The following is a 57,671-nucleotide window of genomic DNA, read 5'->3' as shown; positions in this document are numbered from 1 at the left end:
AGACGCCGGTTGACCTGCCGGAACACCACGAACATCTCTTCGTACTTGGTCCGGCCGAGGCCGTTGAGCAGCACCGCGACCCGGCCGCCCGCGCCCTCGGGCAGCGGCGGCAGCTCCGGGAGGAGGTTGTCGACCAGCTCGTCGGCCAGCTCGCTCGCGGTGAGGCTGCGGGTGGTGCGCAGGCCGGGCTCGCCGTGGATGCCCATGCCCAGCTCGGTGGTGCCCTCGGTGACGGTGAACAGCGGCTCGGCAGCGCCGGGCAGCGTGCAGCCCGAGAAGGCGGCGCCGAAGGTGCGGGTCATGGCGTTGGCGCGGGCGGCCAGCCGGGTCACGCCGGCCAGGTCGTCGCCCCGCTCGGCGGCCGCGCCCGCCACCTTGAAGACGAAGAAGTCGCCCGCGACCCCGCGCCGGTCGCGCGAGGGGTCGATCTCCTGGCCCTCCACCGGCGGCGGGCCGCTGGCCACGTCGTCGGTGACCAGGACGGTGTGCACGGGCACGCCCTCGGCGGCGAGGCGGCGGGCCGCCAGGCCGAAGTGCATCACGTCGCCGGCGTAGTTCCCGTAGGACATCAGCACGCCGGCGCCGCCGTCGGCGGCCTTGGCTGTGCGGTAGATCTGCTCGGCGCTGGGGCTGGCGAAGACGTCGCCGACCGCCGCCGCGTCCGCGAGGCCGGGCCCGACCAGCCCGGCGAAGGCCGGGTAGTGGCCGGAACCGCCGCCGATGACGAGGGCGACCTTGCCGGGGCGCGGGGCGTGGCGGCCGACCACGCCGAAGGTGCCGGGGACCCTCCGGAGCGTGCGCGCGTACGCGTCGGCCAGTCCTTCCAGCCAGTCCTCGCGGAAGGTCGCGGCGTTGTGTCCGAGGCCGTCGGGCGTCGTGGTCATCAGGGCACACTCCTTTGTTCCGTCCCTGTTGGATTTAACATCCAGATCACAGATTCGTCACCCCCTGAGCCGCAAATCACGGCCACCGCCGCGAAAATCACGGGAGTAAAAACCCGGCATCACACCTTGCATGTGAAGTTCACAGGATTCATGCTGCTCGCATCCCCGTTCACGGCACACCCTCTCCCCACGGAGGCGCGACATGGCTCCACCCTCGGCGCTCTCACTGCCGGACCGCCTCGGCATCCCCAAGGCGCTGGTCTACGGCTACCTCGGCGTCCTGCTCTTCATGGTCGGCGACGGCGTCGAGTCGGGCTTCATCGCTCCTTACATGGCCGAGCACGGCGCGGGCACCGAGGTGCACGCCTCCTATGTGATCACTGCTTACGGCGTCACGGTCATGCTCGCCTCCTGGCTCTCCGGTGCCCTGTCGGACCTGTGGGGCCCGCGCCGGGTGATGCAGCTGGGCCTGGCCATCTGGATCGTCTTCGACGTCCTCTACCTGGTCTTCGCGCTCGGGCCCGAGAACTACGCCCTGATGCTGGTCTTCTACGGCCTGCGGGGCTTTGGCTACCCGCTGTTCGCCTTCGGATTCCTGGTCTGGATCACGGCGACGGCACCCATGGCGCGGATGGGTGCCGCGGTCGGCTGGTTCTACATGGCCTTCACCGGCGGCCTGCCGACGCTCGGCTCGCTGGTCGCCGGCGCCACCAACCCGGTCTTCGGCCAGTTCGGCACCCTGTGGGTGGCGCTCGGCATCATCGCGCTCGGCGGCGCCTTCTGCATGTTCGGCGTGAAGGAGCGCACCGGCTTCTCCCGGCTGGCACCGCCCGAGGTCAGGCCGGTGCAGTCGCTGGTCTCCAGCCTCTCCATCGCCTGGACGCACCCGCGGGTCGCGGTGGGCTGCGTGGTACGCATCATCAACACCGCGCCGGAGTTCGGCTTCCTGGTCTTCCTGCCCACCTTCTTCGCCAAGGAACTGCACTTCGGCGAGGGCCGCTGGCTGACCCTGCTCGCCGTGATCTACGGCACGAACGTCGTCTTCAACCTGATCTTCGGCGTCATCGGCGACCGGATCGGCTGGCGGCGGACGATCGCCTCCTTCGGCGGCATCGGCTGCGCGATCACGACCCTGACGCTGTACTTCGTCCCGCAGGCCGTCGGCAGCAACTACCCGGTCGCGATCGTCTGCGGCATGCTCTACGGCATCACGCTGGCCGGCTTCGTACCGATCTCCGCACTGATCCCGGCGCTGGCCCCGGAGAACAAGGGCGGCGCGATGGCGCTGCTGAACCTGGGCGCGGGCGGCGCGGCCTTCGTCGGCCCCGCCGTCGTCAGCCTCTTCCTCGACCCGCTCGGCCCGGCCGGCGTCGTCATCATCTTCGCCGCACTGTACGTCGCCTCGGCGCTGATGACCCTGTACCTGAAGCTGCCGGAAGAGCCCCAGCCATCAATGGAGGAACCCGAACGGCGAGCAACCGGATCCGCGAGAGCGGCGGCGGCTTAGCCGCAAAAAGGGGCCCCGCACACCGAGGTGTGCGGGGCCCTTCGTACGTCGCTGCGTCAACGCTGCCAGGAGCTCGCGCCGTGGAAGCCGCGCTGACGCTCCAGGCGGCGCCAGCGCGCTGCCGTGGCGTACGGCTGCGCCGGCACGTCGGCGGGGCGGTGGGCGGCACGGGCGAGCAGCACCGCGGTCAGCGCGGCGAGCTCCTCCTCGCTGGCCTCGCCCTTCTCGACGCGGACCAGGGAACGGTCGGAGGTAGCGGCAGGGTTCACTTTCGTCGTCTCCAAGGTCGCAGGGTGGCTGCGGTTCTGGTGGCCGGTGGTGGTGGTCCGGTTACTGCGGCGGGTTGCCGTGCTTGCGGGCCGGGAGGTCGGCGTGCTTGGACCGGAGCATGGCCAGCGAGCGGATCAGCACCTCGCGGGTCTCGGTCGGGTCGATCACGTCGTCGACCAGGCCGCGCTCGGCCGCGTAGTACGGGTGCATCAGCTCGGACTTGTACTCCTTGACCATGCGCGCCCGCATGGCCTCCGGGTCGTCCGCCTCGGCGATCTGCTTGCGGAAGATCACGTTGGCCGCGCCCTCGGCGCCCATCACGGCGATCTCGTTGGTCGGCCACGCATAGGTCAGGTCGGCGCCGATGGACTGGGAGTCCATGACGATGTAGGCACCGCCGTAGGCCTTGCGCAGCACGATCGAGATCCGCGGCACGGTGGCGTTGCAGTACGCGTACAGCAGCTTCGCGCCGTGCCGGATGATCCCGCCGTGCTCCTGGTCGACGCCCGGCAGGAAGCCGGGGACGTCCAGCAGCGTGAGGATCGGGATATTGAAAGCATCGCACATCTGGACGAAACGGGCAGCCTTCTCCGACGCCTCGATGTCCAGCACGCCCGCCAGCGACTGCGGCTGGTTGGCGATGATGCCGACGACCTCGCCGCCCATGCGGGACAGCGCACAGATGATGTTGGTCGCCCAGCGCTCGTGGACCTCCAGGAACTCGCCGTCGTCGACGATCTCCTCGATCACCTTGCGCATGTCGTACGGCCGGTTGCCGTCGGCGGGCACCAGGTCCAGCAGGTCCTCGCCCGAGCGGTCCGCCGGGTCGTCGCACGGGACCGACGGCGGGTTCTCCCGGTTGTTGGACGGCAGCAGCGCGAGCAGGTAACGCACCTCTTCGAGGCAGGTCTGCTCGTCGTCGTACGCGAAGTGGCACACGCCGGAGGTCTCGGCGTGCACATCCGCGCCGCCCAGCCCGTTCTGGGTGATCTCCTCGCCGGTCACCGCGCGGACCACGTCCGGGCCTGTGATGAACATCTGCGAGGTCTCCCGCACCATGAACACGAAGTCCGTCAGCGCCGGGCTGTAGGCGGCGCCGCCGGCGCACGGGCCGAGCATCACGCTGATCTGCGGGATGACGCCGGAGGCCTTGGTGTTGCGCTGGAAGATGCCGCCGTAGCCGGCCAGCGCCGAGACGCCCTCCTGGATCCGGGCGCCCGCGCCGTCGTTCAGCGACACCAGCGGCGCACCGGCCTGGATGGCCATGTCCATGATCTTGTGGATCTTGGTGGCGTGGGCCTCGCCCAGCGCGCCGCCGAAGATCCGGAAGTCGTGCGCGTACACGAAGACGGTACGGCCGTGCACGGTGCCCCAGCCGGTGATCACACCGTCGGTGTAGGGCTTCTTGTTCTCCAGGCCGAAGCCGGTCGCACGGTGCCGGCGGAGCGGCTCCACCTCGTTGAAGGACCCCTCGTCCAACAGGAGGTCGATCCGCTCGCGGGCGGTGAGCTTGCCCTTGGCGCGCTGGGCCTCGGTGGCGCGCTCACTCGGGCCTCGCCGGGCCTGCTCACGGATCGCGTGCAGCTCGGCGACGCGCCCGCGGGCGTCGTTCGCCTCGGCGGGCGCATCTTCGACAGTGGTCATGCATCGACCGTACGCGGACACCTGCTCGGGAACCGATGTCGGTTTCGTACAACGTCGAGCGCGATTTGGTGGGCAAGCAGAACAGAACCACGCTGTACGCGGGGCGCGGGCCCGGCCCGGACGCAATCGACCACTCCGCGGACACTGTGCGGGACCCACAAAAGACACCGGTGTCGTCTTGTGGCGGTCCGCCGGTTGACCGCGCTTCCCGGCCGCCGGCCCGCGCGTCCGCCGGGCGGCGGGACCGGCCCGCACCTGCCCGGCGGACGGGTCAGCCCGTGGTGACCGTACAGCGGAACGTGGCGCAGACCTTCCCCGGCGCCACCCGCAGCCGCAGCCGCCGGCCGGCCTCCAGGACCGTGACGCCCGGCCCGGCGCTCACCACGCCGCGCACCCGCCGGTCCCAGACGACCTCCACCGGCTCCCCCGTACGCGGCGGCTCCGCCACGCACAGCGTCGCCGTCGGGCCGCGCCCGCGCACCAGCACCGAGACCGGCGCCGAGACGGTCAGCGGCCCCGCCGTACCGGCGCTCCAGAAGTTCGCCGCCGTCACCCCCAGCGCGCGCACCTCCACCGCCTGCACGACGCCGGTGTTGGCGAGCACCCGCAGCCAGTGCCGGTCGGCGGCGCGCGCCGCGAGGGCACGCGGCCCGGCACCCGGCATCAGGACGTAGGCGTACGACGCGTCCACCGGATCGGTGCCGTGCTCGTGCCAGAGCGTGAGGTAGCGGCGGGTGAGCCGGTCCGGCGAGGAGCCGGTGTTGATGTCCCGCCACGCGCCCGTACGGGCCTCCCGCAGCGCCCGCAGCCCCGCGCCGCCGGGAAAGACGTACCCGCCGTGCCCCTCCAGGTGCGCCCAGCGGGCCCGCGGGAAGGTGCCCTTCCAGCCGGTCGCCGAGGACTGCCGGACACCGTCGACCGTGAGCACCGGGCTTCCCGAGGCGCCGAGGTTGCGGTTGTCGACGACCGTCTCGGCGGGCACGCCGTCCTGCCCGGTGATCCCCGCGCCCAGGCAGACCACCGCGTCGGCCAGGCAGAACCAGGACTTCTTGGCCCGCAGCATCGACGCCAGGCCGCGGACGTCCTGCCCCACGGCCGCGAACTCGCCGTCCGCGGTGCCGCCCACCCAGGTCGCGGCGGGCTTGGGCTCACCCCAGCCGCCGCCCTCGTTGTCGGCGAGCCGCTTGGTGGACACCGTGGTCCCCGGCAGGCGGTACGGGTCCACCGTCGGCCAGAAGGCGTCGGTGTACTGACCGCCCCCGAAGTCCGCGCCCCACCAGTAGAGCATCCCCGCACCGGTGTGCCAGCCGCGCGGATTCTCCCCGTTGCCGTTCTCGTAGTACGTGATCCGCTCCGAGGCCATGGCGATGTTCGCGGCGAAGCCGGGGCGGCGGTGCACCGCCCGGTCCATGGCGGGGAACAGCTTGTGCGCGACCGGCTCGGGCGCCGCGGGTTCCGGCCCGGCGGCCACGGCGGCCAGCCGCGCGGCGTCGGCGACGCCGAACTGCCGGTCGGTCAGCACGTCCAGCGTGCTGTCCCGTTCGATCCAGCCCTTGACCAGGGCGTGCCAGCGGTCCCGCTCGGCGGCGGAGGCCCCCTGCGCCAGCACCGTCACCGCGGCCAGCAGCGCGTGCCCGTGGAAGTGGTCGCTGCGCATCACCTTCAGGTCGTCGTCGGCCAGGTAACCGCGGCTGACCGCCCGCCCGTTGACGCTGTCCATCATCAGGCCGTTGTGCAGCAGCGGCGCGTAGGCATTCTCCACACTGTCGAAGATGATCTGCCGCTTCGGGTCGGTCACCTCCCAGCTGCTGCCGCGCAGCAGCGTGAACAGCCGCCCGAGCCCGTCCAGCAGCACGAAGCCGTACGTGCCGGAGTAGGCGACCCAGGTGTGCTGGACGAAGGACCCGTCGGCGTACAGCCCGTCGCCCTTCGTCACGTACGGGAAGACCGGCGAGAGCGCGTCGCGGGCGAGCGCCAGCTTCGCCGCCGACCGGCCCAGGACGCCGCGCACCGCGACGACCCGGCACAGGTCGACGCGGTTGGCCCCGGTGCTCGTGCCGGTGTAGTCGCCGAGCATCGAGTCGGGCACGAAGTGGTCGACCGCGGCGAGGTACCGGTCCCGCTGCGCGTCGCTCAGCGCCTCGTCGACGATCGTCATCGTGTCCAGCAGCAGCCGCGGGCTGCCGATCTGCCACTCCCACCAGTTGCCGTACCGGGTGGTCGTGGGGTTGTAGACCTTCGCTTCGAGGTGGTCCAGGCCCGCGAGGACGTCGGCGAGGACGCCCGCGTCGCCGGTGAGTCCCGTACCGGGCTGGGCGTACGCCTGCGCCAGGGTGTTCAGCCGGCTGTAGCTGCGGGTGATGCCGGCCGGCGGGTCGAACGGGCAGTCCGGCCAGAGCGACGCGGCGGCCGGCGCCATGGCCGCCCGGAACCGCCGGGCGAGGTCGCCGGTCTCCCGCAGCCGGGAGGCGTACGGCTCGGCGGCCGGGTCGTAGTCGGTGCCCAGCTGGAGGTCGGCCCAGCGCTGCCGCAGGGTGTCGTACTCGTCGGCGGCGGGGGCCGCCCGGCCGGGGCCGGCGGCGACGGCGTCCGGCGCGGACAGCGCGAGGGCGGCCGCGCCCGCGCCGCCCGCCGCGAGGAAGCCCCTGCGGGTCCAGTGGGAAGCGGGCGGCGCCATGGTCAGCAGCCGCCGCAGTTGTAGTAGAGGACGTCCCAGTGGGAGCCCTCCTTGGCGTAGATGTTGCCGGAACCGGACTGGTACATCGGCGCGCCGTCGCCGCGTACGCCGATGTAGGCGAAGGTGCCGGTCACGTAGTTGCTGACGCAGCTGCTCAGCGCGAAGTCCAGCTTGTAGCCGTTCCAGTGGCTGTACGTGCCGCTCGCGTGGCCGGTCTCGGTGCCGCCGGTGATGTTCAGCGCGCAGCCGCTCGCCTTCTTGAGCGTGACGGCGCCCTGGGCGGTGGCCTGGTTCAGCTGGTCGAAGGAGGTGCAGGTCGGGGTGTTGCGGTCCGAACAGCCGCCGGAGGAGGACCAGGTGATGCCGGCGTTGCGGAACATCGTGGTGGCCTGGGAGTGGGTGAGCTTGGTGACGGCGTGCGCCTCGCCGGCGCCGGTGAGGACGCCGAAGCCGGGGGCGAACAGGACGCCGAGGACGAGGGCCAGCGCGCTGAGGACGGTACGGACTCTCAAGGGGAACCTCCTGCGGTGAACCGGTGAACCGTGCGACGGATGTTTCGGCGGTGCAGGTGGAGCACCGCAGATGATGCCCGACCTCTACGCGCGTCGCCAGCCCTTGTGAGCAGGGCGGACGAAGACCGTCCCGCCATCCCCCGACAGAAAGGTTGAATTTTGAACCAGAGAGGTCTACGCTCGATCTCGTTGAACGTTAAACAAGAAGTTCGACAGCAACGCCCGAGGTCCCCCCGACCCGTCCCCCGAGGAGGAGCCATGGCTCTGTTCAACCGCAAGCGCGCCACCGAGACCGCCGCCCCCGCCGCCACCGCGACCCTCGCGGCGGACCCCGCACTGGCCGCGCTGACCGGCGAGTACACCATCGACCCGGCACACAGCAGCATCGGCTTCACGGTGCGGCACGCCATGGTCACCAACGTCCGCGGCTCCTTCGGCGAGCACGAGGGCACCCTCCGCCTGGACGGTGCGAACCCGGCCGCCTCGACCGCCGCCATCGACGTGAGGATCGACAGCATCGACACCGGCATCGCGGACCGCGACGGCCACCTGAAGAGCGCCGACTTCTTCGACGCGGAGAAGTTCCCCCTGATGACCTTCCGCTCCACCGCCGTCGAGCAGACCGACAGCGAGACGTACCGGGTCACCGGCGACCTGACGATCAAGGACGTCACCAAGCCGCTCACCATCGACCTGGAGTTCAACGGCTCCGCCACCGACGTCTACGGCGCCGAGCGCGTGGGCTTCGAGGGCAGCGCCGAGATCCTCCGCTCCGAGTGGGGCCTGACGTGGAACGCCGCCCTGGAGACGGGCGGCGTGATGGTCAGCGACAAGGTCAAGCTGGTCTTCGACATCTCGGCGGTCAAGGGGGCTTGAGGGCTCCGGGGAGCCGGGGCCCCGCCCGTTCCCTGTCGGGGCCCCTCCCCCTCCCCGCCGGTGGGCCCCGCCCTCAGCCACTCCCCCTCGCCTGGCGCACATCGCCTAGATCGCAGGCTCGGCGGCCTTCGGTGCAGCATCCATGGCCCGATGGTCGCGTCGGTCACCGGGACAAGGAAACCACGTACATTCCCCACTATGGGACGTCCCGCAAGCTCTATAACGTCCCTACAGACATCCTGTGCTCCGGGGGCCATGCCCAACGAACGCCTGCGGTCCGTCATGGCATCTGGCGGGTGGACGCACGCTGCTCTCGCCGACGCCACCGGGGTCGACCCCAAATCCGTTGAACGCTGGGTGAATCTCGGCCGGAGCCCCAGGCGTGCCACAGCGCTCCAAGCCGCCGAGCTTCCAGGCGAGGACGTGCACGCACTCTGGCCGGCATTACGGCAGCCACGAGCCGCGCGGGCCGTCAGCCCGGAACTGGTCACCCTGTACGAACAGCGGGCAGACGTGCCCGTGTCCGTCTTCATCGATCTCATGGCTCCGGCGCGCGAACGGGCGGCGCAGGGATGCGCCGTGCGCATCGCCGTCGGCGACCCCGACAGCGAAAGAGTCCACCAGCGAGGCGGGGGCGAAAAGTTCGGGCACGGGATCGAGTCGCGTTGCCGGCTGGCGATCATGCACTACCGCCCTTTGTGCGGCACGCCGGGAATCGAGCTGCGTACGCACGCCGCAGCTCTCTACAACAGCCTGTACCGCGCCGACGATCAGATGCTGGTCAATGCGCACGTGTGGGGTGCAAACGCCTACGCCGCTCCCGTATGGCACCTGCGGCACAGCAGCGGCGGCACGCTCTTCAGCACCTACGCGGGCAGCTTCGACGCCGTGTGGGATACCGCCAGCCCCGTGACAGAGTGACGCCATGTCCCGTACTGAGTACTTCGACGATCCGAAGGCACCGGAACCGAACAGCATGGTCGTGGCGGCTTCCGCCGTGGTCGCCGACGCCGAGGGACGCATCCTCCTTCAGAAGCGCACCGACAACGGGCTGTGGGCCCTCCCCCGGTGGGGTCATGGAGCTGGCGGAATCCCTGCCGGACACGGCTGTCCGGGAAGTGAAGGAAGAGACCGGGCTGGACGTGGAGATCACCGGTCTGGTCGGTACGTACACGGACCCGCGTCACATCATCGAATACAGCGACGGCGAGGTGCGGCGGCAGTTCAATGTGTGCTTCACCGGGCGCGTGGTAGGAGGCTCGCTGACCGTCTCCAACGAGTCGACGGAGGTCCGATTCGTCGCGGCTGACGAGATCGGCACGCTGCCCATGCACCGAACCCAGCGCCTGCGCCTGCGTCACTTCTTGGAAAATCGCCGAGTTCCGTATCTGGGCCAGCCGGCACGGCGGTGGCCCCGGCCGGTTCGACGGAACCGGCCGGGGCCCTCGTACCTGTCGGGGTCAGTCCTGCGGCTCCACCCCCGCGCGGAGCAGGCCGTACGCGTACGCGTCGTCCAGGGCCTGCCACGACGCGGCGATGACGTTTTCCGCTACGCCCACCGTGGACCACTCGCCGCGGCCGTCGCCCGTGGAGACCAGGACGCGGGTGATCGAGCCGGTGCCGAGTGCGCCTTCCAGGATGCGGACCTTGTAGTCCACCAGCTCCATCGACGCGAGCTGCGGGTAGATCTGCTCCAGCGCGACCCGCAGCGCCCGGTCCAGGGCGTTGACCGGGCCGTTGCCCTCCGCCGTGGCCACTATCCGCTCGCCCTTCGCCCACAGCTTCACCGTGGCCTCGTTGGCGTGCGTGCCGTCCGGGCGGTCCTCCACGATCGCCCGCCAGGACTCGACGGTGAAGTAGCGCAGCGGCCTGCCCTGGACCTCCTCGCGCAGCAGGAGTTCGAAGGAGGCGTCGGCGGCCTCGTACGTGTAACCGGCGAGCTCGCGCTCCTTGACCCGCTCCACGACCCGGCCGACCAGTTCACGGTCGCCGCCGAGGTCTATTCCCAGCTCCTTGCCCTTGAGCTCGATCGAGGCGCGGCCGGCCATGTCGGAGACCAGCATCCGCATGGTGTTGCCGACCAGCTCGGGGGCGATGTGCTGGTACAGGTCCGGGTCGACCTTGATCGCGGAGGCGTGCAGGCCCGCCTTGTGCGCGAAGGCGGAGAGGCCGACGTAGGGCTGGTGGGTGGAGGGCGTGAGGTTCACGACCTCGGCGATGGCGTGCGAGATACGGGTGGTCTCGGCGAGCTTGCCCTCGGGCAGCACCTTGCGGCCGTACTTCAGCTCCAGTGCGGCCACGACCGGGAAGAGGTTGGAGTTGCCGACCCGCTCCCCGTAGCCGTTGGCGGTGCACTGCACGTGCGTGGCGCCCGCGTCGACGGCGGCCAGGGTGTTGGCGACGGCGCAGCCGGTGTCGTCCTGGGCGTGGATGCCCAGCCGTGCGCCGGTGTCCGCGAGGACGGTCCGGACGACGGCGGTGACCTGGGCGGGGAGCATGCCGCCGTTGGTATCGCAGAGCACGACGACGTCCGCGCCGGCCGCACTGGCGGTACGGACGACCTGCTTGGCGTAGGCCGCGTCCAGCGCGTAGCCGTCGAAGAAGTGCTCGCAGTCCAGGAAGACCCGGCGGCCCTGTTCGCGCAGGTACGCGACGGTGTCCCGGATCATCGCCAGGTTCTCCTCCGGCGTGGTGCGCAGGGCCAGTTCCACATGGCGGACGTGGGACTTGGCGACCAGGGTGATCACCGGCGCTTTGGAGTCCAGCAGGGCCTTGACCTGCGCGTCGTCCTCGACGCGTACGCCGGCCTTGCGGGTGGCCCCAAAGGCGACCAGCTGTGCGTGGCGGAAGGGGACCTCTTCCTGTACGCGCTGGAAGAACTCGGTGTCCCGGGGGTTGGCGCCGGGCCAGCCGCCCTCGATGAAGCCCACGCCGAAGTCGTCCAGGTGGCGTGCGATGGTCAGCTTGTCCGCGACGGTCAGGTTGATGCCCTCGCGCTGCGCGCCGTCGCGCAGCGTCGTGTCGAACACATGGAAATCGTCGGACAGAGGAGAGGGTTCTGAGGTGTCCGTCATGCTGGTCTGGCTCCTGTCGGGATCTCGGTCTACCGGAATTACCGGCTCCACCGTCCCCTCATGATCCCTCGCGCTCCGTTCCCGGTGGCTGGTGGGCCGGGAAACGAAAAAACCTCTCGCGGGTGCGAGAGGTCTGCGCGCGGGTCTGGGACGACGGTGCCGCGCCGTACTCGGTTTCGTACGGGGCGGTCACTGCGGACCGGCGCGCCTGCTGCCAATAATCATGGCGAACGAGAGCATGGGGGCAGTCTTGCATACGACTGCCCCCAAAGCGCCCACCGTCTCAGGATGCGAGCAGTCGCTGATCCTTCCCCTCGGCCGCCTCGTCCTTGGTGACGCGGTGGAGGTCGATGGTGCGGGTTTCCCGCATCGTCAGGTAGACGACCAGGGAGACGGCGGCGCAGCCGGCGACGTACCAGTAGTAGCCGGACTCGATGCCGCCCTTCTTGAACCACAGGGCGACGTACTCGGCGGTGCCGCCGAAGAGGGCATTGGCGATGGCGTACGGCAGGGCGACGCCGAGGGCGCGGATGCCGGTGGGGAACAGCTCGGCCTTCACGCAGGCGTTGATCGAGGTGTAGCCGGTGACGACGACGAGGGCGAGCAGGGCGAGGCCGAGGGCGGGCCAGAAGGAGCCGGCGTGCCGCAGCAGGGTCATGATCGGCACGGTGAGGAAGGTCGAGCCGATGGCGAAGGTGATCAGCAGCGGGCGGCGGCCGATGCGGTCGGACAGCTTGCCGGCCAGCGGCTGGATGCACATGAAGACGAAGAGGGCGCAGAAGCTGACCAGGGAGGCGGTCGGCTTGGCCAGGCCGGCGCTGTTGGAGAGGTACTTGGTGAGGTAGGTGGTGTACGTGTAGTACGCCACGGTGCCGCCCATGGTGAGGGCGATGACCAGGAACGCCTCGCGCTTGTGGGCCCACAGGGCCTTGAGGGTGCCGCGGTCGGGGTCGGCGTTGGCGGTGTCGTCCTCGGCGTAGACCTCGGTCTCCAGCATGTTGCGGCGGAGGTAGAAGACGATGGCGGCGCCGAGGGCGCCGATGATGAAGGGGATGCGCCAGGCCCAGCTGTGGAGCGCGTCCTCGGACATGGTGCGCTGGAGGATGATCTGGAGGCCGAGGCCGAGGAGCTGGCCGGCGGTCATCGAGACGTACTGGAAGCTGGAGGCGAAGCCGCGGCGGCCGGGTGCGGAGGCTTCGGTGAGGTAGGTGGCGCTGGCGGCGTACTCGCCGCCGACGGAGAGGCCCTGGAGCATGCGGGCGACGAGGAGGACGGCGACGCCGCCGTAGCCGGCGACCGCGTAGGTGGGGGCGACCGCGATGAGGACGGCGGAGGCCGACATCAGGGTGACGGTGAGCGTGAGGGCGGCCTTGCGGCCCTTGCGGTCGCCGACCCGGCCGAGCAGCCAGCCGCCGACCGGTCGCATGAAGAAGCCGACCGCGAAGACGCCCATGGTGTTCATGAGGTTGGCGGTCTCATTGCCCTTGGGGAAGAAGGAGTCCGCGAAGTACACGGCGAAGCTCGCGTACACGAACCAGTCGAACCACTCGACCATGTTGCCGGCGGACCCGACCCAGATCTTCTTCCATTGCTCTCGTCCCATAGCCGAGAACGGTGCCGGAGCTGGGACTTTTCGGCAAGGGTGCACCGGACAACGATCAGGCTTCGTTCCGTGCCTTACGTGCGTTCGCCGTCGGCCCGCGTGAGCGTTTCGTCCAGGAAGTCGCGTACGTGTCCGAGTACGTCCGGGCGGGAGAGGCCGGGGAGGCCGACGACGAGGTGGGTGCCGAAGCCGTCGAGGAGGGCGCGGGTGCGGGTGGCGAAACGTTCGGCGTCGATGGTGCGCAGTTCGCCTTTGGAGGCGCCTTCGACGAGGAGGGCGACGAGGTCGCGGTGCCAGGCGAGTTCCAGGTCGAGCTGGCGCTGGCGGGTGGCGTCGTCGGCGTTCTGGGAGCGGTTCCAGACCTCCAGCCAGAGGGTCCAGCGGGGGTCGCGGGGGCCGTCGGGGAGGTAGAGGTCGACGAGGGCGTCGATGCGGTCGCGGGTGGGGGCGGGGCGGGCCAGCTCGGCGCGGCGCTGCGCGCCGAGCTGTTCCTCGCTCCACTGGAGGGTCTGGAGCAGCAGCTCGTCCTTGGTGCCGAAGTAGTAGAGGATGTGGCCGCTGCTCATGCCGACCTCGCGGCCGAGTCCGGCCATGGTGAGCCGGTCCAGGCCCTCTTCGGCGATGGTGGTCATGGCCGCGGCGAGCACCTGCTCGCGTGGCTGGCTGAGCCGCCGCCGGGGACGGCGTGCGGGACCGGGCACGGTGACCTCCTGGACCGGCTGATCGGTGGCTGATCAGACCTTGGGCTGCTGCTGGGTGATGCAGTGGATGCCGCCACCCGCAGCGAAGATCGTACGGGCGTCGACGAGGGTGACCGTACGGCCGGGGAAGAGCCGGCGGAAGATTCCGGCGGCGTGCTCGTCGCGCGGGTCGTCGAAGGAGCAGAGGACGACGCCGTCGTTGCAGAGGTAGTGGTTGATGTAGGAGTAGTCGACGAACTCGCCGTCCTCCTCGATGACGGTGGGTGCCGGTACTTCGACGACCTCCAGCTGCCGGCCGCGGGCGTCGGTGGCGCTCTGCAGGATCTTGACGATTTCGGTGCAGACCGCGTGGTCGGGGTGGGCGGGGTCGGGCTGGGTGTGGACGACGACGGTGCCGGGGCGGGCGAAGGCGGCGACGATGTCGACGTGGCCGCGGGTGCCGAACTGCCCGTAGTCGGCGGTGAGGCCGCGGGGCAGCCAGATCGCCTTGGTGGTGCCGAGGTGGGCGTGGATCTCGGCTTCGACCTCGTCGCGGGTGCGGCCGGGGTTGCGGCCGGGGTCGAGCTGGACGGTCTCGGTGAGCAGGACGGTGCCCTCGCCGTCGATGTGGAGGCCGCCGCCCTCGTTGACGAGGGGGGTGGCGTAGCGGCGGGCGCCGGCGAGGCCGGCGACCTCGCCGGCGATCTTCGCGTCGTGTTCCCAGCGCGCCCACTCCTGGGCGCCCCAGCCGTTGAACACCCAGTCGGTCGCGGCGAGTTGGCCGTGTCCGGCGAGGAAGGTGGGGCCGATGTCGCGCATCCAGGCGTCGTTCAGTTCCCGCTCGACGACGTCGATGTCGGGGCCGAGGAGGCCGCGCGCGTTGGCGGTCTGGCCGGGCCCCGCGACGACGGTGACGGGTTCGAAGCGGCGTACGGCGCGTGCCACGCGGGCCCAGGCGACGCGGGCTTCGGAGAGGTCGGTGCCGCCTTCTTCGCCGAAGGTGAAGTTGGGGCCGGGCCAGGCCATCCAGGTGCGCTCGTGGGGTGCCCACTCCGGGGGCATGGCGTATCCGTCGGCGGCGGGGGTGGCGCCGGTGGCGGGGAGGGGCTGGTCCGTCATGAACTGCGTCCTTGCGTGGGAGAGGGCGAGGGTGTGGAAGGCGGGACGGCCGCCCGGGGAGGGGCGGCCGCCCCGGTGCCGCCCGGGAAGGGACGGGGCCCCGGGCGGGGCGTGCCGGCCGCAGCGGGGCAGGCCGCTGCGGCAGGTGCGGGGCCGGTCCGGGCAGCGCGGACCGGCGGGAGGGGACGCCGTCCCGCACGAACGGACGCCCCCGGTCGGGTGCCGGCCCGGGTGTGCCGGGCGGCGGTTGCGGTGCCGGCTCAGAGGAAGTAGAGCCGGGACAGCGAGACGTGGTCGGCGGGGTCGGAGCGCATGGGGGCGCCGTCGAGGGTGACCAGTCCGGTGTCGCCGTCGACCTGGACGTTGCCGACGCGGTCGTTGAGCAGCAGGTCGCGGGGGCCGATGCCGCGGGTGCCGCGGACGGCGACGCGGCGGCGCCGGGTGGGCAGCGAGTCGAAGGCCCTGCCGGGCGAGCCCGCTTCGACCGCGGCGCCGCTGACGAAGGCGACGGACAGGTCGGCGGCGGTGGCGCCGTGGCCGCCGAACAGCGGGCCCATGACGAGGGGTTCGCAGGTGTCGGTGGCGGCGTTGGGGTCGCCGGTGACGCCCCACGCGGGGAAGCCGGACTTCAGGACCATCTGCGGCTTGGCGCCGAAGTAGCGGGGCTGCCAGAGGGCGATGTCGGCCATCTTGCCGACTTCGAGGGAGCCGATCTCGTGGGAGAGGCCGTGGGCGATGGCGGGGTTGATGGTGAGCTTGGCCATGTAGCGGAGGACGCGGGCGTTGTCGTCGTGCGCGCCGTCGCCCTCCATGGGGCCGAGTTCGGCCTTCATCTTGCCGGCCATGGCGAAGGTGCGGCGTACGGTCTCGCCGGCGCGGCCCATGCCCTGCGCGTCGGAGGAGGTGATGCCGATGGCGCCCAGGTCGTGCAGGACGTCCTCGGCGCCCATGGTGCCGGAGCGGATCCGGTCGCGGGCCATGGCGGCGTCGCCGGGCAGGTCCGTCTTCAGGTCGTGGACGGAGACGATCATGCCGTAGTGCTCGGCGACCGCGTCCCGGCCGAAGGGCAGCGTGGGGTTGGTGGAGGAGCCGATGACGTTCTCCACGCCCGCCATCTTCAGGACGTTGGGTACGTGGCCGCCGCCGCAGCCCTCGATGTGGAAGGCGTGGATGGTACGGCCGTCGAGGACGGAGAGGGTGTCCTCGACCGACAGGCACTCGTTGAGGCCGTCGCTGTGCAGGGCGACCTGGACGTCGTGTTCCTCGGCGACGCGCAGGGCGGTGTCCAGGGCGCGGGTGTGGGCGCCCATGTCCTCGTGGACCTTGAAGCCGGAGGCGCCGCCCTCGGCGAGCGCCTCGACGAGCGGGGCCGGGTCCGAGGAGGAGCCGCGGCCGAGGAAGCCGATGTTGACGGGCCAGGCGTCGAAGGAGTTGAAGGCGTGCCGCAGGGCCCAGGGCGAGTTGACGCCGACACCCCAGACGGGGCCGAACTCCTGGCCGATGATGGAGGTGACGCCGGAGGCCAGGGAGGCCTCCATGATGCGCGGCGAGAGCAGGTGGACGTGGGTGTCCACCGCGCCCGCCGTGGCTATCAGGCCCTCACCGGAGACGATCGAGGTGCCGGTGCCGACGACGACGTCGATACCGTCCGTGGTGTCGGGGTTGCCGGCCCGGCCGATGCCGCTGATGCGGCCCTCGCGGATGCCGATGGACACCTTGCGGATGCCCTGGACGGCGTCGATGACGAGGACGTTGCTGATGACGACGTCACAGGTCTCGCGGACGGCGGCGGCCTTGAGGTGCAGGCCGTCGCGGGCGGTCTTGCCGAAGCCGGCGAGGAATTCGTCGCCGGGCTTCTGGGCGTCGGACTCGACGCGTACGACGAGGCCGGTGTCGCCGAGGACGACCCGGTCGCCGGCCCGGGGGCCGTGCACGGACGCGTATTCCTGCGGGTCGATGGTCATGCCCGCTCCTCCTCTTCGGTGCTCGCCCCCAGGTAGCCGCAGGCGGCGGCCCGCCGCAGCGCTTCTTCCTTGGCCCCCGGTGCGTCGAGCGGGCCGTCCACCAGGCCCGCGAAGCCGATGGCGATCCGTTCGCCGCCGATCGGCAGGAGGCCGACCTGTTCCTCGGCGCCCGGGTCGAAGCGCTGGGAGGAGCCGGCGGGGACGTTGAGCCGCATGCCGTAGGCGGCGGCGCGGTCGAAGTCGAGCCGGGGGTTGGCCTCGAAGAAGTGGAAGTGGGAGGTGACGCTGACGGGGACGGTCGCGGTGTTGCGGACGCGGACGGTGACCGCGGGCTCGGGGGCCGTGTCGGCGGGGCCGGGCAGGATCGCGCCGGGTGCCGCGTCGCCCATCGATCCCCCGGCGATGGGGTCGCTGACCACGGCGAGCCGGGAGCCGTCGTCGAAGACGGCCTCGACGTGCACCTCGGTCACGACGTCGGCGACGCCGGGCAGCACGTCGTCCGGGCCGAGGACCGCGCGGGCCGCCTCGATGGCGTCGGCCAGCCGGCCGCCGTCCCTGGCCACCTCGCAGACCGTGTCCGCGACCAGCGCCGTCGCCTCGGGCACGTTCAGCTTCAGGCCGCGTGCCCTGCGCGCTCTCGCCAGTTCGGCGGCGCCGAACAGCAGCAGCCGGTCGCGCTCGGTCGGGGTCAGCCGCATGCCACCACACCTCCTGATCGATTAGAGCGTCACTCTAACCACAGTATCGAGGCGTGGGAAGGGGTTGACCGCACACAGGGGCATGGGTCACATTGAGCGCCGCTCAATAAACCGGAACGCTTCCCCCCGGAGCGGCCACCCCCCGACAGTTGTCCGGCCTCTCAGAGGAGCCCTCTCATGCCGATCGAACAACGCGGAGTCGACACGATCCCCGACGAGGAACGCACCAGCAGCCCCCGCGATCTCGTCTCCATCCTGCTCGGTTCGAACCTCGCCCTCGGCGTGGTGATCTTCGGGTGGCTGCCGGTCTCCTTCGGGCTGGGGTTCTGGCCGTCGGTCACCTCCCTCACCGTCGGCACCCTCGTCGGCACGCTGCTCACCGCGCCGCTCGCGCTGGTCTCGCTGCGTACCGGCACCAACCTCTCCACCAGTTCCGGCGCGCACTTCGGGGTGCGCGGCCGGCTGGTCGGCTCGGTGATCGGCCTGCTGCTCTCGCTCGGCTACACCGCGCTCACCCTCTGGGTGGGCGGCGACGCCGTCGTCGGCACGCTCGCCAGGCTCACCGGCCTGCCCGACAGCGGCGCGAGCTATGCGGCCGTCTACGCCCTGCTCGCCGTCTGCACGGCCGCCGGCGCGGTCTACGGCTACAAGCTCCTGCTCCGCCTCTCCCGCGTCCTCGCGCTCGGCATGACGGCGATCCTCGCCGTCGGCCTGTTCGCCTACGCGCCGGACTTCACCACCGCCGCGCCGCACGGCAGCGCGTACCTGCTCGGCAGCTTCTGGCCCACCTGGCTGCTCGCCGTGGTCTCGGCCGGACTGAGCGGCCCGATCGCCTTCATCACGCTGCTCGGCGACTACACCCGGTACATCTCCCCGCGCCGCCACGGCTCCCGCAAGGTGTTCCTGGCCACCTGCCTCGGGCTGGTCGCGGGCCTGCTGATCCCCCAGCTCTTCGGCACCTTCACCGCGCTCGCGGTCGGCGCGGGCGAGGACTACGCCGGGCCGCTCGTGGCGGGCGCGCCGTTCTGGTTCCTCGCGCCGCTCTTCCTCGCCGCCTCGGCGGGCTCGGTCGGCAACGCGGGCCTGATGCTGTACTCGATGGGCCTGGACCTCGACGCGATCCTGCCGCGCGCCACCCGCACCCAGGCGACGTACGTCGTCGCCGCGGTCGCCACGTTCTTCGTCTACCTCGGCCACTTCGCGTGGGACGCGCAGGACGCGATGACCTCGTTCATGCTGCTGCTCACCGCGGTCGGCACGCCCTGGGCGGTGATCACCGTCATCGGCTTCGCGCGCTGCCGCGGGGTGTACGACTCCGAGGCGCTGCAGGTCTACAACCGCCGCTCCCGGGGCGGCCGGTACTGGTACACCGCGGGCTGGAACGCGCCCGCCACGGCGGCGTGGGCGCTGGGCTCGCTGGTCGGCCTGGCGGCGGTGGACACCCCGCTCTACACCGGCCCGCTGGTCCCGTACACCGGCGGCATCGATCTCTCGTTCCTGCTGTCGGCGCTGGTCGCGGCCGTGCTGTACGGGGCGCTGACGCGTCGCCCGGCGGCCCTGCCGGTGTCCGTCGCGCCGGTGGAGGAGGCCCCTGCGGAGGTGCCCTAGCGCGGCGTGTGCCGTACGGCGACGGGCCGTCCCGGGGCGCGGAGGCGCACCCGGGACGGCCCGTCGCCGTCGGCTTCCGTCGGAGGTCAGCCCAGCGGGTGCATCCAGCCATGGGTGTCCGCCGCCGTGCCGCGCTGGATGTCCAGCAGGGCCTCGCGGAGCTTCATGGTGACCTCGCCGGGCTCGCCGCCGCCCTGCTGCCACTCGGCGCCGGTGCGCTTCACCGTGCCGACGGGCGTGATGACCGCGGCGGTGCCGCAGGCGAAGACCTCGGTGAGCGTGCCGTTCTCGGTGTCGGCCTGCCACTGGTCGATGGAGACGCGCGCCTCCTCCGCCTCGTAGCCCAGGTCGCGGGCGACGGTGAGCAGGGAGTCACGGGTGACACCCGCGAGGAGCGAGCCCGTCAGCGTCGGGGTGACGATCTTCGGCCGGCCGTCCGCGCCGCCGTTCCCGTACACGAAGTACAGGTTCATGCCGCCCAGCTCCTCGACCCACTTGTGCTCCACGGCGTCGAGGTAGGCGACCTGGTCGCAGCCCTTCTCGGCGGCCTCGGCCTGGGCGAGCAGGGACGCGGCGTAGTTGCCGCCGGTCTTGGCGTCGCCCATGCCGCCGGGGACGGCACGCACCCGGTCCTCGGACAGCCAGATGGAGACGGGCTTGACGCCGCCGGGGAAGTAGGCGCCGGCGGGCGAGGCGATCACGAGGAAGAGGTACTCGTTGGCGGGCTTCACGCCGAGGCCGACCTCGGTGGCGAACATGAAGGGGCGCAGGTAGAGCGACTCCTCGCCGCCGTGCGCCGGGACCCAGCCCTTGTCCTGCTCGACCAGCGCGTCGCAGGCGGCGAGGAAGGTCTCGACGGGCAGTTCGGGCATGCCGAGGCGGCGCGCGGAGCGCTGGAAGCGCTGGGCGTTGGCCTCGGGCCGGAAGGTGGCGACGGAGCCGTCGGGCCGGCGGTACGCCTTCAGCCCCTCGAAGATCGTCTGGGCGTAGTGCAGCGTCATGTTCGCCGGGTCGATGGAGAGCGGCGCGTACGGGACGAGCTGTGCGTCGTGCCAGCCGCGGCCCTCGGTCCACCGAACGGTCACCATGTGATCGGTGAAGTGCCGGCCGAAGCCGGGGCTGGCCAGGATCTTCTCGCGCTCCGCTGCGGACAGCGGGTGCGCGGAGGGCTTGAGCTCGATCGTGGGCGTCGTCATGAGTGCGTGTCCTTCACCGGTGAGGTTGTGGCGGCCGCGCTCATGACGTCCTGTCGGTACGTGGACGTCCGAGTTCCCTCCCGTACGCGGTCCCGCGTCCGATTATCGCTCGTGTGGGACCGCGGAGAGGAAGGAGGTGACGTAATGCTCAAGCGCGACCTGGGGTCGATGGTCGCACCCAACCGCCGAGTAGCCCAGCGGCCGGGTGCCTTGTCAGGCATCGCCGCTGGGCTACGGGCAGAGACAGCTTCAGCTGTCGTGTCGAAGCAGCGGCGTCAGCCCGCTACTCGGCCGGCGAGCGCGTCGCCGATCTCGTCGGTGGTGCGGGCCGTTCCGTCGCGGCCTTCGAGGTCCGTGGCGACGGCCTCCTCGATGCGGGTGGCCTCGGCGTCGTAGCCGAGGTGCCGCAGGAGGAGCGCGACGGAGAGGATGGTCGCCGTCGGGTCGGCCTTGCCGGTGCCCGCGATGTCCGGGGCCGAGCCGTGGACCGGCTCGAACATGGACGGGAAGGCGCCGGAAGGATTGATGTTGCCGGAGGCGGCCAGGCCGATGCCGCCGGTCACGGCAGCGGCGAGGTCGGTGAGGATGTCACCGAAGAGGTTGTCGGTGACGATGACGTCGAAGCGCTCCGGCTGCGTGACGAAGAAGATCGTCGCGGCGTCGACGTGCAGGTAGTCGGTGGTGACCTCGGGGTACTCCTCGCCGACCTTGTCGAAGATGTTCTTCCACATGTGGCCGGCGTGGACCAGGACGTTGTTCTTGTGGACCAGCGTCAGCTTCTTGCGCGGGCGGGCCTGGGCGCGCTCGTACGCGTCCCGCACGACCCGCTCGACGCCGTACGCCGTGTTCAGGCTCACCTCGGTGGCGACCTCGTGGGGCGTACCGGTGCGCAGGCTGCCGCCGTTGCCGGTGTAGGGGCCCTCGGTGCCCTCGCGGACGACGACGAAGTCGATGTCGGGGCGGCCGGCCAGCGGGGTGCTGGTGTTCGGGAAGAGCTTCGACGGGCGCAGGTTGACGAAGTGGTCGAACGCGAAGCGGAGCTTCAGCAGCAGGCCGCGCTCCAGGACGCCGGAGGGCACGGACGGGTCGCCGATCGCGCCGAGCAGGATCGCGTCGTGCTGCTTGAGCGACTCCATCTCCGCGTCCGGCAGGGTCTCGCCGGTCGCGTGCCATCGCTTGGCGCCCAGGTCGTACTCCTGGGTTTCCAGCTTCACGTCCTGCGGGAGGACGGCCGAGAGGACCTTGAGGCCCTGGGCCACGACTTCCTGGCCGATACCGTCACCGGGGATCACTGCGAGGCGAATGCTGCGAGACATGCCTGGACCCTACTCTTCGTCCCAGGGGCTGACATCCACCGTCCGGCATACGGACACATGGTGAGCCGTACAGCTGAGGTTAACCGGGAGTACGTCATCCGGTTCCGGGGCGATGGGACGTTACCGGCATGGCTTCCCGTGAGACCCCCACGTCCCCCGACATCCCCCGCTTCGGCATCCCGGAGCGGATCGCCGCCCGCATGTCCATGGCCGAGCAGCACGAGTACCTGCGCACCAAGCTGTCCCGCCGCGGACTGCTGCGCACCTCGGCGGCGGGTGCGGGGATCGTCGCGGGCAGCGGGCTGCTCGGCACCACCACGGCCTGCGCGTCGCCGCGCTCCACGACCCTGCTCTCCACGCCCGCCACGGCCACGGTGGACGGCTCGATGGTGGCGCCCTTCGGCCGGCACCTGCAGTTCGGCGCCGACCCGAAGACGCAGATGCGGGTCTCCTGGCAGGTGCCGTTCGCGGTGAAGCGGCCGTACCTGCGGGTGGGCCTGAAGCCGTGGGACCTCAGCCGGAAGATCGAGGCGGAGGTGCGGGACCTGCACACCCCCGCGCTCACGAAGAAGCTGCCGGCCGTCGACCAGTACTACCTGCACGCCGCGCTGGACGGCCTGAAGCCGGGCACGACGTACTACTACGGCGTCGGCCACGACGGCTTCGACCCGGCCGACGCGCGCCACTTCTCCACCGTCGGCACGTTCCGTACGGCTCCCGCGCGGCCGGAGAAGTTCGTCTTCACCGCCTTCGGCGACCAGGGCGTCAGCTACGACGCACTCGCCAACGACCAGCTGATCCTGGGCCAGAACCCCTCGTTCCACCTGCACGCGGGCGACATCTGCTACGCCGACCCGGACGGCCAGGGGTCGGCGGAGGACACCTACGACGCGCGGGTGTGGGACCAGTTCCTGGCGCAGACGGAGACGGTCGCCAAGTCGGTGCCGTGGATGGTGACGACCGGCAACCACGACATGGAGGCCTGGTACTCCCCCGACGGCTACGGCGGCCAGCTGGCCCGCTGGTCGCTGCCGGAGAACGGCCCGGACCCGAGGAAGGCGCCCGGCGTCTACTCCTTCACCTACGGCAACGTGGGCGTGGTCGCGCTGGACGCCAACGACGTCAGCTACGAGATCACCGCGAACACCGGCTACACGAACGGGAAGCAGACCCGGTGGCTGGACCGCCGCCTCGGCGAGCTGCGCGGCCGCGACGACATCGACTTCCTCGTGGTCTTCTTCCACCACTGCGCGTTCTCCACGACCGTCTCGCACGCCTCGGACGGCGGCGTGCGGGACGCCTGGCTGCCGCTCTTCGAGAAGCACGGCGTGGACCTGGTGATCAACGGCCACAACCACATCTACGAGCGCACCGACGCGATCAAGGGCACCGATGTGTCCCGCAAGGTGCCGGTCGGCGGCCATGTGGACTCCGCGCACGAGGGCATCGTGTACGTCACGGCGGGCGGCGCGGGCAAGGCGCTGTACAAGTTCCCGGTGCCGGACAGCTACGAGGGGCACGTGAAGGACCTGGACGAGGTGGAGACGTACCACTGGGTGAAGGGCGGCGGGAAGAACACCGACAACGTGGCCTGGTCGCGGGTGCGCTACACCGGTTTCTCCTTCCTCGCGGTGGAGGTCGAGACCGGCCACCGCCCCCGGATGAAGGTCACCGCGCTCGCCGAGACGGGCGAGCGGGTCGACCACTTCGAGGTGACGCGGTCGGCCGCCGCCCCGGCGAAGGGCTGAGCGGACCGGCCGGGGCGGTCAGCCGTTCGGGAGGATCACGGCCCGGCCGTTGATCCGCCCGTGGTGCAGCCGCTCGTAGGCCAGCGGCGCGTCGTCGATGCCGTACGTCTCGACGTGCACCCGGAGCGCGCCGGCCCGGGCCAGCTGCAGGACCTCGGCTAGTTCGGCGCGGCTGCCCCAGTACGGCGCGGCCACCGACACCTCGTACTCCGAGGTGCCGAAGCCGACGGGCAGCGCGCCGCCGCCGAGGCCGACGATCGTCACGTCCGCCTCGACGGCCGCGACCGCGCCCGCGGTGGTGACGGTGGGCGGCGCGCCGACGAAGTCCAGGACGAGCTGGGCGCCGAGGCCGCCGGTCAGTCCGCGGACGGCCGCCGCGGCGTTCTCGTCGGAGAGCACCGTCTCGTGCGCCCCGACCTCGCGGGCCAGCGCCAGCTTCTCCTCGCTGACGTCCAGGGCGATCACCCGGGCCGTGCTCAGCGCGCGCAGCAGCTGGATGGCGACGTGGCCGAGGCCGCCGGTGCCGATGACGACGGCGGTGGAGCCGGGCACCAGCTTCGGCAGCGAGCGCTTGATGGCGTGGTATGGGGTGAGGCCCGCGTCGGTGAGCGGCACGGCCTGTACGGGGTCCAGGCCACCGAGCGGCAGCAGGTGGCGGGCGTCGTCGACGAGCAGGTACTCGGCGAGCGCGCCGGGGGCGCCCAGGCCGGGCGGGCGGATGCCGAGCTCGGGGGCGCGCAGGCAGTAGTTCTCCTTGCCCTCGGCGCACTTGACGCAGGAGCCGCAGCCCCACGGGCCGTACACGGCGACCTGGTCGCCCACGGCGAAGCCGGTGACGCCGTCGCCGAGCGCGGCGACCGTGCCGGCGCCCTCGTGGCCGAGGGTGAGCGGCAGCGGGAAGGGCAGCCGGTCCGCAGGCCACTGCATGACCGAGAAGTCGGAGTGGCAGACCCCGGCGGCGGTCACCTTCAGCAGGACCTGGCCGGGCCCCGGTACGGGCACGGGCACCTCGACGACCTCGGGCGCGGCGCCCACGGTGCGGTACTGGACGGCCTTCATCGTGGCCTTCATGGCGAACCTCCTCGTTCTGCGGCGAGCGCCGCGAATGCCTGGTCGACCAGACGGGGCAGCGCCCCCGTGTCCCCGCCGCGCACCCAGGCGGTCTGTGCGGCGATCAGGGCCCCGGCGCCCGCGCCGACCAGTACGGCGGGGCGCAGGTCGGTGTCGGGGTCGGTGCCGAGCCGGTCGGCGAGGATGCGGACGGAGTCCTCCTGGGCGTCCACCCGGGTGTGCTGGAGGGCGGCGAAGAGCGCCGGCTCCTGTTCGGCGAGGCGCAGCAGGTCGAACATCCGCGGGCGGCGGTGCCAGGCGGGGTTGTCCGGGTCGGCGAGCCAGTCCCGTACGGCCCGGTGGTAGGCGGTCAGCGGCGGTTCGCCGGCGGGCCGGGCGCGCAGGGCGCGGTTGATCCGGTCGGCGTCGGCGCGGAGGCAGTCCACAACGGCGCTCTCCTTGCCGGTGAAGTGGCGGCTGAACGTGCGGCGGGTGACGTCGGCGCGGGCGGCGATCGCCTCGACGGTGACGGCGGCGAGTCCGCGCTCCAGCGCGAGGGCGAGCGCGGCGGCCGCGAGCCGGTCCCGGGTACGGCGCGCGGCCTGCACCTTTCGACCCGGTTCGGGCGCTTCGTCAGCCATGCGTGCACCGTACACCCAAATGTGTCCCGGCGGGACACATGTCCCGCCGGGACATCGGGAAATGGGTGTGAACCGTGCGACAGCCCAGCTCCCCCGGACAGCGAATCCCCAGGTCACAGCCGCACGCACGGCACCGTCACCCGTACGCCGTCTCAGATAGTAGGAAGACCAAGTAATTGTGCAGACAGCACGGCCCGGCTGTCCTAACTTTGTAGGAAGCCGAACGTCTCGCTCCACCCAGCGAAGGCGGCTCAGGCCGGCGCGCACGCACAGGTGACCCCTGGCGCGACCTGGCCCCGCCCGCTCCGGCGTCGCATTCCGCTTTCTCGGCATCTCGGGGATCGAACAGAGGAGAGACGTGGCCATGGCCGAAACCGCTGCCCCTGCCCGCAGGATCCGTCACCGCGTGCGCACGTCCGGCGAGACCGACCGCAGGAACGCCGCCGCTGCTCTGCAGCGCGCCCTGGACCGCCGCGACAACGGCGGCGCGACCGGGCACTGAACGTGAAACCGCCCCCGTCCGGCAGTCTGTGCTGCCGGACGGGGGCGGAGTGCGTGCGGCCGGGCCGGCCGCGCTGCCCCGGGCCTCAGCCCATGTGCGGGTAGCGGTAGTCGGTCGGGGCGACCATCGTCTCCTTGATGGCGCGCGGCGACATCCAGCGCAGCAGGTTGAACTTCGAACCCGCCTTGTCGTTGGTGCCCGAGGCGCGGCCGCCGCCGAAGGGCTGCTGGCCGACGATCGAGCCGGTGGGGCGGTCGTTGATGTAGAAGTTGCCGGCCGCGAAGCGCAGCTTCTCCGACACCTCGGCGACGACCTGCCGGTCCTTGGCCAGGACGGCGCCGGTCAGCGCGTACGCCGAGGCCGACTCCATCTGCTCGACCGTGGCGTCGAAGTCCGCGTCCTCGTAGACGTGGACGGCCATGATCGGGCCGAAGTACTCGGTCTTGAAGACCTCGTTCTCCGGGTCGGAGCAGACGATGACGGTCGGGCGGACGAAGTAGCCCACCGAGTCGTCGTACGTGCCGCCCGCGACGATCTCGCAGGCCGGGTCGGCCTTGGCGCGGTCGATGGCGGCCTTGTTCTTGGCGAAGGACCGGTCGTCGATGACGGCGCCGATGAAGTTGCTCAGGTCGGAGGTGTCACCCATGGTCAGGGACTCGACCTCGGCGACCAGGTCGTCCTTGAGGCCGTTCTCCCAGGTGGAGCGGGCGATGTAGGCGCGCGAGGCCGCGGAGCACTTCTGGCCCTGGTACTCGAACGCGCCGCGGGTGATGGCGGTCTTCAGGATCGCCGGGTCCGCGGTGGGGTGGGCGACGATGAAGTCCTTGCCGCCGGTCTCGCCGACCAGACGCGGGTAGGAGCGGTAGGTCTCGATGTTCTGGCCGACCTCCTTCCACAGGTACTGGAAGGTCTTGGTGGAGCCGGTGAAGTGCACGCCGGCCAGCTCCGGGTGCGGCAGCGCGACCTCGGAGACCTCCTTGCCGTCCCCGGTGACCAGGTTGATGACGCCCTTGGGCAGCCCGGCCTCCTCCAGCAGCTCCATGAGCAGGATGGCGGAGTGGGTCTGGGTGGGGGACGGCTTCCAGACCACCACGTTGCCCATCAGGGCGGGCGCGGTGGGCAGGTTGCCGGCGATCGCGGTGAAGTTGAACGGCGTGATCGCGTAGACGAAGCCCTCCAGCGGGCGGTGGTCCAGCCGGTTCCACACCCCGTTGGGCTGCATGGGGGGCTGCTCGCTCAGCAGCTCGCGCGCGAAGTGCACGTTGAAGCGCCAGAAGTCCACCAGCTCGCACGGCGCGTCGATCTCGGCCTGCTGGGCGGTCTTGGACTGGCCGAGCATGGTCGAGGCGGCGATCGTCTCGCGCCACGGGCCGGACAGCAGGTCGGCGGCCTTCAGCAGGATCGCGGCGCGGTCGTCGAAGGACATCGCGCGCCAGGCCGGGGCCGCGGCCAGCGCCGCGTCCACGGCCTCCTGCGCGTCGGCCTTCGTGGCATTGGCGTAGGTGCCCAGCACAGCCTTGTGGTTGTGGGGCTGCACGACGTCGAAGCGCTCGCCGCCGCCCATCCGCTTCTCACCGTTGATGGTCATCGGGAGGTCGATGGGGTTCTCGGCGAGCTCCTTGAGCTTCGCCTCCAGGCGGGCGCGCTCCGGGGAGCCGGGGGCGTAGCCGTGGACCGGCTCGTTGTACGGGGCGGGGACGTGGGTCACAGCGTCCATGGCGGCCGTGTCTCCTTCTGTCGGGTGCGGGTGCGAAGTCTGTGGTGTGCGGGGCGGCCCGGGGGCGGGCCCGGACGGGGGCTCAGCCCCGGGTGAGCAGCGAGCGGGCGAAGAACGCGAGGTTCGCGGGACGCTCGGCCAGCCGGCGCATGAAGTAGCCGTACCAGTCGGTGCCGTAGGCGACGTAGACGCGCATGCGGTGGCCCTCCGCGGCGAGCCGTCGCTGCTCGTCGTCCCGGATGCCGTAGAGCATCTGGAACTCGTAGTCCTCGTTCTTGCGGCCGGCGCGGAAGGCGAGGTCCTGGGCGATGGCGACCATGCGCGGGTCGTGCGACCCGACCATGGGGTAGCCCTCGCCCTCCATCAGGATCTTCAGGCAGCGGACGTACGCCTTGTCCACCTCGGCCTTGTCCTGGAAGGCGACGGTGGCGGGCTCCTTGTACGCGCCCTTCACCAGCCTCACCCGCGAGCCTTCCCCGGCCAGCGCGCGGCAGTCGTCCTCGGTACGGAAGAGGTAGGACTGCAGCACCGCGCCGGTCTGCGGGAAGCGTTCCCGCAGCTCGGCCAGGATGGCGAGGGTGGAGTCCACGGTGGTGTGGTCCTCCATGTCCAGGGTGACCGTCGTGCCGATCGCGGCGGCGGCCTCGACGACCGGGACGACGTTCTTCAGGGCCAGCTCGTGGCCGCCGGGCAGGGCCTGCCCGAAGGCGGAGAGCTTGACCGACATCTCGGCCCTGGCGCCCAGGCCCAGCGGCTTCAGGCCCTCGACCAGCTCCAGGTAGGAGTCCCGGTTGCGGAGCGCCTGCGCGGGGTCGGTGATGTCCTCGCCCAGCACGTCCAGGGTGACCTCCAGACCGGCGTCGGCCAGGGAGCGGACGGCGGGGACGGTGTCGCCCAGGGTCTCGCCCGCGATGAAGCGGTCGACGACGGAGCGGGTGACCGGCGCGGCCGAGACGAGACGGCGCATTTTGTCGCTGCGCGCTGCGGCGAGGATCACGGGACCCAGCACGGGACACCTCCACGGTTCACGGATGACAGATGCCGAGCGTGCAAGGCGCGCCGGCAGGACGAGCCACCAGAAACGTAAGTTTCACGGTACGTCGGTAGCCATCGACAGCTGTCACGCCTTCGTGTCCGGGATCTCAGACAGATGTATGAGAATGTGCGGGGACAATGGCGCAGACGTGACCGGAGAGGAGCCAGGCGGCGCATGCCAGGGGACTACGAGCAGCTGGTGGACGAGATCTCGGCGGCGCTCGGCGCGCCCGCGACGCTGGAGGACCGGGACTTCCGGCTGATCGCGTTCGGGGCGCACGAGGGCGACGACGACTCGATGATGGACCCGGTGCGGACCCGGTCCATCCTCCAGCGGCGCTCCACGGCCGCCGTCCGCGCCTGGTTCGAGGGGTTCGGCATCGCCCGCGCCAAGTCCGCGCTGCGCATCCCGCCGGACCCCGCGGCCGGGGTCTTCAAGGGCCGCATCTGCCTGCCCGTACGCCACCGCGGCATCGTGCACGGCTACGTCTGGCTGCTGGACGACGGCCACCTCAGCAACCTGGAGCTGGGCGGCCGCGGCACGCCGCCCGACCCGCGCATCGAGCAGGCGATGGAGACCGCCACGCGGATCGGCGCGCTGCTGGCGGCCGAGGCCCGGGCCGGTGCCGAACTGGGCGATCTGCTGAGGGAGTTGCTGCTGAGCGGGGCGGCGGACCGGCCGGCGGCAGCGGCCGCGCTGCGCGGCGCGCTGCGGCCCGGCGCGACCGAGGCACCGCTCGCGGTGGTCGCCGTGACGCCCTGGGACACCTCCGACACCGACGCGGCTCCGCTGCCCGGCCTGCCGGGGCTGCTCGCCGCGAGCGCGATGCCGGCGGGCGCGGCCGGGACGGAGGGCGCGGACGGGACGAGGAGCGCGGACGGGCGCCCCGGCGGGCCGCCCGGCGCGGGGTCCAGGGCCGGGACGTGCGGGCACACCCTGGCCGCGCTCGTACGCCTGCGGACGGCCGGCGGACTTGCGCCCGCGCACTCCGCGGCCGAGCATCTGCTGCGCTCCCCGCGGGCCGGTGGCGGGGCCGCCGCCGGCCTCGGGGCCACCCGTGAGGAGCCGACCGCGCTGCCCGGCGCCTGGCGCGAGGCGCTGGCCGCCGCCCGCGCCGCGCACGCCGAGCCGCGGCTGGGCCCGGTCGCGCAGTGGGACGCCATCGGCGCGTACCGCCTGCTGACGGGCCTCCCGGCCGGTACCTCGGATGAAACGATTCGCCCCCTGCTCTCCCCCACCCACGCCGAACTGGCGCGCACCGTCGAGGCGTTCCTGGACTGCGCGGGCCAGGCCAGCCGCACGGCCCAGTCGCTCGGCATCCACCGGCAGACGCTCTACTACCGGCTGGGCCGGGTGGAGAAACTCACCGGCCTGGACCTCGACGAGGGCTCCGACCGCCTCCTGCTCCACATGGCACTGAAGTCGGCACGGCTGTAAGGGTCTTCGACGGGCGGCGGGAGGCCGCCCCCCGTGCGTCGTTCCGTAACACCGGGAAACATCCGTGTCATCGCGCGAGCGGTCGCGGGTAACACGCCGTTCCTAGGGTCCCCGCCATGGACACAGGGCTGTACACCGAGGCGGAGACCGCGCCGACCGGGCCGGGGGCCGGGCCGGCGGACGGCGGGCGGGCGGCGGACGAGACGCTGGAGGACTACACCCTCCGGTTCGCGCCGCGCAGTTACCGCCGGTGGACGCCGATGGTCGTGGCGACCACCGCGCTGGGCGGCATCGCCTACCTGGCGGACTTCTCCATCGGCGCGGGCATCGGCATCGCCCACGGCACCGGGAACGCGCTCGCCGCGATCCTGCTCGCCGCCGCGGTCATCTTCGTGACCGGCTTCCCGCTCGCGTACTACGGGGCGCGCTACAACATCGACCTGGACCTGATCACCCGCGGCTCCGGCTTCGGCTACTACGGCTCGGTGCTCACCAGCGTCATCTTCGCCAGCTTCACCTTCATCTTCTTCGCCACCGAGGGCTCGATCATGGCGCAGGGGCTGAAGCTCGGCCTCGGGCTGCCGCTGTGGCTGGGCTATCTGGTCTCCACCCTCCTGGTCATCCCGCTGGTCGTGTACGGCATGAAGGCGCTCAGCAAGCTCCAGGTGTGGACGACGCCGATCTGGCTGCTGCTGATGGTCGGGCCGCTGGTGTACCTGGTGGCCACCGACCCCGGTACCGTGCGGCACTTCCTGGCGTACCCGGGCGCGGCCGGCGACGGCGGCCTGAACACCGCGTCCGTCCTGCTCGGCGCCGGCGTGTGCCTGTCGCTGATCGCGCAGATCGGCGAACAGATCGACTATCTCCGCTTCATGCCGCCGAAGACCCGGGCCAACCGCCGCACCTGGTGGACCGCGGTGATCATGGCGGGACCCGGCTGGGTGGTACTGGGCGCGCTGAAGCAGGCCGCCGGCATCTTCCTCGCCGTGTACGCGCTCGCCGAGGTCGCCCCGGCAGCCGCCGCCGAACCGATCCAGCAGTTCAAGGGCGCCTTCGACGCGATGCTGCCGGCGTGGCTCGTGGTACCGCTGGCCGTGGTGCTGGTCGTGATCAGCCAGATCAAGATCAACGTCACCAACGCCTACTCCGGCTCGCTGGCGTGGACCAACTCCTTCACCCGCGTCACCCGCCGCTACCCCGGCCGGATGGTCTTCGTCCTGGCCAACCTGACCATCGCGCTCGTCCTGATGGAGGCCGACATGTTCAGCTTCCTCAACGCCGTACTGGGCTTCTACTCGAACTGCGCCATCGCCTGGATCGTCACGGTCGCCACGGACATCATGGTCAACAAGTACCTGCTGAAACTCTCCCCGCACGCCCCCGAGTTCCGCCGGGGCATGCTGTACGCGGTCAACCCCGTCGGCGTCGTCGCCTTCACCGTCGCCTCCGGCCTCTCCATCGCGATGTACTTCCACGCCCTGGGCGACACCCTCCAGCCGTACTCACCCGTCGCCGCGGCGCTGCTCGCCCTCGTCCTCACCCCGCTGATGGCCGTCGTCACCAAGGGCCGCTACTACCTGCGGCGGACCGACGACGGCATCGCCGAACCACTGCTGGACGCGGACGGCAACCCCAGCGCGCACACATACACCTGCCACGTCTGCCGGCAGGAATTCGAGCGCCCCGACGTGGCCGCCTGCCGGACGCACGACGCGGTGATCTGCTCGCTGTGCCTGAGCACCGACCGGACCGGCACGCACCTGCTCCCGGCGGCGCCGCCCGCCGCGTGACACCCGTCATGACGCCTGCCGCAGTACGCATACACAAGGCGACGCCTGCCCGTGCCTCGCCGGGCAGGCGTCGCGCAGTGGTGCGAGCGGAGAACCGCCCCCTGGGTCACCAGCGCCCCGTGTCCTCTTCGCCGGTCTCCTTGGTGCCCTTCATGCCCTTCGTGCCCTTGCGGCCGGTCCGGTCGGCCGGGCCCGTACGGCCGGTGGTGCCGGTCGTGCCGCCGGTGCCGTCGTCGAACTCCAACTGCTCCCGGCGGACCTCGGTCGACACCTCCTGCTGCTCGGTGACCCGGTCGGTCTCCAGGCGTACCCGCTCGTAGGCCACGGTCTCCTTGCGGATCACGGGCTCCTCGCGGTGCAGCGTGATGTCGTACTCGCCGTCCTCCAGCTTCGCGGGCTTGCCGCCGGTGCGGCGCGCCTCGTCCTCGGGGATCCGCTCACGGGTGATGCGGACCTCTTCGTGGCTGACCGGCACGGTCTGGCTCACGTTCTCGGTGACGACGTGCTTCCGCAGGTGCGCGTGACCGCTCTCGTGCTCCTCGACACCGAACTGGGCCCGCTCCTCCGACAGCGTCATCTCCGGATTCTGCTCCTTGCGGGAGTGCCGGTCGTCGGTCGGGCCGCCACGCGACATGGCCATCTGCCCGGCGCCCGCGCCGGCCATCGGCCGGTCGGCCTCGGGACGCGTGTGCTGCCCGGCCATGCCGGCCGCACCCGCGGTGCCCATGCCACCCGCGGCTGCCGCGGTGCCCATACCTCCGGCCTGCCCCGTGTCGTGGCCCATGCCGCTCCGGCCCGACCGGGTCAGACCGTAGTGCCGGTACAGACGCTCCTCCTCCGACGGTTCCAGGTGGCCGTCGGCGTCCATGCGCGGGGCATCCTTGATCAGGTCCTTGGTGTGCGGAACACGGAGCGCGTCGTCCACCCGCGTACACCCGGCCAGCGGAACGAAGGTCTCCTTCGTACCGAACAGCCCGGTGCGCACCGTGATCCACTCCGGCTCATTGGTGGCGTCGTCCCGGTAGACCTGCTGGACGGAGCCGACCTTGGCACCGTCGGCGTCGATCACATTCAGCCCGGCCAGGTCATGAGGGGTGTCACCCAGAGGTGCATTCATGGCGTCTCTCCTTTCGCGCGCGCCTGCAGGAGGGGCACGCACCTCTCCCATTGCGCACCTCCTGGAGCCGCCGGGCGAGTCGGGAGCACGGGAGCCGGGCTCCGGCTACCGTTCCGTACCGGTCCCGAAGCCGCTCATGAGGGCGGAGCGCGGCACCGTCCGGGCCGGCGCCCCACCCTCCGTCGCTACTCCATACGGGTGAACACCCCCGTGGCTCAGCTGCCGCTGCCGTACGGGCGGGTGATCAGTTCCATGTAGTGGCCGTCCGGGTCGGGGAAGTACACGCCGCGGCCGCCGTCGTTGGTGTTGATCTCACCGGGGCGGGTGCGGTGCGGGTCGGCCCAGTAGTCCAGGCCCAGCTCCTTGATCCGGTCGAAGCTGCGGGTGAACTCGTCCTCGCCGACCAGGAACGCGTAGTGCTGCGGGGTGATCTTCCCGTCGTCCTGGGCGAAGTCGAGGGTGACGCCGTTGTCGGTCGCCACCGGCAGGAACGGCCCGAACTCGGGCTGCACCTGGAGCCCGAGAATGTCCGCCAGGAACTCCGCCGACCGCTTCCGGTCGCTGGCGTGGATGATCGTGTGGTTCAGCTCAACTGCCATGAGTGGCCTCCCTCTTGGTCCCTCCCGAGCCTAGGCGCCCGGCAAGCCCCCGCCATCGGCCGCGGGACGTATGGGGGTGGGCGACGGGGCCTAGGTCGTCGGGTCCTTGGGGGGCGTTCCGGCTGTCCCGACCGGTGTCCCGACCGTCCTCCGGCCCCCGACCGTCCTCCGGCCCCCGAGCCCCGACCGTCCTCCTCCGGCCCTTGGCGGGGCCCCTCCCTCACTCCCGAACCCTGGCAGGGCCCCTCCCTCTCCCCAACCACTGGAAAGGCCCCCGCGGCAAGACCCCCTCCCCCGCCTCCACCGCGCATACCGCGAAGGTAGCGCGGCCCGCGGTCTCGCGGGGGCCCTGTGGATAACCGCTGAACGCGCTGAAGGGCCCGGACGGAAGGAATCCGTCCGGGCCCCTCGTACGGGCTGCGGGCCGTCAGTCGGTGAGGTTCACCGTACGGGCCGAGGTGGCGCCGATCTCGTCGGCGATCTCGCCGAGGACCGGGGCCGCGATCGTGTCGTCGACGGTCAGCGCGACCAGCGCCTCGCCGCCCACGTCGGCGCGGGAGACCTGCATGCCGGCGATGTTGATGCCGGCCTCGCCCAGGATCCGGCCGAGCGTGCCGACCACGCCGGGACGGTCGCTGTAGCGCAGGAACGCCATGTGGTCGGCGAGCGCCAGGTCGATGCTGTGGTCGTTGACCGCAACGATCTTCTGCTGGTGCTTGTGGCCGGCCAGCGTGCCGGAGACCGAGATCTCCTCGCCGCCGGAGAGGGTGCCGCGCACCGTCACGACGTTCTTGTGCTCCGGCGACTCGCTGCTGGTGGTGAGGCGGACCTCGACGCCGCGCTCCTGCGCGAACAGCGGAGCGTTGACGTACGACACCGTCTCGTCCACGACGTCCTCGAAGACGCCCTTGAGCGCGGAGAGCTCCAGCACCTTCACGTCGTGCTGGGTGATCTCGCCGTACACCTCGACGTCCAGGCGGACCGCGACCTCGCCCGCGAGCGCGGTGAAGATCCGGCCCAGCTTCTCGGCCAGCGGCAGACCCGGCTTCACGTCCTCGGCGATCACGCCGCCCTGGACGTTGACCGCGTCCGGGACCAGCTCGCCGGCGAGCGCCAGGCGCACCGAGCGGGCCACCGCGATACCGGCCTTCTCCTGCGCCTCACCGGTCGAGGCGCCCAGGTGCGGGGTGCACACGACCTGGTCGAACTCGAAGAGCGGGGAGTCGGTGCAGGGCTCGGAGGCGTAGACGTCCAGGCCGGCGCCGGCGACCCGGCCCTCCTTGAGGGCGGAGGCGAGGGCGGCCTCGTCCACGATGCCGCCGCGCGCGGCGTTGACGACGCGGACGGACGGCTTGACCTTGTGCAGCGCCTCGTCGCCGATGAGGCCGACGGTCTCGGGGGTCTTGGGGAGGTGGACAGTGATGAAGTCCGAGACCTCCAGCAGCTCGTCCAGGGAGAGCAGCTTGACGCCCATCTGGGCCGCGCGGGCCGGCTGGACGTACGGGTCGTAGGCGACGACCTTCATGCCGAAGGCGGACATGCGCTGGGCGACCAGGACGCCGATGCGGCCGAGGCCGACCACGCCGAGGGTCTTCTCCGCCAGCTCCACACCGGTGTACTTGCTGCGCTTCCACTCGCCGTTCTTCAGCGCCGTGTTCGCCTGCGGGATGTTCCGCGCGGTGGCGACCAGCAGGCCGCAGGCCAGCTCGGCGGCGGTGACGATGTTGGAGGTCGGGGCGTTCACGACCATCACGCCGGCCTTGGTGGCGGCGGAGACATCGACGTTGTCCAGACCCACGCCCGCGCGGGCGACGACCTTGAGCTTCTTGGCCGCGGCGATGGCCTCGGCGTCGACCTTGGTCGCGGAGCGCACCAGGATCGCGTCGACGTCGGCGATGGCGGGAATCAGCTCGGCGCGGTCCGCGCCGTTGCAGTGCCGGATCTCGAAGTCCGGACCGAGCGCGTCGACGGTCGCGGGCGACAGCTCTTCGGCAATGAGTACGACGGGTTTGGCGGAGGCAGTGCTCACGTGGTCTTCAGTCCTCACTTAGTCCTTCGCGGACGGCCGTCCCGACGGCCGAAGGCGGTGAAGGGGGCAGCCGCGTGGAAGACGCACGACGTTGTGAGCCTGACGCGCTTGTGGTCAGCAGTGTAGTGGCGTTTCAGGGCTCCTCCTTCGCCGGAGCGGAAGGATCACCCGTGCGTGGTTCTACGCAGTGGACAAGGCGGTGGCGCGAGGGGCCGTACCGGTGCGGTACGGCCCCTCGGCCAGGAGGCTTACGCCTCCTCGTCCACCCAGCTCATCAGGCCACGCAGCTTCTTGCCGGTGGTCTCCAGGAGGTGGTCGGCGTCGGCCTTCTTGTACTCGTTGTACTTCGGCAGACCGGCCTCGTACTCGGCCATCCAGTTGTTGGCGAAGGTGCCGTCCTGGATCTCGGCGAGGACCTTCTTCATCTCGGCCTTGGTCGCGTCGTTCACGATGCGCGGGCCGGTGACGTAGTCGCCCCACTCGGCGGTCTCGGAGATCGACCAGCGCATCTTCTCCAGGCCGCCCTCGTACATGAGGTCCACGATGAGCTTCAGCTCGTGGAGGCACTCGAAGTACGCGATCTCGGGCTGGTAGCCCGCCTCGACCAGGGTCTCGAAGCCGGCCTTGACCAGCGCGGCGGTGCCGCCGCAGAGCACGGCCTGCTCGCCGAACAGGTCGGTCTCGGTCTCCTCGGTGAAGGTCGTCTTGATGACGCCCGCACGGGTGCCGCCGATGCCCTTGGCGTAGGACAGGGCCAGCGCGAAGGCGTTGCCGGAGGCGTCCTGCTCGACGGCGGCGATGCAGGGCACGCCGCGGCCTTCCTCGTACTGGCGGCGGACCAGGTGGCCGGGGCCCTTCGGGGCGACCATGCAGACGTCGACGTTGGACGGGGGCTTGATGAAGCCGTAACGGATGTTCAGGCCGTGCCCGAAGAACAGCGCGTCGCCGTCCTTCAGGTTGTCCTTCACGGACTCCTCGTAGACCTTGGCCTGGATGGGGTCCGGCACCAGGATCATGATGACGTCGGCCTCGGCCGCCGCCTCGGAGGGGCTCACCACGCGCAGGCCCTGCTCCTCGGCCTTCGCCTTGGACTTGGAGCCCTCGTGCAGGCCGACGCGCACGTCGACGCCCGAGTCGCGCAGCGACAGCGCGTGGGCGTGGCCCTGGCTGCCGTAGCCGAGAACCGCGACCTTACGGCCCTGGATGATGGACAGGTCGGCGTCGTCGTCGTAGAACAGCTCGGCCACTTGGGGTATCTCCTTGGTACTAGCTGGTGCCCACAGACTATGCCGGGGCTGGGGGGTGTGAGCTCAGGGTCTCGCCATGCGGGCAGCGGCCGCGGGCGAGGGGGTGCGTTCCGGCCGTGCCCCCACGGCCGGGTGACGCGTCGGTCAGGCGGAGCGCTCCAGGGCCCGCAGCGAGCGGTCCGTGATGGACCGGGCGCCGCGCCCTATGGCGATCGTGCCGGACTGCACCAGCTCCTTGATGCCGAACGGCTCCAGCATCTTGAGCATGGCTTCCAGCTTGTCGGCGCCGCCGGTGGCTTCGATGGTGACGGCCTCCGGCGAGACGTCCACGGTCTTGGCGCGGAACAGCTGGACGATCTCGACGATCTGCGAGCGCGTCTCGTTGTCCGCGCGGACCTTCACCAGGACCAGTTCGCGGTGGATGGCCGAGGACGGCTCCAGCTCGACGATCTTCAGGACGTTGACCAGCTTGTTCAGCTGCTTGGTGACCTGCTCCAGGGGGAGCGATTCGACATTCACGACAATGGTGATGCGCGAGATGTCGGGGTGCTCCGTGACACCGACGGCGAGTGAGTCGATGTTGAAGCCGCGACGGGAGAACAGCGCGGCGATCCTCGCCAGGATACCCGGCGTGTTCTCCACCAGGACGGAGAGCGTGTGCTTGGTCATGGGCTCGGTCTCTTCTCTTCTGTCCTGGCCGTCAGTCTTCTTCGTTGTCGCCGAAGTCGGGGCGCACCCCGCGGGCCGCCATGACCTCGTCGTTGGAGGTGCCTGCGGCGACCATCGGCCAGACCATGGCGTCCTCGTGGACGATGAAGTCCACGACGACGGGGCGGTCGTTGATGGCGTTCGCCTTGGCGATCACGGCGTCCAGTTCGGCGGGGTCCTCGCAGCGCATCGCCACGCAGCCCATGGCCTCGGCCAGCTTCACGAAGTCCGGGCAGCGGGTGCCCAGGTTGGGCTGCTCCCCCGCCTCGGGGCCGGCGTGCAGCACGGTGTTGCTGTACCGCTGGTTGTAGAACAGCGTCTGCCACTGGCGGACCATGCCCAGCGCGCCGTTGTTGATGATCGCGACCTTGATCGGGATGTTGTTCATCGCGCAGGTGACCAGCTCCTGGTTGGTCATCTGGAAGCAGCCGTCGCCGTCGATCGCCCACACCGGGCGGTCCGGCTGCCCGGCCTTGGCGCCCATCGCGGCCGGGACGGCGTACCCCATCGTCCCGGCGCCGCCGGAGTTCAGCCAGGTGGCCGGCTTCTCGTAGTCGATGAAGTGGGCGGCCCACATCTGGTGCTGGCCGACGCCCGCGGCGTAGATGGTGTCCTCCGGCGCCAGCTGCCCGATGCGCTGGATGACCTGCTGCGGGGAGAGGCTGCCGTCCTCGGGCAGGTCGTACCCGAGCGGGTAGTGCTCGCGCCAGCGGTTCAGGTCGTTCCACCAGGCGGCGTAGTCGCCGGGGTGGCCGGCCTCGTGCTCGGCCTGGACGGCCACGATCAGGTCGGCGATGACCTCGCGGGCGTCACCGACGATCGGGACGTCCGCCATGCGGTTCTTGCCGATCTCGGCCGGGTCGATGTCCGCGTGCACGATCTTGGCGTACGGGGCGAAGCTGTCCAGCTTGCCGGTGACGCGGTCGTCGAAGCGGGCGCCCAGGGCGACGATCAGGTCGGCCTTCTGCAGCGAGGTGACCGCGGCGACCGAGCCGTGCATGCCCGGCATGCCGAGGTGCTGCGGGTGGGTGTCGGGGAAGGAGCCCAGCGCCATCAGGGTGGTGGTGACGGGGGCGCCGGTCAGCTCGGCGAGCACCTTCAGCTCGGCCGTCGCGCCGGCCTTCATCACGCCGCCGCCGACGTAGAGCACCGGCCGCTTGGCCGTGGTGATCATCCGGGCCGCCTCGCGGATCTGCTTGGCGTGCGGCTTGGTCACCGGGCGGTAGCCGGGCAGGTCGGTCTGCGGCGGCCAGGAGAAGGTGGTCCTGGCCTGCATCGCGTCCTTGGCGATGTCCACCAGGACGGGGCCCGGGCGGCCGGTCGAGGCGATGTGGAACGCCTCGGCGATCGTCCGGGGGATGTCGGCCGGGTCGGTCACCAGGAAGTTGTGCTTGGTGATCGGCATCGTGATGCCGCAGATGTCCGCCTCCTGGAAGGCGTCCGTGCCGATCGCGGCGGAGGCGACCTGGCCGGTGATCGCGACCAGCGGGACGGAGTCCATGTGCGCGTCGGCGATCGGGGTGACCAGGTTGGTGGCGCCGGGGCCCGAGGTGGCCATGCAGACGCCGACCTTGCCGGTGGCCTGCGCGTACCCGGTGGCTGCGTGGCCTGCGCCCTGCTCGTGGCGGGCCAGGACGTGCCGGACCCGCTTGGAGTCCATCATCGGGTCGTACGCCGGGAGGATCGCACCGCCGGGGATGCCGAATACGGTGTCGGCCCCGACCTCCTCGAGAGAGCGAATGAGGGACTGCGCGCCCGTGACGTGCTCGACGGCGGTGGGCTGCTGCGCCCCGCCGGTACGGGCCCGCGGCTGCGGATGGTGGGCCCCGGAGGCCTGCTCGGTCATCTGCGTCTCTTCTCGGAGGTGAGGGTTTTGATGGGGTTTGGCGGTGCTGGTGCAACAAAAAACCCCTCGTGCCGATAGGCAAGCGAGGGGAGCGCGTCGGTGCGGTGCGCCGGGCTGTTCAAGGGCCCGGCTTCAGCCGACGCGCTGTCCAAGTACGAGAATTCGGGTGCGCATGGCTCCGACCTTCCCCCCGGCGCACCTGGAGTGTCAAGTGGGTGGGACGGAGGTCTCACTATTTGAGCGCAACGGGGGATGGCTGATCGCGTCCGGTCCGGCCGGCACCTCCCCGGCGCCGAGCCGCCGCGGCAGCTCTCCGAGGCGTTGCGCGGCGCCCGCCTCCCGGGGCCCGGAGGCCCGCCGGGCGGCCGGTACCGCGCTGCTCAGCACCATCTCGCGGCTCTCGGGCAGCAGGCCGGGGACGGGGTAGGAGCCGATCGTGAGCGCCCGGCGGAGCCGGTGCTCGTCCAGCGGCCCGGAGAACGCCATGCCCTGGCCGTGCGTGCATCCCATGGCGCGCAGCGCGGTGACCTGTTCCGGACGGTCCACGCCGTCGGCGACGGACTGGAGTCCGAGGTCGCCGGCGATCCGCAGCAGCCCCGCTGTGATCTTGTGCAGCCGCGCGGACTCCACCACGCCGTCGACCAGGCCGCGGTCCAGCCGCAGTACGTCGATGGGCAGCCGGCGCAGCGCGCTGATGGCGGCGTATCCGCTGCCGAAGCCGTCGAGCGCGATCCGTACGCCCAGCCTGCGCAGGGCCGCCAGGCGCCGCTCCAGCTCGTCCAGCGGGATCCGCGGATCACTGTCGGACAGCTCCAGCAGCAGCGCCCCGGAGGGCAGGCCGTGCCGCGCGAGTAAGGTCTCGATGCTCCTGGGCGGCAGCTTGCGGTCCAGCAGCCGCCGGGCGGAGAGCCGGACGGCGACGCAGACCGGATGGCCCGCGTGGTGCCGCCGCGCCGCCTGCTCGACGGCCTCCTCCAGCTGCCAGCGGCCCAGTTCGGCGGTGCGCTCGCCCTCCTCGCCGCCCGGCCGGCCGCGCTCGCCGACCCGCAGGAACTCGGCGGGGGTGAAGAGGATGCCCTGCGCGGAACGCCAGCGGGCCTGCGCGGCGACGGCCGTGATCCGGCCACTGGAGAGCTCGACCACGGGCTGGTGCAGCAGCGCGAATTCGCCGTCGTGCAGCGCGGTGCGCAGCTTCGTCGCCAGCTCGGAGCGGCGTACGACGTCGGCCTGCATCTGCGGCGCGTACATCTCCACGCGGCCCTTGCCGGCCTGCTTGGCGCGGTACATGGCGAGGTCGGCGTTGCGCAGGAGGGCGGCCGGGGTGACGCCGGGCTCGGCGAAGGCCACGCCGATGCTGGCCGCGACCCGTACCTCCTGGCCGTCGATGCGGTACGGCTCGGACAGCCGGACGCGCAGCCGGTCGGCGATCTCGTGGACGCGGAACTCCCGGGCGGTGAGGTCGCGGCTGCCGTCGCCCATGATGAGCGCGGCGAACTCGTCGCCGCCCAGGCGCGCGGCGATGTCCCCGGCCCGTACGGATTCGGCCAGCCTGCGCGCGGCCTGAACCAGCAGCTCGTCGCCGGCCTGGTGCCCGATGGTGTCGTTGACCTGTTTGAAGCCGTCCAGGTCGATGTAGAGCACGGCGGTGTCGTGGTCGGAGGAGCGGCGGCCGGTGACGGCCTGGCTGACCCGTTCGGTGAACAGGGCACGGTTCGGCAGGTCGGTCAGGGCATCGTGCGAGGCATTGTGCTGGAGCTGGGCCTGGAGCCGTACCCGTTCGGTGACGTCGCGCGAGTTGAAGATCAGGCCGCCTTCGTGGCGGTTGACCGTGGACTCGACATTCAGCCATTCCTCGCCGCCGGGGCGGCCGCCGCCGGCGCGGAAGCGGCACTCGATGCGCGTGGTGGGCTCCGCCTCGGAGTCGGCGGCGAGGAAGCGCCGTACTTCGTGCACCACGCGGCCGAGGTCCTCGGGGTGGATCAGGGAGGCCAGCTCGGAGCCGACCAGGTCCTCGGCGTCGCGGCCGTAGACGCCGGAGGCGGCGGGGCTGACGTACCGCAGGACGCCGGTGGGCGCGGCGATCATGATGACGTCGCTGGAGCCCTGCACCAGGGAGCGGAAGTGGTTCTCCTTCTGGGCCAGCTCGCGGGTCAGGGTGATGTTGTCCACGAGCATGATGCCCTGGCGGACGACGAGGGCGAGCACGACCGTGCAGCCGGTGAAGAGCACGACGTGGTCGATGCGGCGGCCGTCCAGGACGTTGAGCAGGATGCCCAGGGTGCAGACGGCGGCGGCCAGGTACGGGGTGAGCGCGGCCAGTGAGCCGGCGATCGGGGGGCTGCCGGGCGGCACGGCGGCGCGCCGGGTGGCGCGGGTGAAGTCGTCCCCCGCGGAGTCGGCGCCGGAGCGCGCGGCGACCCAGGGGGCGTACGCCAGGAGCATGGAGCCCGCGAACCAGCCGGCGTCCAGGATCTGCCCGGAGCGGTAGTGCTCGCGCAGCAGCGGCGAGGTGAACAGCGCGTCGCAGAGCACGGTCAGCGCGAGCGCAGCGATCGCGGTGTTGATCGCCGAGCGGTTGGCCGAGGAGCGCTTGAAGTGCAGCGCCAGGACCATGCTCACCAGGACGATGTCGAGCAGCGGGTACGCGAGCGACAGGGCGCCCTGCGCGACCGTCTGGCCCTGGAAGTGCGTGGTGTGGGCGAGGGCCAGGCTCCAGGAGAGCGTGAGGAGCGAGCCGCCGATGAGCCAGGCGTCCAGCGCCAGGCAGACCCAGCCGGCCCGGTTGACGGGCCGCTTGGCGAGCACCAGCAGGCCGACGATGGCGGGCGGCGCGAAGAGCAGGAAGCAGAAGTCGGCGATCGAGGGGCTGGGCACGGGCGCTTCGAGGACGACCTCGTACCATCCCCAGACGCCGTTGCCGATGCCGGCCATCGCGGAGGAGGCGGCGAACAGCAGCCAGGCCGGGCGGAAGCGGCTGCGGTGCTTGCGGGCGTAGAACACGCACGAGACCGCGGCCGCCAGGGCCGCCGCGCTGAGCCCGAAGTCGCCCATGATCAGGGCCAGTTTCTCCGAGCCCCAGCCGAACGCCGCCCCCGTGGCGTATCCGCCGCAGACCACGGCGAGCAGGATCTGCGGGAGACTGCTCACGGCCGACCGGGGCCCGGCCGGCGGGGTCAGCACGGCGCCGGAGGCGGTCACCGGGCTCTCCCCCGCGCTGCCGACCGGCGTGGTCGTGGCGGGCGCGGCCCGCGCTGCATCCGTATCGCGGTGGGAACACGCGCAACGCGCGTGTGGTCAGCGGTCCTCGTCTCGGTGGTGCATCGGCCGTTCATCGCCCGTCGCCCCCCTCGGTTCCGGTCGTTCGCTGCGCGCCGCCACGTCCCGGCGCGGGTCCCCGTTCGGGACGATACACCAGTTCCGTCACACAGGGACATAGTCGCTCTACGGAGCGTGACTGGCCCGGAATTGGTGGCACAGGACGCAGTCGTACGACTCCGTAGAGCTACGGTCAACCCGTCAGCCGGCGGTCGTGATGACGTTGCCGAGGGGCTCGCCGGCCGCGAAAAGCCGGAGTTGATCACGGAGAAGCCGCTTCGCACGGGGCAGGAAGGCAGTACTGGGACCACCGACGTGCGGAGTGATGAGCACGCCGGGAGCGTGCCACAAGGGGTGTGTGGCAGGCAGTGGTTCCGGATCGGTTACATCGAGTGCTGCCCGGAGCCGTCCCGACTCCAGTTCCGCGAGCAGCGCCTTGGTGTCGACCACACCCCCGCGCGCGATGTTGACGAGCAGCGCGCCGTCCTTCATCCGGGCCAGGAAATCGGCTCCGACCAGGCCACGCGTGTCCTCGGTGAGCGGCGTCGCCATGATCACGACGTCCGCTTCGGGCAACAGGGCGGGCAACTCGGCAAGTGGATGCACAGGACCGCGCACGGTGTCACGAGCGGTGCGCGCAATGCGCGCCACCCGCGCACACTCAAAAGGTGTGAGCCGGTCTTCGATAGCACTTCCGATCGAACCATAGCCCACAATGAGGACGGACTTGTCGGCCAGCGCATCACGGAACCCCTGCCGCCACTCCCCGGCGTCCTGGGCCCGGACGAACGTGGGAATGTCGCGGAGCGCGGCGAGCACGAGCGTAAGGGTCAGCTCGGCGGTGCTCGCGTCGTGCAGACCGCGTGCGTTGCACAGCCGGGTGCCGGCCGGCAGACCGGGCACGGCGGGCAGCATGTGCTCGATGCCGGCCGTGAGGGTCTGGACGACGCGTACGTTCGTCATCTCCGCGAGCGGCCGCAGCACCTGGTCGACAGGCTTCATGTAGGGGACGGCGTAGAAGGCGCAGCGGGCGGGATCGGCGGGGTATTCGGGGCCGGCGTCCCAGTGGACGTAGGAGAGGCCCTCGGGGAGGCCGTCGATCTCGGCGGCAGGTATGGGGAGCCAGACGTCGGTGGCGCGAGTGGTGTCTGAGGAAGCCATGGCCCGAGGCTATGCGAAGAGTGCCCCTCATCAGACGTTAGTTTGGTCAGCGCCCTTGACCGGGGCGAGGGGACGGAGGCACGACCAGGTGGAGCGCAGGACAATCGGTGCGGCGGCGCTCGAAGTGGGCGCAATCGGCCTCGGCTGCATGCCGATGAGCTGGGGGTACACCGCGTCGCAGCGGCACGGGGAGAGCTCGGAGCGGACGGTGCACGCCGCACTCGACCGGGGCTGCAGTCTCCTGGACACCGCCGACATGTACGGCCCCTTCACCAATGAGCTGCTGGTGGGGCGGGCACTGAAGCAGCGCCGCGCGCAGGCCTTCGTCTCGACCAAGGTCGGGCTGCTGGTCGGCGAGCAGCACATCGTCGCCAACGGCCGTCCGGGGTACGTGAAAAGAGCCTGCGACGCCTCGCTGCGCCGGCTGCAGACCGACCACATCGACCTCTACCAGCTGCACCGCGCGGACCCCGAGGTGCCGATCGAGGAGACCTGGGGGGCGATGGCGGAGCTGGTGGCGGCCGGGAAGGTGCGCGCCCTCGGGCTGTGCGCGGTCGGCGCGCGGGCCCCCAGGCGCCGCGGCACCCGTACGCACGACGACACGCTGCGCCAACTGGAGCGCGTGCAGCAGGTGTTCCCTGTCAGCAGCGTCGAGGCGGAGCTGTCCGTGTGGTCGCCGGAGGCCCTGGAGGCGCTGCTGCCCTGGTGCGAGACGCGCGGCGTGGGCTTCCTCGCGGCGATGCCTCTGGGCAACGGCTATCTCACCGGCACGCTGACCCCGGGCCAGGGCTTCGAGCCGGAGGACATGCGGGCCCGGCACCCGCGCTTCACGGCGGAGATGATGGCCGCCAATCAGCCGGTCGTGGCGGGGCTGCGCCGGGTGGGCGCGCGGCACGGGGTGACACCCGGGCAGGTGGCGCTGGCGTGGGTACTGGCACAGGGCCGCCACGTCGTCCCCATACCGGGCGCGAAGAAGGAGCGCTGGGCCGTACAGAACGCCAAGGCCACCGCGGTACGGCTGACCCGCGAGGACTTCACAGAAATCGCCACCCTGCCCCCGGCCCGGGGGTCGTGGGACTGACCGGGGCTCCTGGGACCGAGGGGTACGCGTACGGGGCGACGGCCCCAGGTACGGGGGCGACGGCCCCAGGTACGGGGGCGACGGCGTCCGGGGGGCGCGCTTCGGGGCGATTCGAACGCCCCTTTCCCCCTGACCGGGGGATACCCAGGGTCCCGGCGGGAAAACGGCCGGGCGTGGGCCGGCGGGAAAACAGCCGGGTGGCGGGCCAGAGAGGAAACGGCCAGGCGGGGGCGTCACACAGGCCGGGGCAGTCGGGGAACCCCTCGGTCGAGGGAACGGCCGGGCGGAGGCCCCGTCGGGAGACGGCCGGTCCGCGGCAGTCGGGGGAAACGGCCAAACAGAGGCCCGGCGGGAACGGCCGGTCCGGGGCCGTCGACGAAACGGCCGGGCGGGTTCCGGTGGGGTGTGGTGTGCTGGTGCCGCCGCCCGCCGACGAGAGGACGCCCGCCGTGCCACGCCGTACCGCGACCGCCGCACTGACCGCCGCCGCCCTGCTCCTCGCGGCGGGCTGCTCCTCGGGGGACGGCAGCCCCGGTACGTCCGGGAAGTCCACCGGGCCCTCGCGCGGCGCCGGCTCCTCCGCGACGCCGCAGAAGCCGCACGAGACGCCCTCCGGCGCCCCCGCCAAGGGCTCGGTGAAGGTCGCCGCCACCCTCACCACCGGCCTGGACTCCCCCTGGGGCGTCGCGGTGCTGCCCGGCGGCGACCTCCTCGTGGCGTCCCGGGACACCGGGAAGATCGTCAAGGTGGACGCGGAGAACGGCAGGAAGACCGAGCTGGGCTCGGTGCCCGGCGTGGCGGCCGACGGCGAGGGCGGGCTGCTGGGCCTCGCGGTGTCCTCGACGTACGGCGCCGACCACCTGGTCTACGCGTACTTCACCACCGCGTCCGACAACCGCATCGTGCGCATGATCTACAACGACAAGCGGCCGGCGGGTAATCAACTGGGCGCGCCCGACACGGTGTTCAAGGGCATTCCCAAGGGTCACATCCACAACGGCGGGCGGATCGCGTTCGGCCCGGACAAGATGCTGTACGCCGGTACGGGCGAGACCGGCGACGGCGAACAGGCCCAGGACAAGGACTCCTTGGGCGGCAAGATCCTGCGGATGACGCCGGACGGCGAACCGGTGCACGGCAACCCGTCGGCCGACTCCGTCGTCTACTCCACCGGCCACCGCAACGTACAGGGCCTGGCCTGGGACTCCGGGGACCGGCTGTGGGCGTCGGAATTCGGCCAGGACACCTGGGACGAACTGAACCTGATCCGGCCGGGCCGGAACTACGGCTGGCCCGACGCCGAGGGCAAGAGCGGCGGGAACTCCTCCTCCGTACGCCCGGTCGAGCAGTGGCGGACCGCGGACGCCTCGCCCAGCGGCATCGCGTACGCCGAGGGTTCGGTGTGGATGGCCGGGCTGCGTGGCGAGCGGCTCTGGCGGATCCCGCTGCGGGGCACGAAGCCGGCGGCGAAGCCGCAGGCGTTCCTGGAGGGGAAGTACGGCCGGCTGCGGACGGTCGTACCGACCGGTGACGGCGGGCTGTGGCTGGTCACCAGCGAGACGGACAAGCGGGGTACGCCGGAAAAGGGCGACGACCGGATTCTGCGGCTGAAGATCACATGATGTCCTTTTTGCGGCAGGCGTGCCTACACTGACGGCAGTGAGCAGGACGCCACGCCAGGGGGTCGCATGTTCAACCTCGCCGAAGAGTTCTTCGCGCCGGGCCGCAAGCACACCGAGGACGAGCGGCAGAAGCTCACGCTCGTCGTCGTGGACATCGGCGACTCCGACCCGGGCCGGGGCCCGATCGACCTGGCTTCCGGGCAGGTCGTCGTCCGCCTCCCGCACCCCGCTTCCGAGGAGCCGCTGGCCTCAGGCTGATTCCGCGTCGGGGAACAGCCGCAGCCGGTGCGCCAGCGCACCCGCCTCGCCGCGCCCCGAGACGCCGAGCTTCGCGAGGATGTTGGAGACGTGCACGCTCGCGGTCTTGGGCGAGATGAAGAGCGTGTCGGCTATCTGACGGTTGCTGCGCCCGGCCGCGACCAGCCGCAGTACGTCCCGCTCGCGCGGCGTGAGCCCGAGGGAGTCGGCGGTGGCGCCGGGGCCGGCGCCCGTGGCACCGGCCGCCGCCCGCTCTCCTCTCGGGGTGGCCGACGGAGCGGCGGCGTGCCCCGCGGGCAGCACGGTGGGCGCGGGCGCCGCGGGGCCGCCCGGTCTTCGGCCGGGCCCCGCCCCGGCGTCCGGCCCCGCCCCGACCCCCGGCTCCCCCGCGAGCCCCGCCGATGGCTCCGGTGCCGCCGTACGCACCGCTCCGGCCGCTCCGGCCGCTCCGGCCGCTCCGGCCGCTCCGGCCGCTCCGGCACCACCGTCCCGCGCCGCGGCGCCGGCCACCGCCGGTGCCGCGCCTGCCGTGATCGCCGGCCGCCACAGCCCCTCGGTCCCGGTCCGCTGCCGTACCACCCCGGCTTCCGGCACCCCGCCCCCGGCGGCCCGCCCGTCGTCGTCCGGCGCCCCGCTTCCGTCGGTCCTCCCGTCGTCCTCCGGCAGTGTGATCCGGGCCCGTACGGCGAGCTGGTCGATCTCCACGGTGAGCGGGGCCGCGCCCATCCACCGGGCCGTCGCACGCGCGTCGGCGAGCAGCCCCGTGGCCGCCTCCCGCGCCCCGCGGGCCGCCGGGCCGCAGGTCAGCAGGGCCTCGGCCCAGCGGAGGCCGGCCCAGGCCAGTTCGTACGGCCGCTCGACCTGCCGGAAGGCCGCGACCGCCTCGGCCCAGCGCTCCGGTGACGGGCGGCCCTCGGCCCGGCGCAGCTCGGCCTCGGTGAGCCGGCCGTACGCCTGCCACACCGGGACCGGGCGGGGCAGCCGCTTCGCCGCCGCCGCCAGCCGGGCGAGCAGCGCGTCCCGGCCCGCGGCCGCGGCGGGCAGCCCGCGGGCGTCGGCCTCCGCCGCGGCCACCCGCCACAGCAGCGGCCAGCCGTAGTTGTACGTACCGAGCGGGAAACCGGCCGTCAGCAGCGGCTCCAGCACCTCCCGGGCGGCGACCACGCCCTGGCGCTGCACCGCGATCTCGTAGGCGAAGCGGGTCATGGGGAGGCTGTGCTGCGGTTGGTTCTCGTAGCTGCCGAAGTGGGCGCGCGCGTAGTCCAGTTCTTCTGCGGCGGCGTCGGTGTCGCCGCGCATCAGGGCGAGATCGGCGTGCCGGGAGGCCGCCAGCGCGCGGGTGCGGTTGCCCAGGGCGAGGCGCCTGCAGGCCGTCGCGGCTTCGGCGGCCTCCGCCCAGCGGCCCAGCGACAGCAGGCTCTTGGCGCGGTTGCCGTACACCCAGGCGCGGGAGTCCTTCATGCCGAAGTGGTCGGTCATGGCGAGCCCGCGCTCGGTGGCCGCCACCGCCTCCCGGGACCGGCCCACCGACTCCAGGTGCGAGGGGAGGTTGGTGCAGCCGCGCGCGACGACGGCGGAGAAGCCGCGCTCCAGCGCGCGGTCCAGCGCCTCCCGGAAGCCGGTCAGGCCGCCCTCCACGTCCCCGGAGGAGACCTGGAGGCCGTACAGCGTGAGACGGGCGTTCAGCTCGGCCTCCTCCTCTCCGACCAGGCGGGCCAGCTCCACGGCCCGCTCTGCCGCGGTGAAGGAGTCCGGGCCGGGGACGTGCAGCGCGCCCCAGGCGGCGACCTGGGCGAGCACCGCGGCGTGCACCGGGGACGGCGGCAGCCCGCGCACCAGCTCCTGGGCCGCGCTCAGGTCCTCCCAGCCGTCGCCGCGGCCCGTGGTCTCCGCCAGGCGGGAGCGCTGGGTGCGGAACCACGCCTCGCGCAGCGGGTCGTGCTCCCCGGCTAGCGCGCGGAGCGCCCGCTTGGTGACCGTGTACGCGCGCTCGCGGTCGCCGGAGAGCCGCGCGGCGACCGCGATCTCGGCGAGCAGGTCGAGGTAGCGCAGCGCGTCGTCGTCGCTGCCGCTCGCCGGATACGCCTCGGCGCAGTCCACCGGGCGGACCGCGAGCCGGACGTCCTTGGGCACCTGGTCCCACAGTTCCAGTGCGCGGTCCAGGAGCCGCAGTTGTTCGGCGTGCGCGTGCCGGCGTCGGGCGGTGACCGAGGCGGTGAGCACGGCGGGCAGCGCCTTGGCGGCGTCCCGGGCGTGGTACCAGTAGCTCGCCAGGCGGGCGGCGCACGCCTCGGCGCGCACCAGTGCGGGGTCGTCCTCCAGGGCTTCGGCGTACCGGCGGTTGAGGCGGGTGCGTTCGCCGGGCAGCAGGTCGTCCTGGACGGCCTCGCGGACCAGCGCGTGCCGGAAGCGGTAGCCCGTGCCGTCGCTGGTGGGCACGAGGGTGTTGCTGCCGACGGCGACCCGCAGCGCTTCGATGAGGCCGTCCTCGGGCAGCCCCGCGACGGCCGCGAGGAGGTCGTGCTCGACGGTGGAGCCGCCCACGGCGGCCGTGCGGATCACTCGCTGGGTGTGCTCCGGCAGCGCCTCGACGCGCACCAGGAGGAGGTCGCGGAGGGAGTCGCTGAGGCCGGGCAGGGTGCCGTCGTCGATGCTGCAGGCCAGCTCCTCGACGAAGAAGGCGTTGCCCTCGGAGCGCTCGAAGACCCGGCCGAGCAGGGCCTCTTCGGGCTCGCGGCCGGTGATGCCGGCCATCTGGGAGCGGACCTCGTCGCGGTTGAAGCGGGCCAGCTCGGCACGCCGGACCGTGCGCATCCGGTCGACCTCGGCGAGGAAGGGGCGCAGCGGGTGGCGGCGGTGGATGTCGTCGGAGCGGTACGTGGCGACCAGCAGGATGCCGGCGTCGTGCAGGGTGTGCAGGAGGTAGCCGATCAGCTCGCGGGTGGAGCGGTCGGCCCAGTGCAGGTCCTCGACGACGATGACGAGGCTGCGGTCGCGGGCGAGCCGCTCCAGCAGCCGCGCGGTGAGCTCGAAGAGGCGGGCGCGGCCGTGCTCGTCGTCGCGGGACTCGCCGGGGGCCTCGGCCAGCTCGGGCAGGATGCGGGCCAGTTCGCCCTCCTGCCCCGCGACCGCTGCGGCCAGCTCCTCGGGCAGGCGGGCGTTGAGGGTGCGCAGGATCGCGGAGAACGGGGCGAACGGCAGGCCCTCGGAGCCGATCTCGATGCAGCCGCCGAGGGCGACGAGCGCGCCGGTGGCCCGGGCGGCCGCGGCGAACTCCTCGATGAGCCGGGTCTTGCCCACGCCCGCCTCGCCGCCGATGAGGAGCGCCTGCGGCTCACCGGACGCCGTGGTGCGCGTCAGCGCGTCCCCCAGCAGGCCCAACTCGCTGCTGCGGCCGACGAACACGCGACTGACGGACCTGGTCTCCACGCCGCAGAGCATCGCACAGGGGTCTGACAGTTCGGCACCGAGTTTCCCGGTCACCGGACGCCTCGGCGGGCCGCGCGGCTCAGGCCTCGGCCCGGCGGCGGGCCCGTACGAACCGGCCCTGCTTGCGGCTCACCCGCCCTTCGGGTTCGTGTTCGGGGGACCGGGCGGCGCGGCGTCCCGCGGCGGCTTCGCGGGCCAGCCGGTCGAGGTCGGCCTCCCGGCGCAGTTCCTCGTGGCGGACGCGGTGCTGGGCCTCGTAGTAGTACATGGTGCTCCCTGAGGAGGGCCGCGAGGAGCGTGCTCCTGCGGCGGCTGACGGTACGTCGTCAGCGTCGCCGCCTCAGGCGGTGTGCCGCATCGGGCAACTTCCCGATCTTCACGGCCGGAGGGGCCTCAGATTCCGCCGCGGTGTCCCACGGTGCGGTCTAAGGCCCCTGCCGGATGCCGTATGCGGTGGTGCGGACTTCCTCAGGACCCGCCCGCGCTGAGCTTGGGCGCCGAGGCGAACAGGTCGAGGTACATGCCTCCGGCGACCACCAGGCCGAGCACGGCGAGCGCGAACCCGCCCCAGGCGACGGCCTTGGTCCAGGCGGCCTGCGGGCGGCGGAGCAGGACGACGCCGGTGACCACGAGGGCGATCAGGGCGAAGGTCCCGTTGACGAGCGCGGTGGTGTGCCAGGGGGCGGTGTAGACGGCGGCGATCTGGTCCTTGGTCTGGCCGGTCTGGAGCTTGATCTGGCCGAGTACGCCCTGCCGCTCGGAGAGGATCGTGCCGGCCCAGGTGCCGGTCAGGGAGGCGAGGCCGAGCGCGGCACCGGCGACGGCGCCGGCTCCGGCCACGATGCCGCGCCGCGCGGGTGCGGCCTGTCCGGTGACGGGCGCGTCCTCGGGGTGCGGCTCCTCTTCGTGGGCCTCGTCCGTGGCGGTGTCCGGCACGCGGTCCTCGGGCGCTGCGGCCTTCTCCGCGGGTGCGGTGGCCTGCTCCTCGGAGGCGGCCGCCGGCTTCGGGTCGGCGGCCTTGTCGTCGGTGACCGCGTCGGTCTTCGCGGTGTCGTTCTTGCTCGTCGTGGTACCCATGGGCGCGACCGTAGGGGCCGCGTCTGAGAGTCGTATGAGAGAGCCGCGCTAGCGGGGCACGAGGGGCTCGCGTTCGGCGTGCCGCGGCGCGGGGGCGGGCACGACGGTGTCCGGTTCCTCCTCCGGCGGCTCGATGCTGATCCGCGGCAGCCGGCGGTCCAGCCAGCCCGGCAGCCACCAGTTCGCGCCGCCCAGCATGTGCATCAGGGCGGGCACCAGGAGGGTGCGGAGTACGAAGGCGTCGAGGGCGACGGCGGCGGCCAGCCCGATGCCGAACATCGCGATCGTCCGGTCGCCGCTGAGCACGAAGGCGGAGAACACCGCGATCATGATGACCGCCGCCGAGTTGATCACCCGGCCGGTCTCGGCGAGTCCGACCCGTACGGACCGGCGGTTGTCGTGGGTGCGCCGCCACTCCTCGTACATCCGGCTGACCAGGAAGACCTGGTAGTCCATGGAGAGGCCGAAGAGGACCGAGACCATGATCACGGGGAGGAAGGGCTCGATCGGGCCGCCGCTCCCCAGGCCCAGCGCCTCGCTCCCCCAGCCCCACTGGAAGACGGCGACGACGATCCCGAAGGACGCGGCGACCGCGGCGACGTTCATGACGGCGGCCTTGAGCGGGATGCCGACGCTGCGGAAGGCGAGGAGGAGCAGCACGCAGCCGAGGGTGATGACGACGCCCACGAAGAGCGGCAGCTTGCCGACGATCACGTCGGCGAAGTCGTCGTATCCGGCGGTAACGCCGCCGACGTCGACGCGCAGGGTCGAGTCGTCGGCGGTCTGCGGCAGCACGTCGTTGCGCAGCCGCTCCACCAGGTCCGAGGTCTCCTGCGACTGGGGCGAGCTGTCCGGGACGACGGTGATCACACCGGTGCTGCCGCTGCCGTCGAACTCCGGGCCGCTGACCTGGGCCACGCCGGGCGTGGTCCGCAGCCGGTCGGGGAGGTTGTCGAAGGCGAGCCGGTCGTCGGCCCCGTCCAGGTCGCCGACCAGGGTGAGCGGCCCGTTGAAGCCGGGGCCGAAGCCTCCCCCAGACTCCGTCCGGGAGGTGCCCCCAGCAAGCAGGTCGTACGCCTGCCGGGTGGTCGAGGCGGGCGGGTCGGTGCCCTGGTCGGAGGTGCCCAGGTGCAGGCCGAGCGTGGGCAGTGCGAGGACGAGCATGATCCCGGCGGCGAGGGCGCCGAGCAGCTTGGGGTGGCGCTCGACGAATCCGGACCAGCGGACGGCGAAGCCGGTGGGGTGCTCGGGGACCGGTCCGTCGGCGGCCAGCCGGCCGCGTTCCCGGCGGCCGAGTACGCGGGTGCCGATCAGCCCCAGGAGGGCGGGCAGCAGGGTCACGGAGGCGGCGACGGTGAGGACGACGGTCAGCGAGGCGGCGAGCGCGACGCCGTTGAGGAAGGACAGCCGCAGGACGAGCATGCCGAGCAGGGCGATGCACACGGTGGCCCCGGCGAACACCACGGCCCGGCCCGATACGGCCACCGCCTTCTCCGCGGCCTCCCCGACGCCCATCCCCGCGCGGAGGTTCCTGCGGTGCCGGGTGACGATGAACAGCGCGTAGTCGATGCCCACGCCAAGCCCGATGAGCATGCCGAGCATGGGCGCGAAGTCGGCCACGGTCATGACGTGGCCGAGCAGGCCGATGCCGGACGAGGCGGTGCCGACCGCGACGAGCGCGGTGATGATCGGCAGGGCGGTCGCGGCCAGGGAGCCGAAGGCCAGGAAGAGGACGACGGCTGCCGCGGCCAGGCCGATGGCCTCGGCGAGGTGGCTCTTCGGTGCTTCGGCGAGGTCGATGCCGGCGCCGCCGAGGGCGACGGTCAGGCCGTCGCCGGAGGCGTCCCGCGCGGTGTCCACGACCGCCCGCACGGTCTTCGCGTCCAGGTCGTCGACGGGTGCGTCGAAGACCACCGAGGCGTAGGCGGTGTGCCCGTCCGCGCTGATGCGGCGCTCCGCCGCCCCGTCCGCCGACGCGTCGGTCCGGGTGTCGTAGGGGCCGTCCACCGAGGCCACCCCGGGCAGATCGGCGACGCGGTCCAGGGCCGGCGCCATCCGGTCCCGTACGTCCGCCGCGCGCACCGTCCCGGAGTCGGTGTGCCACACGATGGTGTCGCTCTCCCCGGACCGGCCGGGGAAGGCGTCCGCCATCCGGTCCGCCGCGCGTCCGGACTCGGTGCCGGGCACCTCGTAGTTGTTCGAGTACGAGGAGCCCAGCGCGCCGGCGGCCGCGGCGACGCCCGCGAGGACGGCGAGCCATACGACGACGACCAGGGCGCGGCGCCGGAGACACCACCGGGCGAGTGCGGTCATGGAGGCCTTTTCTGCTGTCCCGGGGTGTGCGTCGAACTCCGGGGCACCGGTGCTGTCGCGCGCGGGAGGGGCGGGGGATGGCGCGGGCCCGCCGCCTGCCGACGAAGGGGCGGCGGGCCCGCGTCACAGAAGAGTGACAGCCCGAAAAGATCCTTTGACCCCTTTGTGTACTTCCCCACAAAGAAGCGAAGCCGCGGTTTCCGCTCGGATCAGCCCGTTATGGACTCCTCGCCGTTCTCGATGTGTCCCATCAGCCGGCGGCGGAACGATTCGTCCTGCCTGACCGTGAGGTTTAGGTCGTACCAGCCGTGGTCGCCGGCGGCGGGGTGCGCGAGCGTACGGGTGCGGCCGGCCGGCAGCTCGACCGTGCGCGGGGCCGCGCCGGAGTACGCCAGCGGGGCCAGCGTGACGGTCAGCGACCGGTCACCTCGGTTGACGAGCGTGAGGTGGATCTCCCGCTCGCCGGCGTCCAGGTGCGTGCTCACCCGCAGCCCGGCCGCCGCGCCCGCCGCGGTGCCGGCGAACTCCCGCCGGAAGCCGTTCGGCCCGGTGAGCGTGAAGTCGTACGCCCCGTCCCGGACCGGTACGTCCCAGCCCGCCGTCCCCCGTACGTCGCGGTGCCGGGGCGTGGCGTACTCCGCCGCGTACGGGTACAGCGCGAGGTGGGCACTGGCCGCGCCCGTGTTGCGCAGCGCCAGCCGGAACCGCCCGGCCGCCGGGTCGTACGTGCCGTCCGCGTCCGGCTGGTACGGCAGCGGACGGGCCGGCCGGGTGCCCTCCTCGGGGCGGGGCAGCCGCTGCTCGGCGGGCGGCTTCGGGTTCCACCGGCCGGTGAAGGGCGGGATCGGGCCCGGCTGGTCGACGGCGGGCTGCTGCCGGCCGCGCGAGAAGTCGAAGGCGTGGGTGAGGTCGCCGCAGACGGTGCGCCGCCAGGCGCTGATGTTCGGCTCGCGGACGCCGGTCCAGCGCTCCAGGAAGCGGATGATCGAGGTGTGGTCGAAGACCTGGGAGCAGGCGTGGCCGCCGACCGACCAGGGCGAGATCACCAGCATCGGGACGCGGATGCCGAGGCCCGTGGGGCGGCCGTCCCAGTACTCCTCGTCGGTGCCGGCCGGGGCGACGGGCGGCGGGACGTGGTCGAAGAAGCCGTCGTTCTCGTCGTAGGTGAGCAGCAGGACGGTACGCCGCCAGACGTCGGGGTTGCTGCCGAGGGCGTCGAGGACCTGGTAGACGAGGGTGGCGCTGGCGATCGGCGAGGAGGAACCGGGGTGCTCGGAGTCGGCGGCGGCCGGGACGATGTAGCTGACCTCGGGGAGCTTCCCGGCGGCGACGTCGGCCGCGAAGGCGGTGGCGGTCGAACCCGGCTCGCCGCGCCGCAGCGCGCGCTCGAAGAGGCTCCGGTCCGCCCGGGACAGCGCCCGCACGCCCTCCTCCAGCAGGCCCTGGAGCCGCTTCCGCTCCGGCTCGTCGGCGTCGGCGACCTTCGCGTAGAAGGCGGTCATGTTCTGGACCTTCGGATCGCCGACCCCGGCCAGCGCCTTCTTCGCAATGGCCTTGAAGCGCGCGTAGAACTCCAGGTTGTTGTCGGTGAAGTTGTCCCACTCCTGGTAGACCCGCCAGCTGTGGCCGGCCTTCTCCAGGCGCTCGGCGTACGTCGGCCAGTCGTAGCCGGGGTGGGTGTCCTCCTCGTACGCGTCGTTGCCGACCGCCCGCTCGCCGTTCGCCTCGAAGCCGGTCCAGCCGCTGACCAGGTGGTTGCGGTTGGGGCTGGTGGAGGAGTGGATCGAGGAGTGGTAGGCGTCGCAGACGGTGAAGGTGTCGGCCAGCTCGTAGTGGAGCGGCACGTCCCGGCGGTCGTAGTGCGCCATGGTGGCCGCGGTCTTGGCGCCGACCCAGTTGTCCATCCAGCCGTCGTGCCAGGCCTTGGCGCCGCCGTCCCAGCCGTGGTCGAGCGCGCCGATGTACTGCAGATCCTTCTGCTGCGCCGCCGCGGCCTCCCGCACGGAGAAGGGCAGGACGGTCCGGCCGAGCGGCCCGGGCTGCTCGTAGACGCTGCCGCCCCCGGGGAGTTTGATCGCATTCCGGTCGGCGTAGCCCCGTACACCGCGCAGCATCCCGAAGTAGTGGTCGAAGGACCGGTTCTCCTGCATCAGCACGACGACGTGGCCGATGTCGTCGAGCCCGCCGTCCGAGCGCCCGGGCCGCGCCGCGTCGGCGGCCAGCGCCTGCCGGAGCGAGGGCGGCAGCAGCGACCCGGCGGCGGCCGCCCCCACGGCCGCCGCACCGACCGCCAGTACCCGTCTACGCGTTGTCTCCGCTGCCACGCTCGACCTCCAGTCGTCTCCAATGGTCCGCGGTCGGTCCATTGATGTGGTGCGCGAGGGACGATAGAAGCCCCGCGTGGCCGGCGATACGTATCGGGATGACAACTTTGCGAACACCCGTCGGCCCACGAGGAGTCGTCCGGTTCCGTCGTACCGGCCGGTGCCGAAGGAAACGCGCGAGGGGCGGCACGTCCGAAGACGTGCCGCCCCTCGGCGGAAGTGCGGGAGGTCAGCCCTCCACGCCCAGCTTCTCCAGGATGAGCTCGCGGACTCGGGCCGCGTCGGCCTGGCCCCGGGTGGCCTTCATGACCGCACCGACCAGGGCGCCGGCCGCGGCGACCTTGCCGCCGCGGATCTTGTCGGCGATGGCGGCGTTGGACTCAATCGCCTCGTCGACGGCCTTGCCCAGCGCGCCCTCGTCGGAGACGACCTTCAGGCCGCGCTTCTCGACGACCTCGTCCGGGGTGCCCTCGCCGGCCAGCACGCCCTCGATGGTCTGGCGGGCCAGCTTGTCGTTGAGGGAGCCCTCGGCGACCAGCCCGGCGACCCGGGCGACCTGCTCGGGAGTGATCGGCAGCGCGTCGAGGTCGACGCCGTCCTCGTTGGCGCGGCGGGCCAGCTCGCCCATCCACCACTTGCGGGCGGACGCGGAGTCCGCGCCGGCCTCCGTGGTGGCGACGATCAGGTCGACCGCACCGGCGTTGAGGATCGACTGCATGTCGTGCTCGGAGACGCCCCACTCCTCGCGCAGCCGGTTACGGCGGACGCGCGGCATCTCGGGCAGACCCTTGCGCAGCTCCTCGACCCACTCGCGGGACGGGGCGACGGGGACCAGGTCGGGCTCCGGGAAGTACCGGTAGTCCTCGGCGTTGTCCTTGATGCGGCCGGAGGTCGTGGAGCCGTCGTCCTCGTGGAAGTGACGGGTCTCCTGGACGACCGAGCCGCCGCCGTTCAGGACCGCGGCGTGCCGCTGGATCTCGAACCGGGCGGCGCGCTCGACGCTGCGCAGGGAGTTGACGTTCTTGGTCTCCGAGCGGGTACCGAACGTCTCGCTGCCCTTGGGCATCAGCGAGAGGTTCACGTCGCAGCGCATCTGGCCCATCTCCATGCGGGCCTCGGACACCCCGAGCGCCTTGATGAGCTCGCGCAGCTCGGCGACGTACGCCTTGGCGACCTCGGGGGCCCGCTCGCCCGCGCCCTGGATGGGCTTGGTGACGATCTCGATGAGGGGGATGCCGGCACGGTTGTAGTCCAGGAGCGAGTGCGAGGCGCCGTGGATACGGCCCGTCGCGCCGCCCACGTGCGTGGACTTGCCGGTGTCCTCCTCCATGTGGGCGCGCTCGATCTCCACGCGGAAGACCTCGCCGTCCTCCAGCTGTACGTCGAGGTAGCCGTCGAAGGCGATCGGCTCGTCGTACTGGGAGGTCTGGAAGTTCTTCGGCATGTCCGGATAGAAGTAGTTCTTCCGGGCGAAGCGGCACCACTCGGCGATCGAGCAGTTCAGCGCGAGGCCGATCTTGATGGCGGACTCGACGCCGGTCGCGTTGACGACCGGGAGCGAGCCGGGCAGCCCCAGGCAGGTGGGGCAGGTCTGGGTGTTGGCGTCGGCGCCGAGCGTCGTCGAACACCCGCAGAACATCTTGGTCTTGGTGCCGAGTTCGACATGCACCTCAAGACCCATGACGGGCTCGTACGTCGCGAGGGCGTCCTCGTACGAGACCAGGTCAGTGACAGTCACGGTGAAACTTTCTCCCTCAGCCCAGCAGGACGTCGTCGTCGCCCAGGTGCTTCAGCTCCCGGTAGAGGATCGCCAGGCCGGTCACGATCGCCGCGGCCGAGACGGCAGCGTCGATCAGCCGGAGCGTGTCGTTCTCCTGCCGGGCCAGCTTCGCCTGCTTGGCGACGCTCAGCGCGCCGAAAGCGGTGGTGCCCATCGCCAGGTACAGACCCGACTTGGACTTCTTGAAGTTCTTGGCCTTCTTGGTGATGGCGCTCA

Annotated in this window: 44 protein-coding genes and 1 pseudogene (3 of these 45 cut by a window edge); 12 read left to right on the top strand and 33 right to left on the bottom strand. The window is 71.8% G+C overall.

Features of this window, described 5'->3' with window-relative positions:
• Positions 1-884 carry the 5' portion of a dihydroxyacetone kinase family protein gene (locus ACZ6WH_RS32885; protein ID WP_469733057.1) on the bottom strand. It extends 874 nt beyond the left edge of the window, so the window shows 884 of its 1,758 coding nt (coding positions 1-884); it begins with the start codon at positions 882-884; the stop codon falls past the left edge of the window.
• Positions 885-1,086: 202 nt separating this feature from the next.
• On the opposite strand from ACZ6WH_RS32885, the gene ACZ6WH_RS32880 reads away from it, so the two are divergent.
• Positions 1,087-2,391, top strand: a complete 1,305-nt coding sequence (locus tag ACZ6WH_RS32880; RefSeq protein WP_469733055.1) for an MFS transporter — start codon at positions 1,087-1,089, stop codon at positions 2,389-2,391.
• Positions 2,392-2,447: 56 nt separating this feature from the next.
• On the opposite strand, the gene ACZ6WH_RS32875 is transcribed toward ACZ6WH_RS32880, so the two are convergent.
• From ACZ6WH_RS32875 to ACZ6WH_RS32860, 4 genes are all read right to left on the bottom strand, one after another.
• Positions 2,448-2,675 (bottom strand): acyl-CoA carboxylase epsilon subunit, encoded by a 228-nt coding sequence (locus ACZ6WH_RS32875; protein ID WP_361556067.1) that lies wholly within the window; start codon positions 2,673-2,675, stop codon positions 2,448-2,450.
• A gap of 46 nt (positions 2,676-2,721) precedes the next feature.
• Positions 2,722-4,305: an acyl-CoA carboxylase subunit beta gene (locus tag ACZ6WH_RS32870; protein WP_361556064.1), complete on the bottom strand. Its 1,584-nt coding sequence runs from the start codon at positions 4,303-4,305 to the stop codon at positions 2,722-2,724.
• A gap of 271 nt (positions 4,306-4,576) precedes the next feature.
• Positions 4,577-6,982 carry a polysaccharide lyase 8 family protein gene (locus ACZ6WH_RS32865; RefSeq protein ID WP_469733052.1) on the bottom strand — a complete coding sequence of 802 codons (2,406 nt, stop codon included), beginning with the start codon at positions 6,980-6,982 and terminating at the stop codon, positions 4,577-4,579.
• 2 nt (positions 6,983-6,984) lie between these two features.
• On the bottom strand, positions 6,985-7,494 hold the full coding sequence (locus ACZ6WH_RS32860; RefSeq protein WP_432859081.1) for a hypothetical protein: 510 nt from the start codon (positions 7,492-7,494) through the stop codon (positions 6,985-6,987).
• A 258-nt stretch (positions 7,495-7,752) separates the two neighbouring features.
• On the opposite strand from ACZ6WH_RS32860, the gene ACZ6WH_RS32855 reads away from it, so the two are divergent.
• The 3 genes and pseudogenes from ACZ6WH_RS32855 to ACZ6WH_RS32845 all read left to right on the top strand — a co-directional run.
• On the top strand, positions 7,753-8,370 hold the full coding sequence (locus tag ACZ6WH_RS32855) for a YceI family protein (protein ID WP_469733050.1): 618 nt from the start codon (positions 7,753-7,755) through the stop codon (positions 8,368-8,370).
• 255 nt (positions 8,371-8,625) lie between these two features.
• A complete protein-coding gene (locus ACZ6WH_RS32850; protein ID WP_469733048.1) occupies positions 8,626-9,291 on the top strand; it encodes a helix-turn-helix domain-containing protein in 666 nt (221 codons plus the stop codon).
• A gap of 4 nt (positions 9,292-9,295) precedes the next feature.
• A pseudogene (locus ACZ6WH_RS32845) lies at positions 9,296-9,764 on the top strand (NUDIX domain-containing protein); the annotation flags it as partial.
• Positions 9,765-9,830: 66 nt separating this feature from the next.
• On the opposite strand, the gene cimA reads toward ACZ6WH_RS32845, so the two are convergent.
• From cimA to ureA, 6 genes are all read right to left on the bottom strand, one after another.
• Positions 9,831-11,444 carry a citramalate synthase gene (gene cimA / locus ACZ6WH_RS32840; RefSeq protein ID WP_469733046.1) on the bottom strand — a complete coding sequence of 538 codons (1,614 nt, stop codon included), beginning with the start codon at positions 11,442-11,444 and terminating at the stop codon, positions 9,831-9,833.
• 283 nt (positions 11,445-11,727) lie between these two features.
• Entirely contained in the window at positions 11,728-13,047 is a 1,320-nt protein-coding gene (locus tag ACZ6WH_RS32835) for an MFS transporter (protein WP_469733044.1), read from the bottom strand.
• A gap of 74 nt (positions 13,048-13,121) precedes the next feature.
• Positions 13,122-13,748: a TetR/AcrR family transcriptional regulator gene (locus ACZ6WH_RS32830; RefSeq protein ID WP_432859073.1), complete on the bottom strand. Its 627-nt coding sequence runs from the start codon at positions 13,746-13,748 to the stop codon at positions 13,122-13,124.
• A 33-nt stretch (positions 13,749-13,781) separates the two neighbouring features.
• Positions 13,782-14,846, bottom strand: a complete 1,065-nt coding sequence (locus tag ACZ6WH_RS32825; protein ID WP_469733042.1) for an agmatine deiminase family protein — start codon at positions 14,844-14,846, stop codon at positions 13,782-13,784.
• A 260-nt stretch (positions 14,847-15,106) separates the two neighbouring features.
• A complete protein-coding gene (locus ACZ6WH_RS32820; protein WP_469733040.1) occupies positions 15,107-16,810 on the bottom strand; it encodes an urease subunit alpha in 1,704 nt (567 codons plus the stop codon).
• On the bottom strand, positions 16,807-17,508 hold the full coding sequence (gene ureA / locus ACZ6WH_RS32815; protein WP_469733038.1) for an urease subunit gamma: 702 nt from the start codon (positions 17,506-17,508) through the stop codon (positions 16,807-16,809). The genes ACZ6WH_RS32820 and ureA overlap by 4 nt, the downstream gene beginning before the upstream one ends.
• A gap of 177 nt (positions 17,509-17,685) precedes the next feature.
• Here ureA and ACZ6WH_RS32810 point away from each other — a divergent pair, with 177 nt between their 5' ends.
• Complete coding sequence (locus ACZ6WH_RS32810; protein WP_469733036.1) at positions 17,686-19,116, top strand: cytosine permease; 1,431 nt, start codon at positions 17,686-17,688, stop codon at positions 19,114-19,116.
• Between the two features lie 86 nt (positions 19,117-19,202).
• Here ACZ6WH_RS32810 and ACZ6WH_RS32805 read toward each other — a convergent pair whose 3' ends face one another.
• Together ACZ6WH_RS32805 and ACZ6WH_RS32800 are read right to left on the bottom strand one after the other, a co-directional pair.
• Positions 19,203-20,312, bottom strand: a complete 1,110-nt coding sequence (locus ACZ6WH_RS32805) for a branched-chain amino acid aminotransferase (RefSeq protein ID WP_469733034.1) — start codon at positions 20,310-20,312, stop codon at positions 19,203-19,205.
• A 275-nt stretch (positions 20,313-20,587) separates the two neighbouring features.
• On the bottom strand, positions 20,588-21,628 hold the full coding sequence (locus ACZ6WH_RS32800) for a 3-isopropylmalate dehydrogenase (protein ID WP_469733032.1): 1,041 nt from the start codon (positions 21,626-21,628) through the stop codon (positions 20,588-20,590).
• Positions 21,629-21,756: 128 nt separating this feature from the next.
• Here ACZ6WH_RS32800 and ACZ6WH_RS32795 point away from each other — a divergent pair, with 128 nt between their 5' ends.
• Complete coding sequence (locus ACZ6WH_RS32795; RefSeq protein ID WP_469733030.1) at positions 21,757-23,376, top strand: purple acid phosphatase family protein; 1,620 nt, start codon at positions 21,757-21,759, stop codon at positions 23,374-23,376.
• Between the two features lie 18 nt (positions 23,377-23,394).
• On the opposite strand, the gene ACZ6WH_RS32790 is transcribed toward ACZ6WH_RS32795, so the two are convergent.
• Together ACZ6WH_RS32790 and ACZ6WH_RS32785 are read right to left on the bottom strand one after the other, a co-directional pair.
• The gene (locus ACZ6WH_RS32790) at positions 23,395-24,435 is read right to left on the bottom strand and encodes an NAD(P)-dependent alcohol dehydrogenase (RefSeq protein WP_469733224.1); all 1,041 of its coding nucleotides are present in this window, start codon (positions 24,433-24,435) and stop codon (positions 23,395-23,397) included.
• Positions 24,436-24,443: 8 nt separating this feature from the next.
• Positions 24,444-25,067 (bottom strand): TetR/AcrR family transcriptional regulator, encoded by a 624-nt coding sequence (locus ACZ6WH_RS32785; protein ID WP_469733028.1) that lies wholly within the window; start codon positions 25,065-25,067, stop codon positions 24,444-24,446.
• A 364-nt stretch (positions 25,068-25,431) separates the two neighbouring features.
• Between ACZ6WH_RS32785 and ACZ6WH_RS32780 the strand changes: the two genes are divergently transcribed.
• Positions 25,432-25,569, top strand: a complete 138-nt coding sequence (locus ACZ6WH_RS32780; protein ID WP_351598443.1) for a hypothetical protein — start codon at positions 25,432-25,434, stop codon at positions 25,567-25,569.
• An 85-nt stretch (positions 25,570-25,654) separates the two neighbouring features.
• On the opposite strand, the gene pruA is transcribed toward ACZ6WH_RS32780, so the two are convergent.
• Both pruA and ACZ6WH_RS32770 read right to left on the bottom strand, forming a co-directional pair.
• Entirely contained in the window at positions 25,655-27,286 is a 1,632-nt protein-coding gene (gene pruA, locus ACZ6WH_RS32775) for an L-glutamate gamma-semialdehyde dehydrogenase (RefSeq protein ID WP_469733026.1), read from the bottom strand.
• Between the two features lie 82 nt (positions 27,287-27,368).
• Positions 27,369-28,295 (bottom strand): proline dehydrogenase family protein, encoded by a 927-nt coding sequence (locus ACZ6WH_RS32770; RefSeq protein WP_469733024.1) that lies wholly within the window; start codon positions 28,293-28,295, stop codon positions 27,369-27,371.
• A gap of 201 nt (positions 28,296-28,496) precedes the next feature.
• Between ACZ6WH_RS32770 and ACZ6WH_RS32765 the strand changes: the two genes are divergently transcribed.
• Together ACZ6WH_RS32765 and ACZ6WH_RS32760 are read left to right on the top strand one after the other, a co-directional pair.
• Positions 28,497-29,759: a PucR family transcriptional regulator gene (locus ACZ6WH_RS32765; RefSeq protein WP_469733022.1), complete on the top strand. Its 1,263-nt coding sequence runs from the start codon at positions 28,497-28,499 to the stop codon at positions 29,757-29,759.
• Between the two features lie 116 nt (positions 29,760-29,875).
• On the top strand, positions 29,876-31,549 hold the full coding sequence (locus ACZ6WH_RS32760) for a purine-cytosine permease family protein (protein ID WP_469733020.1): 1,674 nt from the start codon (positions 29,876-29,878) through the stop codon (positions 31,547-31,549).
• 106 nt (positions 31,550-31,655) lie between these two features.
• Here ACZ6WH_RS32760 and ACZ6WH_RS32755 read toward each other — a convergent pair whose 3' ends face one another.
• The 8 genes from ACZ6WH_RS32755 to ACZ6WH_RS32720 form a co-directional block, all read right to left on the bottom strand.
• Complete coding sequence (locus ACZ6WH_RS32755; protein ID WP_469733018.1) at positions 31,656-32,666, bottom strand: PRC and DUF2382 domain-containing protein; 1,011 nt, start codon at positions 32,664-32,666, stop codon at positions 31,656-31,658.
• Between the two features lie 215 nt (positions 32,667-32,881).
• Positions 32,882-33,265 carry a VOC family protein gene (locus ACZ6WH_RS32750; RefSeq protein ID WP_432859047.1) on the bottom strand — a complete coding sequence of 128 codons (384 nt, stop codon included), beginning with the start codon at positions 33,263-33,265 and terminating at the stop codon, positions 32,882-32,884.
• A 427-nt stretch (positions 33,266-33,692) separates the two neighbouring features.
• On the bottom strand, positions 33,693-35,294 hold the full coding sequence (gene serA / locus ACZ6WH_RS32745) for a phosphoglycerate dehydrogenase (RefSeq protein ID WP_432859045.1): 1,602 nt from the start codon (positions 35,292-35,294) through the stop codon (positions 33,693-33,695).
• 248 nt (positions 35,295-35,542) lie between these two features.
• Positions 35,543-36,541, bottom strand: coding sequence for a ketol-acid reductoisomerase (gene ilvC, locus ACZ6WH_RS32740; protein WP_361555998.1), 999 nt, complete (start codon positions 36,539-36,541; stop codon positions 35,543-35,545).
• 144 nt (positions 36,542-36,685) lie between these two features.
• Positions 36,686-37,210 carry an acetolactate synthase small subunit gene (ilvN, locus tag ACZ6WH_RS32735; protein WP_103832993.1) on the bottom strand — a complete coding sequence of 175 codons (525 nt, stop codon included), beginning with the start codon at positions 37,208-37,210 and terminating at the stop codon, positions 36,686-36,688.
• Positions 37,211-37,241: 31 nt separating this feature from the next.
• A complete protein-coding gene (locus ACZ6WH_RS32730) occupies positions 37,242-39,095 on the bottom strand; it encodes an acetolactate synthase large subunit (RefSeq protein WP_469733015.1) in 1,854 nt (617 codons plus the stop codon).
• A gap of 207 nt (positions 39,096-39,302) precedes the next feature.
• Positions 39,303-42,293 carry a putative bifunctional diguanylate cyclase/phosphodiesterase gene (locus tag ACZ6WH_RS32725; RefSeq protein ID WP_432859040.1) on the bottom strand — a complete coding sequence of 997 codons (2,991 nt, stop codon included), beginning with the start codon at positions 42,291-42,293 and terminating at the stop codon, positions 39,303-39,305.
• Between the two features lie 318 nt (positions 42,294-42,611).
• Positions 42,612-43,571 carry a 2-hydroxyacid dehydrogenase gene (locus ACZ6WH_RS32720; RefSeq protein WP_469733012.1) on the bottom strand — a complete coding sequence of 320 codons (960 nt, stop codon included), beginning with the start codon at positions 43,569-43,571 and terminating at the stop codon, positions 42,612-42,614.
• Positions 43,572-43,659: 88 nt separating this feature from the next.
• On the opposite strand from ACZ6WH_RS32720, the gene ACZ6WH_RS32715 reads away from it, so the two are divergent.
• The 3 genes from ACZ6WH_RS32715 (at position 43,660) to ACZ6WH_RS32705 (ending at position 46,532) form a co-directional block, all read left to right on the top strand.
• On the top strand, positions 43,660-44,652 hold the full coding sequence (locus tag ACZ6WH_RS32715; protein WP_432859036.1) for an aldo/keto reductase: 993 nt from the start codon (positions 43,660-43,662) through the stop codon (positions 44,650-44,652).
• 449 nt (positions 44,653-45,101) lie between these two features.
• The gene (locus ACZ6WH_RS32710) at positions 45,102-46,274 is read left to right on the top strand and encodes a PQQ-dependent sugar dehydrogenase (RefSeq protein WP_469733010.1); all 1,173 of its coding nucleotides are present in this window, start codon (positions 45,102-45,104) and stop codon (positions 46,272-46,274) included.
• 66 nt (positions 46,275-46,340) lie between these two features.
• Positions 46,341-46,532, top strand: a complete 192-nt coding sequence (locus tag ACZ6WH_RS32705) for a DUF6191 domain-containing protein (RefSeq protein ID WP_469733008.1) — start codon at positions 46,341-46,343, stop codon at positions 46,530-46,532.
• On the opposite strand, the gene ACZ6WH_RS32700 is transcribed toward ACZ6WH_RS32705, so the two are convergent.
• On the bottom strand, positions 46,524-49,973 hold the full coding sequence (locus ACZ6WH_RS32700) for a helix-turn-helix transcriptional regulator (RefSeq protein ID WP_469733222.1): 3,450 nt from the start codon (positions 49,971-49,973) through the stop codon (positions 46,524-46,526). The two genes, ACZ6WH_RS32705 and ACZ6WH_RS32700, sit on opposite strands and share 9 nt — an antisense overlap.
• A gap of 67 nt (positions 49,974-50,040) precedes the next feature.
• A complete protein-coding gene (locus ACZ6WH_RS32695; RefSeq protein ID WP_432859028.1) occupies positions 50,041-50,229 on the bottom strand; it encodes a hypothetical protein in 189 nt (62 codons plus the stop codon).
• 200 nt (positions 50,230-50,429) lie between these two features.
• Positions 50,430-51,038, bottom strand: coding sequence for a hypothetical protein (locus ACZ6WH_RS32690; RefSeq protein WP_469733006.1), 609 nt, complete (start codon positions 51,036-51,038; stop codon positions 50,430-50,432).
• A gap of 48 nt (positions 51,039-51,086) precedes the next feature.
• The gene (locus ACZ6WH_RS32685) at positions 51,087-53,351 is read right to left on the bottom strand and encodes an MMPL family transporter (protein ID WP_469733004.1); all 2,265 of its coding nucleotides are present in this window, start codon (positions 53,349-53,351) and stop codon (positions 51,087-51,089) included.
• Positions 53,352-53,560: 209 nt separating this feature from the next.
• Positions 53,561-55,675, bottom strand: a complete 2,115-nt coding sequence (locus ACZ6WH_RS32680; RefSeq protein ID WP_469733002.1) for a phosphocholine-specific phospholipase C — start codon at positions 55,673-55,675, stop codon at positions 53,561-53,563.
• Positions 55,676-55,904: 229 nt separating this feature from the next.
• A complete protein-coding gene (gene gatB / locus ACZ6WH_RS32675; protein ID WP_469733000.1) occupies positions 55,905-57,413 on the bottom strand; it encodes an Asp-tRNA(Asn)/Glu-tRNA(Gln) amidotransferase subunit GatB in 1,509 nt (502 codons plus the stop codon).
• 16 nt (positions 57,414-57,429) lie between these two features.
• Positions 57,430-57,671: the 3' portion of a hypothetical protein gene (locus tag ACZ6WH_RS32670; RefSeq protein ID WP_469732998.1), read on the bottom strand. It continues 1 nt past the right edge of the window; the window shows 242 of its 243 coding nt (coding positions 2-243); only part of the start codon is in view: it crosses the right edge, with 2 bases visible at positions 57,670-57,671; its stop codon occupies positions 57,430-57,432.
• Positions 57,669-57,671, bottom strand: the end of a protein-coding gene (gene gatA, locus ACZ6WH_RS32665) for an Asp-tRNA(Asn)/Glu-tRNA(Gln) amidotransferase subunit GatA (RefSeq protein WP_432859018.1). 1,506 nt of this gene lie beyond the right edge of the window; 3 of the gene's 1,509 nt are visible here — the last part of the coding sequence; its start codon lies beyond the right edge, outside the window; the stop codon is at positions 57,669-57,671. The genes ACZ6WH_RS32670 and gatA overlap by 4 nt, the downstream gene beginning before the upstream one ends.

The sequence above is a fragment of the Streptomyces sp. NPDC050806 genome (assembly GCF_055586425.1).
This window is presented reverse-complemented; position numbering and strand designations above follow the sequence as displayed.

Coding starts and splice junctions, on each gene's coding strand:
- ACZ6WH_RS32880 (WP_469733055.1), top strand. CDS start 1,087: ATGGCTCCACCCTCGGCGCTCTCACTGCCGGACCGCCTCGGCATCCCC.
- ACZ6WH_RS32870 (WP_361556064.1), bottom strand. CDS start 4,305: ATGACCACTGTCGAAGATGCGCCCGCCGAGGCGAACGACGCCCGCGGG.
- ACZ6WH_RS32865 (WP_469733052.1), bottom strand. CDS start 6,982: ATGGCGCCGCCCGCTTCCCACTGGACCCGCAGGGGCTTCCTCGCGGCG.
- ACZ6WH_RS32855 (WP_469733050.1), top strand. CDS start 7,753: ATGGCTCTGTTCAACCGCAAGCGCGCCACCGAGACCGCCGCCCCCGCC.
- ACZ6WH_RS32850 (WP_469733048.1), top strand. CDS start 8,626: ATGCCCAACGAACGCCTGCGGTCCGTCATGGCATCTGGCGGGTGGACG.
- cimA (WP_469733046.1), bottom strand. CDS start 11,444: ATGACGGACACCTCAGAACCCTCTCCTCTGTCCGACGATTTCCATGTG.
- ACZ6WH_RS32835 (WP_469733044.1), bottom strand. CDS start 13,047: ATGGGACGAGAGCAATGGAAGAAGATCTGGGTCGGGTCCGCCGGCAAC.
- ACZ6WH_RS32825 (WP_469733042.1), bottom strand. CDS start 14,846: ATGACGGACCAGCCCCTCCCCGCCACCGGCGCCACCCCCGCCGCCGAC.
- ACZ6WH_RS32820 (WP_469733040.1), bottom strand. CDS start 16,810: ATGACCATCGACCCGCAGGAATACGCGTCCGTGCACGGCCCCCGGGCC.
- ureA (WP_469733038.1), bottom strand. CDS start 17,508: ATGCGGCTGACCCCGACCGAGCGCGACCGGCTGCTGCTGTTCGGCGCC.
- ACZ6WH_RS32810 (WP_469733036.1), top strand. CDS start 17,686: ATGCCGATCGAACAACGCGGAGTCGACACGATCCCCGACGAGGAACGC.
- ACZ6WH_RS32805 (WP_469733034.1), bottom strand. CDS start 20,312: ATGACGACGCCCACGATCGAGCTCAAGCCCTCCGCGCACCCGCTGTCC.
- ACZ6WH_RS32800 (WP_469733032.1), bottom strand. CDS start 21,628: ATGTCTCGCAGCATTCGCCTCGCAGTGATCCCCGGTGACGGTATCGGC.
- ACZ6WH_RS32795 (WP_469733030.1), top strand. CDS start 21,757: ATGGCTTCCCGTGAGACCCCCACGTCCCCCGACATCCCCCGCTTCGGC.
- ACZ6WH_RS32790 (WP_469733224.1), bottom strand. CDS start 24,435: ATGAAGGCCGTCCAGTACCGCACCGTGGGCGCCGCGCCCGAGGTCGTC.
- ACZ6WH_RS32785 (WP_469733028.1), bottom strand. CDS start 25,067: ATGGCTGACGAAGCGCCCGAACCGGGTCGAAAGGTGCAGGCCGCGCGC.
- ACZ6WH_RS32780 (WP_351598443.1), top strand. CDS start 25,432: ATGGCCGAAACCGCTGCCCCTGCCCGCAGGATCCGTCACCGCGTGCGC.
- pruA (WP_469733026.1), bottom strand. CDS start 27,286: ATGGACGCTGTGACCCACGTCCCCGCCCCGTACAACGAGCCGGTCCAC.
- ACZ6WH_RS32765 (WP_469733022.1), top strand. CDS start 28,497: ATGCCAGGGGACTACGAGCAGCTGGTGGACGAGATCTCGGCGGCGCTC.
- ACZ6WH_RS32760 (WP_469733020.1), top strand. CDS start 29,876: ATGGACACAGGGCTGTACACCGAGGCGGAGACCGCGCCGACCGGGCCG.
- ACZ6WH_RS32755 (WP_469733018.1), bottom strand. CDS start 32,666: ATGAATGCACCTCTGGGTGACACCCCTCATGACCTGGCCGGGCTGAAT.
- ACZ6WH_RS32750 (WP_432859047.1), bottom strand. CDS start 33,265: ATGGCAGTTGAGCTGAACCACACGATCATCCACGCCAGCGACCGGAAG.
- ilvN (WP_103832993.1), bottom strand. CDS start 37,210: ATGACCAAGCACACGCTCTCCGTCCTGGTGGAGAACACGCCGGGTATC.
- ACZ6WH_RS32730 (WP_469733015.1), bottom strand. CDS start 39,095: ATGACCGAGCAGGCCTCCGGGGCCCACCATCCGCAGCCGCGGGCCCGT.
- ACZ6WH_RS32720 (WP_469733012.1), bottom strand. CDS start 43,571: ATGGCTTCCTCAGACACCACTCGCGCCACCGACGTCTGGCTCCCCATA.
- ACZ6WH_RS32705 (WP_469733008.1), top strand. CDS start 46,341: ATGTTCAACCTCGCCGAAGAGTTCTTCGCGCCGGGCCGCAAGCACACC.
- ACZ6WH_RS32700 (WP_469733222.1), bottom strand. CDS start 49,973: ATGCTCTGCGGCGTGGAGACCAGGTCCGTCAGTCGCGTGTTCGTCGGC.
- ACZ6WH_RS32695 (WP_432859028.1), bottom strand. CDS start 50,229: ATGTACTACTACGAGGCCCAGCACCGCGTCCGCCACGAGGAACTGCGC.
- ACZ6WH_RS32690 (WP_469733006.1), bottom strand. CDS start 51,038: ATGGGTACCACGACGAGCAAGAACGACACCGCGAAGACCGACGCGGTC.
- ACZ6WH_RS32685 (WP_469733004.1), bottom strand. CDS start 53,351: ATGACCGCACTCGCCCGGTGGTGTCTCCGGCGCCGCGCCCTGGTCGTC.